The sequence below is a fragment of the Streptomyces glaucescens genome, from assembly GCF_002154375.1.
Classification (GTDB): domain Bacteria; phylum Actinomycetota; class Actinomycetes; order Streptomycetales; family Streptomycetaceae; genus Streptomyces; species Streptomyces glaucescens.
The window spans coordinates 1-44,244 of record NZ_MUND01000147.1 but is presented as its reverse complement, the minus strand read 5'-3'; the positions used below and the strand labels follow the sequence as shown (position 1 = coordinate 44,244).

Sequence of the window (44,244 nt, the reverse complement as noted above, 5' to 3'; positions counted from 1 at the left end):
ATCCGCAGCTGCGGATCCGGGGCGTGCTCGCCCTGCTGGTGTTCGCGGCGTTCAGCACGCTGTGGAGCGGCGTGGCGCAACCCCTGAGCGGTCCCCCGTGGTCCCTGTCGCACACCGCGATCGGCGCGTTCGGCATCGCCGGGGCAGCCGGAGCCGTCGCCGCGGGAGTGGCCGGGCGCTGGAACGACCGGGGGCTCGCCCGGCGCACGACCGGAGTCGGCCTCGCCCTGCTGGCGCTGTCCTGGCTTCCGATCGCTCTGACCCGGCAGTCGCTGTGGGCACTGGCGATCGGCGCCGTCCTGCTGGACTTCGCCGTGCAGGCCGTGCACGTCACCAACCAGACCCTGGTGCACGCGGTCCGCCCCGACGCGGGCAGCAGGATCATCGGCGGCTACATGGTCTTCTACTCGGCGGGCAGCGGCCTGGGCGCCCTCGGCTCCTCCCTCGCCTACGCGTCGGCGGGCTGGCCGGCCGTGACCGCCCTCGGAGCGTCCTTCAGCCTGGCGGCTCTGCTCCTGTGGGCGACGGCCTGCCGTGCGGAGCCTGCAGCCGTCCCGTCGGGCGAGACGGACGGGCGGTCCGGGAGCACGGCACGCGGGGCGCAGCGCCCTGGGGGCCGGTGCGGGCTCAGGCTTCCTCGACGGTCACGGTGACGGGTGTGCCGCTCTCGACCGTGCGGCTGACCGTGCAGAGACGATCGTGGGAGGTCTTGACCGCGCGGGGAAGGATCGCGCGGGCGCGCTCCGCGCCCTCGCCGTCCGGGAAGACGACGTGGAACGTGACCGTGAGGCCGGTCATGCGGTTGCCGAGTTCGTCGCTGATCTTGTCACCCGTCACGGAGACCGAGAACTCGGCGGGCTCGGCGTGGCGGCTGGTGGCGACATCGACGTCCGCGGCGCTGCATCCCCCGAGCGCGGCGAGCAGCAGTTCGACCGGGGTGAACTCGGTGTGCGTGGCGCCGTCGGAGGCGGTGCCGAAGCGGATCGTGCCGCCACGGGTGTTGGTGGCGACGAAGTGGCTGGTGCCCGTTCGCTCGACGACGACGGAACGCTTGGAGTCTTCGCTCATGCGTCGACCCTAGTACCGCACGGCCGCCGCCGACCGACACCCTGTCGCCGCGGCCACGGCCAGGGGCCGAAGCGGCGCGCTCGGTGGTGGCGGACCTCCGCGCGGCGGTCGGCACGGCGGAGATCTTCGCCGCCGGCGTGACGGACGAGGGCGCCGTCGCGGATCTCGGCGCGGACGACACCGCCCGCCTCCCGGTCGAGCGGCACGCCGGAGCGAGCCCCGAGCCGCGAGTCCCTGGCCGCGGACGGCGGAGGCGCACCGCCGCTCAGCCGGCCTGGGGCACCGGGGCGGTGGATTCCCAGACGAACCCGTCCGGGTCGCTGAACGGGCTGGTGGCGCCGGACAGCACGATCCGGTGCGAACCGCTGCCTTCGGCCGGGACCCCGGCGACCTTGGCGAGAGCACGACGCTTGTACAGGGACAGCTTGACGGTGCCCGGCCCCGTGGCGAACTCGACGTACTTGCCGCCGAAGCTCTTGCCCACGGTGAGGCCCTGCCCGACGTAGAACTGCTTGCTCGCCTTCACGTCCTCGACGCCCAGCAGGAGCACGATCTCGTCGACGTCCCGGGTGACCGGCCGGGTGTCCTTCTTCGCCGACGTCGCGATCTGCCAGATCGTGCCGTCCGGAGCCTGCACCACGCCGCCGTAGCCCCACAGCGACTTCGACGCGGGCTTGAGGACGGTGGCACCCGCCTCGCGGGCGGCGCCGACGAGCGCGTCCACATTGCCCGGCTGGGACACCACGAGGGACAGCGTGAAACCGCGGAAGCCGGTCGTCGGGGTCTTCGAGCCACGCAGGCGCACCTGCGCGGAGTCCAGCCCGAAGGCGGTGGAGTAGAAGCGGGCGGCGGCCGCGGTGTCGGCCACCTCCAGGGTGACGAAGTCGATGGAGTTCATGTCTTCGACCGTAGGCGGCGCCGGGCCGCCGACGCTTCTCGAAAACTGACCGTTCCGGCCGGCGCGTCCCCGCCCGCCCCCGGGCGGACTCCGCTCACCCGCCGGGGCACTCCTTCCACGCCATGTGGTACACCGTGCTGATGTCGCCGTCGGTCGAGTCCATCGTCATGAAGCTGACCTTGCCCGGCGAGGAGGTGCCCGCGTTGACACGGATCTCCGTGTTGATGTTGAAGTTGCGCTGCACGCCGCACGGCGCCCACACCAGTTGCGCCCAGTCGGTGACGTCGGTGACCTGCCAGTTGTCGTTGTAGGCGCCCGCGAGGGGGTGGCTCTTGAACGCCGTCTGCGACGAGCCCTGGAAGTAGTACGAGGCCCGCTGGACGGCCGTGGCACCGGGCTGGAGCGCGGCGAAGCCCCGGTAGTCCGCGCTCGCGATGGCGTACGTGAAGCCCTGCGGTACGTGGACGATCAGGTTGAGCTGACAGTTCTTGCGGAACGCCGTCGGGTCGGAGTCGCCACCGGCCTGGGCGAGGTAGTCGCTGTAGGTCACCGTGAACGCGGTGTTGTCCTCGGAGACGGCGACGGCGGCGGTGCCCGCGGGGCAGCCGGAGCCGTTGACGGTGGCGACGTTGATGACGATCTTGTCCGGCGGCGGATCGACGAACCCGGTGGACGGGTCGTGCGCGGGCAGCGCGGCGGTGACGAGCGCGGCGACCGTGCCGCTCAGGAGCAGCCCACTTGCCATGGTCTCTCCCCTTCGTTCGGATCGGTGGGGGGTGGATGCGCCCGGACCTTCGTCGGCCCGACTCCATGAAGAATCAAGGGGGACCGCCGAGATGAGCCGGAGCGATGGCATCGTAGGAAGCCGCCGCGGACCCGCCCAGGGAAGACTCCGGCCATTCACCCCGGCCCGTTCACACCCAGGCAGGCCGGGGGGGTACGGCTGGGCCCTCCCGCCGTGGGTGGGTCCCCCCGGGGGCGTGCGAGACGAGCAGGAGGGTAAGGCATGGCAAAGGTGAGAGACGTCGATGTGCGCGCCACGCAGCACTGCGAGACGACGACCCTGGGGGTGCTGCTGCGGCATCAAGGGCTCGATCTGTCCGAGCCCATGCTCTTCGGCCTGGGTTCCGGTCTGTCCTTCGTCTACTGGGACAGCAAGAACATGGGCTTCCCCTTCCTCGGGGGCCGCGTCAAGCCGTTCGAACTCACCCGGAACCTGGCCTCGGCCCTCGGGCTGGAACTCGAGGTCCGGGAGACCGCCTCCCCGCGCAGAGCCTGGGAGAACGTGGCCACCCTCATCGACGCCGGCCGACCCGTCGGACTCCAGCTCGACAGCTACCACCTCGACTACTTCACCTCGAAGGTCCACTTCGGCGGCCATGTCGTCGCCATGTACGGCTACGACGACCACGACGCCTACCTGGTCGACACCGCGCAACAGGGCGGAGCGGTCTCCACCAGCCGTGCCGCTCTCGCCGCTGCGAGAGCCGCGCGCGGCCCGATGACCGCCAGACACCGGTCCTTCACCCTCACCGTTCCGGAGGATCCGCCCTCCCTCCGAGACCGGGTCGTCCCCGCCATCACCGGCTGCGCCGACGCCTTCCTGAACCCGCCCATCGCCAACCTGGGCCACCGGGGCATCGAGAAGGCCGGCAAGCGGGTGCGCACCTGGCTCCAGCGGACCGACGACCCGCAGCGGGACCTGCCGCAGGCGGCCCTCCTGATGGAGAAGGCCGGAACGGGCGGGGCGCTGTTCCGCAATCTCTACCGCGACTTCCTGGCCGAATGCGCCCAGCTCGTCGACAGCGGCCACCTGCGCTCCGGTCACCGCTTGTACGCCGAGGCGGCCACCCTGTGGACGGAGGTCGCCGGCCTCATCGCCAAGGCCGGCGAGTCAGGCGACGCCGAATGCCTCGCGCAGGCCGGTGGCGTCCTCCGCGACCTCTCACGCCTGGAACGCGAGGCCATGGAGGCACTGAGCCTGCTGGGGAGTCGGTAGGGCACGCGGCGCTGCCCCTGCTGACCGGAGGCGGTACCCCGGTTCGTGCGGAGCCCGGGCACCGTCGAGGTGGTCACGTTCGGGGACGACCACCCGGGCGTCGTCGGCAGCGGTGCGCGCGTGTTCCACGAGCGGCCTCGGCTTCCCGCCCGCCGAGGCCGCTCGGCCCGGCCCGGAGGGCGGTTCACGGCAGATCTACCGACGGTCTGTCAGCTAAGGGCGGACACAGGCCATTTGAATGCTGCGCCCACGAGCGGGCGGTGTCGTGGACGCGGCATCATGGGCGGTCCTTGGCTCAGGCGCGGCTCGGCCGGTAGGGCCCTTCCAGGTAGACGAGCGCGTCGCCGACGGGGCGTTCGGTGGCACCGCTCGGCTTGTTCACGAGGGTGCCTTGCAGGGACATGGTGGTGGAACCGCCGCCGTCGAGGTTGACCGCGTCCCGCAGGCCCAGGGCGTGGGCCACGGCGGCGGTCTCCTTCATGGTGGTGCCGACACTGGTCGTCATCCGGCCGTCGATGGTGACGAGGACGATCCGGCCGTCGCGCATGGTGCCGGCGATGGTGCGCGGGTTGCGGTCGAAGAAGCTGCCGACGCCGTCGGGAACGACGATCTCGCCGTCCCGGGTGAGGCGGTAGCGCCCGTTCACCCCGTACAGGCCGTCGCGGACGGGGATGCGCCGGCCGCGCTCGTCGAGGAGCTGGGAGGTGGTCCGCAGACAGCCGTTGCCCGCGACGCGCAGCAGGTCCGCGCTCTCCCGGCCGGTCGCCTGGAGGGACGTCTCCCCCGGGGCCAGCGCGGTACCGCGGGTCGTCGCCGTGCGGACGACGCAGCCCTTCCGGTCGAGGACGACCTCGGCACCGGCGCCGCTGGGCGTGGCCGGCGCGAAGTCGTGGGTGAAGCGCACGACGTCACCGGGTGAGGCGCACGTCGCGCCGGGGGCCGGCACGGCGCAGTCGGGGGGCACCACCGGCGGGTGGTTGAGGAACTCCAGGGGCAGTTCGGCCCCGGTCTCGCGGTTCTTCACCTTGCCGAACCACTTGAGCTTGCCCATGAGGGTGCGGTGGGTGCGGGCGTCCAGGACGAAGTCCGCCTCGGTGGGGTCTGTGGTGGGCTCGCTGAGCAGGCGCCCGTCGTACAGGCCGAGTCCGACCGGGTCGCCGGGGTACTGCCGGTTGGCGGTGAAGGTGAAGAAGGAGGCGTTGACGCCGACCAGCGCGCCGGCCGAGCGGACCAGGTCGGTGGTCCGCTCGGTGGCGGCGAGGTCGGGACCGTAGGTGACGGCGAGGTGCCCGTCCGCCCTGCGCGGGTCGATCGTGAGCACGTTGACCACCCAGGGGCCGCGGGTCGTCGTGTTGATCTCGCCGGGGGGCGCGGGCTCGGTGCCCCGGACGATGCGGGTGAGGGTGACGCCGTCCGCCAGCGTCCGGCTGCTGCGCGTCTCGACCAGGTCGGCGTCGCCCAACGGCAGTCGGGGACCGGCCGGTTCGGCGGCACCGGAGTGGGAGGTGGAGGTCAGCAGAAGCGTCAGGGCGGCAGCGGCGACCGTCACGGCACGAGCGGCAGCGGATCTCTTCGCGTTACGTGTCATGTACGGAGCATGACGGTCAGTGAGGAACGTGCCCAGCCCCTCGGCTGACCGAACGGTCGCGTACGGGTGAACCTTTGGGAGCGTGCCGTCTCAACTCGGCCGGTCGGCCCACCGGTCGGGCGGATGCCGCGACCGGGCCCGTTCCAGGGCTGTGGGCCTGCCCGTTCGCCGCTGGACCCGATGGGCCGCTCAGGGCCGGGTGGCGGTGTCGCTGTCGGGGTGGAAGGTGAGGATCTGGTCCAGACCGACGATCCGCAGGACGCGCAGAGTGTGGTCGGGTACGGCGGCGAGCGCGAAGTCGGCCTGGGCGGCGAGGGCGTGGTTGCGGGCGGCGATCAGGGCGCTGATGCCGCTGGAGTCGCAGAACCTCATGCCGCCCAGGTCCAGCACGAGGCGCCGGCCCGGCTGCAGGGCGACCGCGGTGATCCGGTCCAGCAGTTCGGCGGCGTTGGTGTAGTCGAGTTCGCCGGTGACGTTCAGGACGGGACCGGTGACGGCGTCTCGAAGGGTGATCTGCAGCGGGCTCATATCGTGTGTTTCGTCTCCGTGCCGGGTGCGGGCACGCCTAGGGCGAGGAGGGCGGTGTCGTCGTCGAGGCCGTCACCGAAACCGCGGAGCAGCTCGGTGAGGGCGTGGATCACGTCGGGCGGGCGTTCGCCCGCGTGGTCGGTCACGAAGGAGAGCAGGGCCTCGTCCCCGTACAGGCGGGCGCGTCCCTCGCCGGTGCGGGCTTCGGTGAGGCCGTCGGTGTAGAGGAGGAGGGTGTCGCCTGCGGTGAGGACGGTCGTGGCGGTGGCGAACGGCGCGGCGGGCAGGATGCCGACGAGGAGACCGCCCGGGGTGGGCAGGAAGCCGGCTGTGCCGTCGGCCCGCAGGACGAGGGCGGGAGGGTGGCCGCCCGAGGCGAGATGGACGGCCGTCTGTCCGGTCGCGGCGTCGGGTTCGAGAACGCCGAAGACGACCGTGCAGAAACGCGGGTCCCCCTCCCCCGCGTAGCGCTCGTGGAGCACCTTGTTCAGCGTGGTGAGGGCGGAGACGGGGTCGGGGTCGTGCAGGGCGGCGGCACGGAGCGTGTAGCGGGTCAGCGAGGTGACCGCCGCGGCCCGCGGGCCCTTGCCGCACACGTCGCCGAGGAAGAACCCGAAGCGTTTGCCGTCGATGGGGAAGACGTCGTAGAAGTCGCCACCGAGACGGTCGGGCGAGGCGGTGTGGTAGTAGGAGGCCGTCTCGACGCCGGGTATCGGCGGCAGGGCGTCGGGCAGCAGCGCCTGCTGGAGCACCGCGAGGGCGTCCTGGAGCCGGGCGCGGTCGGCCTCCGCCTGTCTGCGCGCCTCCTCGGCCACCTTCCGGCCGCGCAGGAGTTCCTCCTCGTAGGCGCGGCGGTCGCGGGCGTCGAAGACGGTGGTGCGGATCAGCAGGGGCTCACCGGTGCTGCCGTGCTTGACCACGGAGGAGACCAGCACCGGGACACGTCCGCCGTCGGCCTGTCTGATCTCCAGGGCGATCCCGCTGATCTCACCCTGCATCCGCAGCAGCGGCGCGAAGTGCGTCTCGTGGTACAGCCTGCCGCCCACGGTCAGCAGGTCGCTGAAGCGCATCCGGCCCACGACGGCCGCCCGCTCCCGGCCGAGCCAGCCCAGCAGCGTCGCGTTGATCTTCGCGATGGTGCCGTCCATCAGGGTGGACAGGTATCCGCACGGCGCGCTCTCGTACAGCTCCTCCGCGCTGTCCTCCAGCAGCGCGGCGAAGACCGCCTGGTCGGCGCCGCGCGGGTCGTGCTCTTCGCGGCACATCATCGCAGGCCCGCCAGGAACCTGGTGATCGCCTCGTTGGTGGCCTCGGGCGCGGACATGTGCGGGCAGTGGCCGGTCGCGTCGAGCGTGACGAGCGTCGAGCCGGGTATCGACCGGTGCACGAAGGCACCGACCTCCCGGGGTGCGATGGCGTCGTTCGTGCAGTCCAGCACGAGCGTCGGGACACGCACCCGCTTCAGGTCGTCCCGCGAGTCCGACAGGAACGTGGTGCGGGCGAAGACCCGGGCCATGTCCGGGTCGGTGGCGCAGAAGCTGTTCTTCAGTTCCTCGCCGAGTTCGGGCCGGTCGGCGTTGCCCATGATGACCGGCGCCATCACCGCCGACCAGCCCAGGTAGTTCGACTCCAGCGCGTCCAGCAGCTCGTCGATGTCCTGCGCGCTGAACCCGCCCCGGTAGTCCTCGTCGTCGATGTACCGCGGCGACGGGGCGACCATCACCAGCGCACCGATCCGTTCCGGAGCCATGTCGGCGGCCAGCACCCCGATCATGGCGCTGACGGAGTGCCCCACGAACGCCGCGTCGCGCAGGTCGAGCGCCTCGCAGACCTCGACCACGTCGCGGGCGTAGCCCTCCAGGGAGGCGTACCGGTCCGGGACGAACGCGGAGGGGTCGGAGCGGCCCGACCCGACGTAGTCGAAGAGCACCACTCGGTAGTCCTCGACCAGGGCGGGAACCGTCGACCGCCACATGTTCTGGTCGCAGCCGAACCCGTGGGCCAGCAGTACGGCCGGTCCCTGCGGGTTGCCGGTGACGGTGACATTGTTCCGCCGGGCAACATCCATACCAACAGTCTCCCCAGATCACGCCCGGCGCTCCAGCGCGGGCTCGTATGACCGCATGCCCCGCCCGCCGCTTCGCAAAAGGAATTCCTGTGATGAAACGTGCGGCGGGCGGGAGTCCTCTCCACGCGGGTGGGGTCTCAGATACGGCGTACGGTGTGCAGCGTCGTCGCGTAGGTGCCCGTGCCGTCCAGCAGCGAGGGGCCTCCGAGGTCGCCCATCGTGGGTCCGTTCACCGTCTTGCGGCTGGACAGGAACCGCCGCTTGCCCGCCGCGTCACGGCCGAGGTAGATGCCGACGTGGTCGACGGTGGCCGTCGGGTTGTCGTCACCCGAGTCGGCGTTGAACAGCACGAGGTCGCCGGGCTGGAGCTGGGCCGCGGCGGGCGGCCGGCTGCCGTCCGTCCGGTCCACGAGCACGCCCGGCGCGTGGTTCGCGATGTCCCGGGACTTGCGCGGGATACGCAGCCCGGAGGTGTCCGCGCCCGCGGCGAGCGGCACACCCATGTGGTAGCCGTACACCATGCGCGTGTAGCCCGAGCAGTCCAGGTTGCCGGCCTGCTTGCTCGACGGCCCGGTGTGGGTGCCGTCGGGGAAGGTCCAGCCACTGTTCATGTACTCGTGGAAGTCGGCGCCCTCGTAGCGGTATCCCTGGGGATCCAGGTAGCCGTAACCGGCCTCGCCGAGGACCTGCCTGCCCTGGGCGGGACCCGCGCCCGCCGTGACGGCGGGTGCCCCGCCGAGGAACATGGCGGCGTACGCCAGGACGTCGGGTGCCGTGGAGCCCGCCCAGGCGCGGACGGTCCGCTCCAGGGCGTCCGTCCAGGTGCCGTCGAAGGGTTCGGGCAGCACGCGCACCCAGTCGCCGTGGGTGACGGCCGGAGGCACGGCCCAGGTGGCGGCGGACACCTCGAAGCGGCTCACGGACAGCTTCACGGGCAGGTTGGTGCAGCCGTCGTTGGCCAGCGCGCGCAGGCCGACCCGTCCCGGGCCGAAGGTCGGGTCGGTGGTGTCGACGGTCCACGCGGACGGCTCGGCCGAGGCGGTGCGCCAGGCCTTGACCCGGATCCGGGTGCCCTCCCGGCGCACCCGGACGGTGAAGTCGGTGCCGGCCGCGACCGAGGTGGCGACGGTCACCGCCGGTTCGAGCGGGGCGACCGTGTCGGCGACCTCCTTCTCGACGCGCAGTTCGACGGCGCCCGTGGTCAGGAACGACAGCCGGGCCCGGTAGTTGTCGTGGGGATTCTGGTAGCCGAAGGACAGCGCGAACGAGCAGGCCTGCCCCGTCGGCACCTTGTCGAACCGGCCGACGCAGCGCACGTCCACGTCGGCGATGTCGGCGTCGCGCAGGGTGGCGTGCCGGCTGGCGTGGTCGGTGGTGAGGGCGATGACTCCGGCGCCGGGCGTGACCGAGTAGTCGCCGGCCGCCGGGCCGAGCGTGGACCAGCTGCCACCCCCGGGGGACGAGCCCCAGTACTGGCGCTGTTCCTCCGGGAGCGTCAGGTCCGGCAGGGTGCGCGTGAAGTCGTCGGCGAAGGGGCGCTTGTTCTCGGCGAACGTGCGCCGCGGGCCGGGCAGCAGGACGGTCCGGGCGCCGTGGGTCAGCAGTGCCACGCGCCGGCCGCCGGAGGTTATCTCGGTGCGCGCCGGGGTTCCGGGCAGCACGGTCGCCGTGAGGGGGCTGCCCAGGGTGAGCGCGGAGAAGTACGAGGCGTCGAGCGGCGCGAGGGTCACCGCCGACCCGGCCGTGCCGAGGGCGGACGGGCCGGTGAGCGGATCCACCGCGGCGACCGACGCGGCGGCCCGGGCGTCGGACGCGGCCAGAGCGGTGAGCGGGAGGGAGGCGGCGGAGGCCGCGAAGGCGGCGAGCATCCGCCGCCGTGAGGTGTTGACCATGCGCACATGATCGCGCAGCTCTCTCAGCAGCGGGCGCGGGGACCGCTCTTGACGTCGGGGTTACGGTGCGTGACCCCTCCGACGCGTCGCGACAACGATCGTTTGAGCGCGCGAGAAGTGTGCAGGAGACCTGCCGGTAGTTCACCGGCGAAAGGAATACTGTCATGGCGGCGACCGGCAAGGACGAGTCGCTGGAGCCCGCTGCGGTCAGGCGCCACCGGGTGCTCTTCCGCGCGATCGAGAAGCGACGTCATCCCAGGCTGCGCCGCAGCGACATCACCGTCACCGACGAGGCGGCGGTGAAACGCGCCACGAAGGCCGCTGCCCTCGGCAACGCGATGGAATGGTACGACTTCGGCATCTACAGCTACCTCGCCGCGACGCTCGGCAAGGTCTTCTTCCCCTCCGGCAGCGACACGGCCCAGCTCCTCAGCTCCTTCGCGACCTTCGCGGTCGCCTTCCTGGTGCGTCCGCTCGGCGGAATGGTCTTCGGGCCGCTCGGCGACCGCGTCGGCCGCAAGCGCATCCTCTCCATCACCATGATCATGATGGCCGTGGGAACGTTCGCGATCGGCCTCATCCCCCCGCACGCCGGCATCGGCGTCTGGGCCCCGGTCCTGCTGATCCTCTTCCGGATGGTGCAGGGGTTCTCCACCGGCGGGGAGTACGGCGGCGCCTCGACGTTCATCGCGGAGTACGCGCCGGACAAGCGGCGCGGCTTCTTCGGCAGCTTCCTGGAGGTCGGCACGCTCGCCGGCTACGTGGGCGCCTCCGGACTCGTCGTGCTCCTCACCAGCGTTCTCACCGAGCAGCAGATGCTGGACTGGGGCTGGCGCATCCCCTTCCTGGTCGCGGCCCCGCTCGGCTTCATCGGCCTCTACCTGCGGCTGAAGCTGGACGAGACGCCCGCGTTCCAGAAGCTGGAGGGCGGCCAGGTCAGGGCGAGCGAGGCCGCCGATGCCGTGGAGACCTCCGCCACGGGTGACCTCGGCAAGATCTTCACCCGCTACTGGCGGCCGCTGCTGCTGTGCGTCGCGCTCGTCGCCGCGTACAACATCACGGACTACATGCTGCTGTCGTACATGCCGACGTACCTGTCGGACGAGCTCGGCTACGGGACCACGCACGGACTGCTGATCCTGCTCGTCGTGATGGTCCTCCAGATGTGCGTCATGAACCAGGTCGGACGGCTCTCGGACCGCTTCGGGCGCAAGCCGCTGCTGATGACGGGGATGCTCGGCTTCCTCTTCCTCTCCGTGCCGTCCTTCCTCCTCATCCGGCAGGGCAGCGTCGTCCTCATCACCGTGGGCCTGCTCCTGCTCGGGCTGTCCCTGGTGACGATGCTGGGCACGATGTCCTCGGCGCTTCCGGCGATCTTCCCCACCCAGGTCCGCTACGGCTCCCTCTCGGTCGCCTACAACCTCTCCACGTCGCTCTTCGGCGGTACGACTCCCCTGGTGATCACCGCTCTGATCAGCGCCTTCGACACCAATCTGATGCCGGCCTACTACGCCACGGGCGCCGCCGTCATCGGTGTGATCGCCGTCCTGTGCATGAAGGAGACCGCCAACAAACCGCTGGCCGGCTCCCCGCCCTGCGTGGAGACGGAGGCGGAGGCCGCGGAACTCGTCCAGGCACAGTCGCCCAGCCCCAGGTTCTGACCGAGCGGCCGGACGAGGAGACGCCCCCTGCCGGATGCGGCAGGGGGCGTCTTCGTCGCCGGGAAACGGGAAGGCAGTGGTGCCTCGCCGTTCAGGCGCCCGGCCCTGGGTCCGGCCGTACGGCGGTGGTCAGCCCTGCCCTCGCCGCCTCCAGCTGTGCGGCGAAGGCGATGCCGAGGAACAGCGCGACGCCGGTGAGGTTGGCCCAGAGCAGCAGCGCCACGAACGCCGTGAGCGGCCCGTACACGGCACCGAAGGAGCCGCTCTCCTCGACGTACAGGGCCAGCAGCCAGGTGGCACCGACCCACAGCACCAGGTGGAGGGCCGAACCGAAGACCAGCCATGTGTAGCCGGGCTGGTCCCGGCGCGGTGACCAGCGGAAGATGACGGCCGAGGCGACCACGGCGAGGACCAGTCCCACCGGGACGCGCACGGCCGCCCACCACACCGCGGTTCCGGACCAGCCGAAGGCCTCGGCGGTCGACTCGCCCACGGCCTCGCCCGCCACCAGGACGAGGAAGCCCAGCACCATCGGCACTCCCGCGGCGAAGGCGAGCAGCAGTGCCCGGCCGTACTTCGCCGGGAAGGGCCGGTCGCGCTCGATGCCGTAGATGCGGTTGGCGCCCCGTTCCACCTGGGCCATGGCCGAGGCCAGGTTGAGGACGGAGAACGCCAGACCGAGCCAGAGCGCGATGGTGCTCCAGATGTCGGAGTGGGCGCTGCGGCGGGTGCCGGTCAGCGCCTCCTCGACCACCTCCGAACTGGCACCGGGCACGATCCGGCCCAGGGTCAGCTCGATGATCCGCCCGACGCTCTCGGTGTGGGCGGCCGTGGCGACACCGACGAGGGCGATGGTGAAGGGCACCATGCCGAGCACGATCTGGAAGCCGAGGGCGCGTGCGTTGGTGAATCCGTCGGCGTACCGGAACCGCGAGAACGCGTCGGTCAGCAGCCGGATGCCGCCGTAGTGGCGCAACGCGGTGAAGGCCTCGTCGCCGGACAGTTCCTCCCCGATCATGTCCCGCGTCTGCGGAACGTGTACGGCCGTCCCCATCGTCTGCGTCTCCTCGCGCCTCAGGCCGGCGGCCAACCTGCCCCGCCGGGGCGCCTGCCGGTCCGGCTTCCCGGGATACCGTCTGCCCGGCCGTGCGCCATGCAGGCGTGCGGGCGGGCGGTGGCCGGGTGACTCGCCTGGACCATGCGTCAGTCCCGGCCGACGACCACGACCTCGTCCCGCGCGCCCCAGCGGCGGCGCTCGGTCTTGGGCGGGTTGATCCGGACGCCGTACCCGGGGCCGGTGGACGCGTCGTCGTGGCTCCGGTAGCCGATGGCGCACTCGCCCCTGAGCCGGGCCGCGGCCACGACCGTGGCGAACGGCGTCTCGTGTTCCGGCAGCACGTAGTCGGTCGCCGGTCTCAGGTGGACCCCGCTGCCCTCGGCGGAGAACAGCTCCTCGAACACCGCCGCCAGGTGCCGGTTCTGGGAGATCTGCGCCATCAGCAGGCCGATCAGCTTGCCGCTGATGATGACGTCGGCTCCGGGGCTGATGGGAGCCAGCGCCCGGTTGCGGTCGTCGATCAGCTCGGTGACCACGGGCAGCTCACGTCCCGCGGCCCGCTCCAGCCGGCGCAGGAGCAGCAGGGTCACGAGGGTGCGCATGTCGGGTTCGTCCGACGAGTGGCCGGGGGCCGGGTCCCGGCCGAGCACGATGACGCTGTCGTACGCGGCGATCTCCAGGCCGCGCAGGGTTTCGGGGCAGGTGACGTCGCCCCGGCGCAGGGTCAGCGTGAGCCCCGTTCCGGCTTCCCGGTCGGCGTCGTCGACCTCCTGGGGGGTGACCTCTCCGTTCTCCGCGATCACGTCGACGGCCGAGCCGGGGCGGGCGCAGCGGCGCAACTGGTCGATGACGAGGGACGCCCGCCGGTTCCAGCCGAGCAGGAGCACCCGCTCCGGCCGCTCGGGAGGCGGCTGCTCGCTCGCCATCGCCGTCTTCTCCACCAGGTGGGAGCAGTCGTCCAGCCGTACGGTGTCGTCGTCGCGGGAGATGACGACGAGCAGGTCGCCCGGGCCGATCGGCGTGTTCGGCGGCGGGCTGAGCAGGGGGACGTGGCCTCGCATCAGTCCGACGACGCTCGATGTGGTGTACGACAGCAGCGCGTCGCCGAACAGGCTTCCGACCAGGGACGGTTCGGTGGTCAGGTAGAACTCGTCCCCGGCGAAGTCGAGCAGTTCCCGGTGGACGAGGGAGAGGCCGGGGCGGCGGGCGGCCTGCACGATCAGGGCGGCGGTGACGGTGTCGCTCTCCAGGACGATGCCGCTCGGACCGGCGGCGAGGGACGCCGCCAGCCGGTAGCGGTCGTCGCGCAGCGCGGCGACGACGGGCGGTCCCGCGTCACGGTCGGGCAGCGCCGCCCGTAAGGCCAGCAGCGTCTTGACGACCTGGGCGTCGGCGTCGGGCTCGTCGTGGGGCAGGACCAGCACGACACCGGCCTCGGCCGGGTTGGTCAGGGCGAGGACCGCGGGGTCGGTGGGGGGACCGCTGCGGCAGATCAGCCGGGTCCGGCCGCCCGGCCCCGTCTTGGTGTTCAGCGCCTCCTCCATCACGGTCTTGTCGCGGTCGGCCAGCAGGGCGACCGCCGCGCCCCGCCGGTTGGCGTTGGCGGCGACCAGCTCACCCACCACCGTGAAAACCTGCTCGGACCAGCCGAGTACCACGGCGTGCCCGCGTTCCAGGACCGTGGAACGGCCCCGGCGCAGCGCGATGAGCCGCTCGGTCAGGGCCGTGGTGATCAGGCCGACGAGCGTGGAGACGTACAGCAGCGCGACGAGGGCGAGCAGCACGGTCAGCACCACTCTGAGCGGCGCCCCGGTGGCACCGCCCAGCCGCAGCGTCTCGCCGGTGAGCCGCCACACCTGGGTCAGCCGGCCGCCGAGGGAGGCCGGAGCCTGCGGGTCGGTCCACACCACCACCGCGCTGGCCGGCACCACGACCGCCAGGCACAGCAGGGCCAGCCAGCCCACCAGCGCCGGGGCGCCGCGGGCCAGCGTGCTGTCGAACCAGTAGCGGAACCTCTCTCCGAGTGGAGTACGCCGCGGCGCCACCCTGTTCCCCCTCTCGCCGTACGTGCGGTCGCGGTGGCCCGGCGCCTCCCCGGCACGCGCGGCCACCCACATCAGAACCAGCAGTGTGCTGACCCGACCGCCCGGACGGAGGAGGATCGTCCTCCTTTTCACACCATCGAGCAGATCACCGCCGCCGCGCTCAGCGCGCCGAAGCGCCCGCTCCCGGGTAGAATTTCGAATTTTGATACGACATTTCATAGCCACCCAGATGTCCACCGCAATCTTCCTCACCCGAAGAGGGCCACTGACCTGGCCGGAGTGATCGATGACCCGGAAGCACCCGACCGACGACGGTGACGAGCTGCTCGCCAGGCTCGGCGCGCTGACCGCGCAGGCCCGGGAGCGCGCGGAACTCCAGCGGTCACGGGTGGAGCTGGCCGTCGCCCTCCAGCAGGGCATGCTCCCCACCAGCCTGCCGAGGGTCCCCGGGTTCCGGCTGGCCGTCGAGTACCAGCCCGCCCACCACGCCCTCAGCGTGGGAGGGGACTGGTACGACGCCTTCACGATGCCCGACGGCTGCGTCGGGCTGTCCATCGGCGACGTCCAGGGACACAACATCGAGGCGGCCGCCTTCATGGGGCAGGTACGGGTCGGACTGCGTGCCCTCGCCTCCGTCACGAGCGAGCCGGGCGAACTCCTCACCCGCATCAACAACCTGTTGCTCTCCCTGGGCACCGACCTCTTCGCGACGTGCACCTTCATCCGCCTCGACCCGTCGACCGGAGTGCTGCAGAGCGCGCGGGCCGGACACATACCGATCGTCTGGGCCACGGCAGACGGCCGCTCGGGCCTCGCCGAGGACGAGGGCGGACCGCCCCTCGGCGTACTTCCGGAGATCACGTACCCGGTGACCGAGCACCGCCTCTTCGCGGGCGACGTCTTCGTGCTGGTCACCGACGGGGTGGTGGAGGGACCCGCGCTGAGCCTGGACGAGGGCCTCGACCAGGTCGTGCGGCTGGCGGGCGTCGCCGCCGTCGCCGGCCTGGAGGCGACCTCGCTGGCCACCGCGGTGATCAAGGGCGCCGAACGGGTGGGACACACGGACGACGCCGCCGTCCTCGTCGTGGGCCGCGAGAGACCCGCCCCTCACTCGCCTTGATCAGCCGAAGGGCGTCCGACAGGCGCCACCGCCTCGCCGAACGGCCCGTCCCGGTGTGTGATGGCTACTGTGGTGCGTACCCCTGATCGGCGCCGAGCGATCGTCTACGGATTCCAGACGCTGGCCGTGGCCGCCTGCTACTACGCGGCGGGACGGCTGGGCCTGCTTCGCCAGCTCGTGGTCGGGGACGCGGTCTTCACCCCCATCTGGCCGCCCACCGGCGTCGCCCTGGCCGCCCTGTTCGTCTTCGGCCTGCGCTGTTGGCCGGGCATCGCACTCGGAGCCTTCTTCGTCGTCCTGTCCCTCGCTCCGCTGCGGCCCGCCGTGCTCGGCAACATAGCCGGGAACACCGTCGCCCCCGTCTGCGCCTACCTCATGCTGCGCAAGGTGGGCTTCCGGACGGGTCTGAGCCGGTTACGGGACGGCGTCGCCCTGGTCTTCCTCGGAGCGCTGGCCGCGATGCTGATCAGCTCCACGGTGGGCGTCGGCCTGCTGGTCCTCACCGGCAAACTCGGCACGGACGGCTTCTGGCCGGTGTGGCTGGCGTGGTGGGTGGGTGACGCGATGGGGGTGCTGCTGGTCACCCCGGCTCTGCTGCTGCTGAGCGAGGCACACCGGACACCCGACCCGGCGCGCTGGAAGGAGGCCCTGGTCCTGTTCGTCGCGGCCTGCGCCATCATCCCGCTGGCCACGCAGAGCGAGCTGAGCCTGCTCTATCTCATCTACCCGTTGCTGATCTGGGCGGCGCTGCGGTTCCAGCTGGCGGGCAGCGTGCTGTGCGCCCTGTTCGCCTCCGTGCTGGCCACCGTCGCGGCCACCGACGGCAGCGGCCCCTTCGTGGACCTGACGCGCACGGAGGTGATGATCAAACTCCAGGTCTTCAACGGCTCCATGGCCCTGACCTCCCTGCTGCTGTCGGCCGTCATCATCGAGCAGCACAACACCCGGCGCTCGGTGGAGCTGGCCTGCCAGGAACTGGTCGAGGTCCTCGAGCACCTCACCGCGGGCGAGGCCCCGCCCGGCCGCCCGCCGACCGACCGCAACGGCCCGCCGGGGGCCGGAGACGGCGGGGACGCCCGGCCCCGCGGCCCATGAGACCAGGAGGCCGCGCGGCGCCCCCGCTCAGCCCGCTCGTCGAGCCTGCTCGGACGTCCTCGCCCGCCATTGGTCCACCGTCAGGCGCCAGATGACGTCAGTGCCCGACTCGCCGGGAGCGGACAGCGGCTCCGGCGCCGGCCGGTGTTCGATCTCGGTGAAACCCAGGCGGCGGGCAACGGCCCCGCTGGCGGGGTTGGCGGCATCGTGATGGATCTCGATGCGGTCGATGCCCGCCAGCCGGGAGCCCTGATCGACGAGAGCCGCCGCAGCCATGGTCACGAGGCCTCGCCCTGTCCAGCGCGGGTGGATCCAGTAGCCGATGTCGAGTCCTCCCGCGCCGACACGGCGGTGCAGGCCACAACTGCCGGTCAGCGCGGCACCCGAGGTGATCGCGTAGCCGAAGGCCTGCCCGGTCTCCCACTCGTCATGGCTGCGGGCCAGGAAGTCGGCGGTCTGCCTCCTGCTGTGGCCCGCCGCCCAGGGCAACCACGGCAGGAGGTGGTCCACGGATTCACCGATCGCCCGTTCCAGGGCGTCGAGATCGGTCACACGCCATCGGCGCAGTACGACTTGGTCGGCACGGAGTGTGCCGGCAGGCTGTTCCATGCCTCCGGATGCTCTCGCAGCGCCGTGGGGCCGTACAACGCATTTCGGGTGCGCGAGCAGGGGTGATCAGGCGGGTGTCAGGGAGGCGAGTTCGCCCAGTACCCGGGCCGCCGGGGCCGGGTCGGTCAGCCACTTGAGGTGGCTGCCCTCGAGTGTGCGGACGTCGTACGGGTTGTCCGGGGTCAGCGCGTTGCCCTCGCGGATCAGCCGGTCCTGCAGGGCTAGCGGCAGACTCGCGTCGCCGGCCAGCCGGACGTAGGTCTTCGGGATGGTCCCCCAGGTCGCGGCCTGCGCCCGGTCGGCGGAGGTGCCGACGTCCAGGTTCTCGTCGGGCTGGAAGGTGTTCAGGAAGGTCAGGAACTCCTCGTCGGTGCCGTCGGCGAAGAAGGCCGCCTTCAGGGCCGCGAGGGCGTCCGGGTCCGCGGTGCGGAAGTTGACGCGCAGCAGGCCGAGTTCGGCGGGGTTCCCGGCCATGGCGCGGCCCACCGAGGCGGTGTCGACCGTGGCCATCTCCGGCTCGGCGTAGTAGTCGTTGACGTCGAGGTCGACCGGGCACCAGGCCGCGACGTAGACGAGGCGGTCGATCAGGTCGGGCCGGGCGTTGGCCGCCGCGGTGGCCGTGACGCCGCCACGGCTGTGCGAGACGAGGATCACCGGCCCGTTCTCCTTGGCCCGTTCCAGGATCCCGATCAGGTGGGCGGCGTTGTCGGCGAGGGTGACGCCCTTGATCGAACCGGGCGCGGTGGCGAGGCCTTCGAGATCCTGCGGCGCCTGGTAGGCCCTCAGGTAGGTCGCGCCGAAGCCGTGGCCGGGGAGGTCGACGGCGACCGACCGGTGCCCGAGCAGGCCGAGTTCCGCCTGGAGCGGCGCGAAGGAGAAGGAGTTCGCGAACGCGCCGTGCACCAGCACGAAGGTCGGCTGCATCTGTCTGCCCACTCTCTGGTCCCGCCGCGCTCCGCGACGTTCGGGACACTACGCAACCGAAGATCACCGACGCAACCGGTTCGAGCGCCTCTCACGGTAGCTGCACGGGACGTTGCGCTCCGGCTCCGACGGCCACTTGCTCAGTGTTGGGACCGGCATGCCACGCCATGCACCCCGGCCCGCAACCGCGACGACACCTAGCCGGCCAACCGTCGTTCCGTGGCCGCCAGGTACTCCCGCAGTGTCTCGCGGGACCGGACGAGCGTGTCGATCTGCTCGTCCAGCCCGGCGATGCGTGCCCGCAGGAGGTCCAAGGTCTCCGGGCAGGGCTTCAGATCGGGGGCCGCGCCGGAGACGCACGGCTGCAGATACCCGATCTCCTGGGTCGACAACCCGGCGTCGAGCAGTCTCCTGATCTGCGTCACGGTGATCACGGCGCCGTCGTCGTACTCGCGGTAGCCGTTGTCGCCGCGGTCGGGCACCAGCAGGCCCTGCGCCTCGTAGTACCGCAGTTGGTGCGGGTTCACCCCGGTCCGCCGGCTCAGCTCCCCGATCAGCATGCGGCGTACTCCTTGACCTTCATACCGGTATGAACGTCGACGATTCTGCCACCGAGCAGAGAAGGAGCACATGATGCACACCAGCACACCCGTCACCGTTCTGGGTCTCGGACTGATGGGCGGCGCCCTTGCCGGGGCGTTCCTGGACGCGGGGCACCCAACGATCGTGTGGAACCGTACGACGGCCAAGGCCGATGACATCGTGGCGCGGGGTGCGGTGCTCGCCGAGTCTGCGGCGGCCGCGATCACGGCCGCCCCGCTCGTGGTGGTCTGCGTGACGAACCACGATGCCGTGGCCGACATCCTCGACGGACCGCTCGACGGCCGGACCGTGGTCAATCTGTCGTCAGGTACGCCCTCGCGTGCCCGAGCACTCGCCGAGGAGGTGGCGCGTCGCGGCGGCGCTTACCTCGACGGTGGGATCATGGCCGTCCCGGAGGCCGTCGGCTCGGCCGACGCCGTGGTCGCCTACAGCGGGCCGCGACCGCTGTACGAGGCGCACGCGTCCACGCTCAGCAGTATCGGTACAGGCCTCCACCTCGGAGACGACCCCGGGCTGGCGTCCCTGCACGAGATGGCCACGCTCGTGCTCATGTGGGGCCTGCTCGACGGTTTCCTCAACGGTGCCGCGATCCTCGGGACGGCCGGCGTGTCCGCCACGGCGTACCTCCCCCTCGCACGGACGGCGATCGACACGGTGGCCGGCTGGCTGCCCGACTACGCGCGACAGGCCGACCTCGGCATCTACTCGTCCGACGACGGCACTCTCGACACCCACCTGGCGGCGATGGCGAACGTGATCGAGGAGAGCGAGACGCTCGGCATCAACGCCGAGTTGGCGCGGCTCGTCAGAGCACTGGCCGAGCGAGCGGCGTCCGCCGGTCACGGCGCCAGCGGGTACGCGGCGCTCGTGGAGCAGTTCCGCAGGCCATAGGGTCGCGCAGGACTCTGCCGGCCGGCTGCAGCGAGCGTCTCGCTCGGCAGGTGGAGGAGTCGAGGTGGCGGTCGTCACCGGGACGGCGGGGCGGGAGGCGGCGGAGCGGCGTCCGCGAGGATGGCGCGGCGGGTGCGGAGCGCGGCTTCCAGGAGGTCTTCGTCCAGCCTCATCTCGGCGTCGCGGGTGGAGTCGTTGACGGGGATGCGGGTACGCATGTCGATCAGCGCCGTCACGGCCGGCAGTGCCGGGCGCGCGCGGCCGCCCATCCGGGCGAGCCCCGCCAGGTAGTACTCGCCGACCGCATAGTCGGCCAGGTGCGGTGTCATGAGGGCGAGCAGCCGGGGAAGTGCGGAAGGACCGGCGTGCCGCAGCCACAGCGGGGCGCACTCCGCCTGTGAGCGGCCGGGCCGGCGGAAGGTCAGGTTGTACAGCTGGGCCGCTTGCCGGAAGGTCAGCGGGCCGGCGTCCAGCAGGGCCGAGAAGATCTCGGAGGCGTGGGCGAGGCGGGTGATGCCCACGGGCCTGACGGCGAGGAGCGCGGCGGCGGACACGCTGTCGTACGCCGTCGTGGTGGGCGGGCTCCGACGGGCCCCCCGGGGCGGGGTGAAGGGAACGTCGTCGAGGAGAGTTCGGTGTGTCCGCATCGCCGCCGCCGAGATCGAGGCTGTCGTGAGGGCCGCACCAAGAGCCGGGGTGGCCCTCTGGCCGCGGTGCCGGACGAGCAGCGGCAGCAGTGCGACCGGGGCCGCCCGCCAGTCGTGGCACGCTTCGCGGGCCAGGTCGGCGCCGATGTCCCGGGTGGTGGGGTCGGCGAGGAGGCGGGCCACGAGGGTGTACGTGTGGTGCTCGCGCCTCAGTCCGTACAGGGCCCGGCCCCAGAGGTGCCCGACGTCCTCCAGGTGGTGCGCGGCTTCCCGGACGTCGTCGAGGAGTGCGGCGTCCAGGCAGGCCCACCGCATCGGTGGCGCTGCCCGCAGCGTCTGCAGGTGGGCGAGGAAGCGGACCGAGGCGAGGTCATCGTCCGTCAAGGGGGCGGCGGCCGGGCCGAGTGCCCTGGCCAGGATGGTGCGCACGACAGGATCGGCGAGTTCGCCGAGGGCCGCGAGAACCGAGCCGGGCTGCCCGCGGCAGCCGAGGAGGCGCGCGGCTCGGCGCCGTACCTCCTCGTCGGGGTCACCGAGCCGGGCCACTGCGGCGTCGACGGCCTCCGGCCAGGGCCGTTCGTGAGCCAGCCCATGGAGGAGGGCCATGGCCTCCCGCCGTACGAAGGGGGTGTCGGCGTGGGCGAGCCGGAGCAACCGAGCGGCCACGGGGCCGGATCGGTCGGCGCGTATCGCCTCGAGGAGCGCGATGCGGGACGGGTGGGCGGGGGTCGTGGCGGTGCCCTCGGCCACGGCCTCGTCCGGCCACGTCATCGGACGGGGCGGAGACCGCCCTTCCCTGCTGGAGCTTCGGTCATGAGGCCGATCGTCCCACATGTCCCAACGGTTCGGGCAGGGCGTCGCGGCCCGGGCGCCACAGGGGACGGAACCCGCCGCCTGAACCGCTCCGGCGCGGGGATGCGAACGAGCGCTTCAGCGGGTCGCTCCCGGTCGTCGACCGCGCCGGCCGTGCGGACGGTGACCGGCTTCAGGAGGATGACGGTGCGGGCCGGCAGGCCCGGCTCCCTCCGGCCGGTCCCTCCCGTCTTCGGGGACGTCCCGGAGACGTTTCCGGCGCTTGGGTGCCCTCGCTCCCCCGAACAGCCCGCATCCGCGCGCGTGGGCGAGCGCCCGCGCCGGAAAAATGTAATGGTATTGGCGGATTTGACCGCAGTAGTTGTGGACCGGAGGAGGCGGAATGCCGCAGGCGGGAGTCGCCGCTGACGCCGTGTTCGCTGTCGCGGCAGCGGATGCGGGCGTGGCCGCACAGAGCCCCGGGCGTGACTTCGGTCAGCTGAGCGCGGTCGCCGACGCCGTCCTGTACGAGGGCTATCTGCTCTACCCCTACCGCCGCTCGTCGCCCAAGAACCGGGTGCGCTGGCAGTTCGGCGTGCTCTTCCCGCGTGACTGGGTGGAGCGGGAGGGCTCCGTGACTCCCGGCGTCTCGGGATCAGCCGACTCCTGGTACCAGCAGACCGAGTGCCTGCTGCGGGTCCGGCAGCCACAGGCGGTGGTGCGCGTGCGGGTGCGCTACCTGCAGATGCAGCACAAGCAGGTCGAGGAGGCCGGCCAGGACGGAAGGCACCGTCCGGTCGAGTCGCTGCGCGCGGACGACGGCACGGTGCACCTCACCTTCGACGAGGCGGTACCGCGCGAGACGGACCTCGTCGTACACGTGGAGGATCTGCTTCGGCAGGAGTCCGCCTTTCCGGTCGGCGCACCCGCCGGGGAGGAGATCGAAGGGCTCCCCGGAGGCGTCGGGCGCGTGGTACGGCGCCGCGTCACCGTCCGGGCGAGCACGACCGTCGTCGCCGAGCGGCTCGGGGGCGACGTCTGCCGGCTTCGGATCCGTACCGAGAACACGGGGGCGGCGCCGGACCCGCGGGCCGTTCGCGACGAGGCGCTGCGTGACGCGCTCATCGCGACGCACACGCTCGTCGGCGGCGACGGCGTGGAGTTCGTCTCGCTGATCGACCCGCCCGCGGACCTGCTCGGGCACGCCCGAGCGTGCCACAACGCGTTCACCTTCCCCGTCCTCGGCGGACCGGCACCCGTGGGGGCCCCGGGTGCAGGCCCCGACGGAGGTGCCCAGGACGGGGCCTGTGGCCCCACCCTCATCTCCGCGCCGATCATCCTGCCCGACTGCCCGCAGGTGGCGCCGGAGAGCCCGGGCGACCTGCACGACGCCGCGGAGATCGACGAGATCCTGACGCTCCGCACCCTGCTGCTGACCGACCAGGAGAAGCGCGAGGCGCGCGCCACCGACCCACGTGCCGCCCGCATCCTGGACCGGGTGGAGACCATGCCCCCGGAGGTCTTCGCCCGGTTGCACGGCACCATCCGGTCACTGACCCACGCCACGCCGTCGGACGCCCCGTCCTCGTTGACCGCCGCCGCGTCCACGACTTCCCCCGGATCCGCGTCCGCCGCGACGGCCCACCGACCCGCCTGGTGGCAGGAGGGCGCCGACGACGGGCTGTCCCCCACGACCGACACCGTGCCGGTCGGCGGTGTACCGGTGGGAGGCGGCAGCCGGGTACGGCTCCGGCCCCGGGGCCGGGGTGCCGACGCCCAGGACATGTTCCTGGCCGGGCGGACCGCACAGGTCGCGGCCGTCTTCCACGACGTGGACGGCAGCATCCACCTCGCCGTGACGCTGGACGACGATCCCGCAGCCGAGCTGAACGGCTGGTACGGCCGATTCCACTACTTCCGGCCCGACGAGCTCGAGCCCTTGACGTCCCCGGACGCAGCGGACGGGAGCGAGCCGCTCGAGCCGTCCCGGCCGCCGCGGGAGCGGCCCGGGCAGCCGGCCGGCGGGCCGGGGACGGGACGGTCCGATGGAAGGGCCTGAGATCGCGGCACCGGATCACCGGATGACCGGCCGGCTGTTCCGCGGGCTGTCCGAGCGCGCGGCGCGGGAAGAGCGAATGGTCCGCCCCCTCATCACCCGACTGGCGCCCGGCGGCGAGCAGCCGGTCCGCGACCACCACGGCGACGGACGGACCGCACCGGCCCGGCCGCGCCCCCACGCCCCGGACCGTCCGCCCGCGCTCAGCGGGCCGCCGACCGCGGCCTACGACCGACTCGGGGACCGACTGCAGCGGAGGCTGACGACATGACCATCGACAGCGGCACCCACGACGTTGCCACCGAGCCGAGCCGGGCCGAGGCGCGCGAAGGTTTCGACGAGGTCACCATCCTCTGGATCTCCGAGGGGATGAGCTGCGACGGCGACTCGGTGTCGCTCACCGCGGCCGGCCAGCCCTCGATCGAGGACCTGGTCCTGGGACTCATCCCGGGCGTGCCGAAGGTGAACCTGCACAACAAGGTGCTCTCGCCGAGCCTCGGCGGTGAGGACTTCCTCGCTCCGTACCGCGCGGCGATCCGCGGCGAGCTCTCGCCGTTCATCCTGGTCATCGAGGGCTCGATCCCAAACCAGAACATCATCGAGGGCGACGGGTACTGGACGTCGTTCGGCAACGACCCGGAAACCGGTGAACCGCTGACCCTCAACTGGTGGATCGACCAGCTGGCCCCGAAGGCCTGGGCGGTGGTCGCCGCCGGCACCTGCGCCACGTACGGCGGCATCCACGCGATGGCGGGCAACCCCACCGGCTGCATGGGCCTGGCCGACTACCTCGGCTGGGACTTCACGTCGCAGGGCGGCCTGCCGATCGTCAACGTCCCCGGCTGTCCGATCCAGCCGGAGAACTTCATGGAGACCCTGCTCTGGGTCCTGTACCACGCGGGCGGGGCCGCCCCGCCGCCCCCGCTGGACCAGATGCTGCGCCCGCAGTGGCTGTTCGGGAAGACCGTGCACGAGGGCTGCGACCGGGCGGCGTACTACGAGCAGGCCGACTTCGCCCGGGACTATAACTCCCCCAAGTGCCAGGTGAAGGTGGGCTGCTGGGGGCCCGTCGTCAACTGCAACGTGCCCAAACGCGGCTGGATGGGCGGCATCGGCGGCTGCCCGAACGTCGGCGGCATCTGCATCGGCTGCACCATGCCCGGCTTCCCCGACGCGTTCATGCCGTTCATGGACGAGCCGCCCGGCGGCAGCTTCTCCTCCCTCATGGTCAAGCCCTACGGGGCCTTCATCCGGCGGATGCGCGGCATCACCAACGCCGTCGTCAACCGCGAACCCAAGTGGCACCACAACAAGCCGGTGCTCACCTCCGGCTACGACCCCTACTGGCGTCCGTGACGTGCGGCAGTCCTGCCGCGCCGCGCCCCCGCACGCTCCCTCTCCAACCGTCCAGCGCAGCGCGCAGCGAGAACAGGAACACACATGACCACAACCGAGGACCGGGCCGGGGCCACCGAGCGGAAACCTCCGCACATCGTGGACATGTCGTGGGACCCGATCACCCGGATCATCGGCAACCTCGGCATCTACACGAAGATCGACTTCGCCAATCAGGAAGTGGTGGAGTGCCGCAGCACCTCATCCCTCTTCCGCGGCTACTCGGTGTTCATGAAGGGCAAGGATCCGCGCGACGCGGGCTTCATCACCTCCCGCATCTGCGGCATCTGCGGCGACAACCACACCACGTGCTCGAACTACGCGCAGCAGATGGCCTACGGGGTGAAAACGCCGCCGTTGGCCGAACACATCGTCAACCTCGGTGAAGCCGCCGAGTACATGTTCGACCACACGATCTTCCAGGACAACCTCGTCTTCGTCGACTTCTGCGAAGCGATGGTCAAGGCCACCAACCCGAGTGTGCTGGCCCGGGCCGAGCAGACCCCGGCGCCCCGTGGGGACGTCCACGGCTACCGGACCATCGCCGACATCATGCGCGCCTTCAACCCCTTCGAGGGTGAGGTGTACAGGGAGGCCCTGAAGGTCAGCCGGATCACCCGTGAGATGTTCTGTCTGATGGAGGGGCGCCACGTCCACCCGTCGACGATGTACCCCGCCGGCGTCGGCACGATGCCGCAGCCGAACACCTTCACCGACTACCTGTCGCGCCTGACCAGGGTCATCGACTTCGTCAAGGAGGCCGTGGCACTGAACGACGACGTCTTCGACTTCTTCTACGAGGCATTGCCCGGGTACGAGGAGGTGGGCCGTCGCCGCATCATGCTCGGCTGCTGGGGCGCCTGGCAGGACCCGGCCGTCGTCGACTACCGCTACGAGAACATGAACCACTGGGGCAAGGCGATGTACGTCACCCCGGGCATCATCGTCGACGGCGAACTGGTCACCAACAACCTCGTCGACATCAACCTCGGCATGCGCATCCTGCTGGGCAGCTCCTACTACGAGGACTGGGAGCGCGAGGAGCCCTTCGTCACCCACGACCCGCTCGGCAACCCGGTCGACATGCGCCACCCGTGGAACCAGACGACCGTGCCGGTGCCCCAGAAGCGGGACTTCGACGCCAAGTACAGCTGGGTGATGAGCCCGCGCTGGTACCACGCGCAGAGCGACTCCCACCTCGCCCTGGACACCGGTGGCGGTCCGCTCGCCCGGCTGTGGTCCACAGCCCTGAACGGGCTGGTCGACACTCCCTACATCAAGGCCACCGGGCACAGCGTGCGCATCTCGCTGCCGAAGAGCGAGAAGCTGCCGGAGACGACACTGGAGTGGCAGATCCCCAAGTGGAGCAACACCATCGAACGGAACCGCGCCCGGCCCTACTTCGTCGCCTACGCCGCAGCCATGGCCTTCCAGTTCCTGGAGGAGGCGATGCAGATGATGCGCGCCGGCGAGACCAAGGTGTTCCAGGACTTCGAGGTGCCCGACGAGGCCATCGGCGTCGGCTTCCACGAGGCGGTGCGCGGGGTTCTCTCGCACCACCTGGTGATCAAGGACAAGAAGATCGCCAACTACCACCCGTACCCGCCGACCCCCTGGAACGCCAGCCCGCGCGACAGCTACGGCACCCCCGGCCCGTACGAGGACGCCGTGCAGGGCCAGCCCATCTTCGAGGAGAACGGGCCGGACGACTTCAAGGGCGTCGACATCATGCGTACCGTGCGCAGCTTCGACCCCTGTCTGCCCTGCGGTGTGCACATGTACCTGGGCAAGGGCAAGACGCTGACCACGATGCACTCCCCCACCTACGGGGCGTCCCATGACTGAGCCCGCACCCACGGCGGTCGCGGAACCGCGTGACGGCGCCGTACCGGGTTCCCGGCTGGACGACGGCGAGGTGGCGGCGCGGATCGCCCGCATCGACGAGCTGCTCGAGAAGCTGCAGATCGCACCCGGGCCCATGGCGCAGACGGCCCTCGACGCCGTCCGGGCACTCACCGAGGTCTACGGCGAGGCGCTTGCCCGGGTCCTGGACCACGCGGACGCCGCGCTGACCGCGCGTCTGGCGGAGGACGAGCTCCTCGGCCACCTGCTGGTGCTGCACGACGTGCACCCCGAGCCACCCGACCGCCGTGCCGCCCGCGCCGTCGAGCGGCTGCGGCCGGCCGTACGGGAGCGCGGCGGCGACGTGGCGCTGGACGGTGTCGAAGGGCCGGTCGCCCGTGTGCGGCTGCGCACCGCCGGCTGCGGCTCCGCGTGCGGCTCGGCGTCCTCCGGGGTCGAGGAAGCCGTGCGGGAGGCCGTGCTCGCCGCGGCGCCGGAGCTGACGGCGGTCGAAACGGTGCCGGAGACGGAGTCCCGGCCACCCGCGTTCGTCCCCGTCGACTCGCTGCTGCGCCGGCCCGCCCGGCCGCAGGGGGCGAAGTGACCGCCGGCGGCGCCCTGGCCGCGCTCATCCGCTCCTCCGCCGACCGGCGGGCGGGAGGCCCCGAAGAGCGGTGCGACCTGTGCGCCGCGCCGCTCGCGGGCGACCACCGGCACCTGTACGAGACCGGCCGCGAGACGGCGCTGTGCGCCTGCCCGGGGTGCTCGGTGCTGTTCGCGGGGAACGGGACGGGCGACGGCCCGTACCGGCTGATCCCGCAGCGGCGGGTGAAGCTGCCGCCGGTCGAGACGGGGCCGCTCGGGGTGCCCGTCGGCCTGGCGTTCTTCGTACCCAGGTCGGACGGCACGGTCGTCGCGCACTACCCGAGCCCCGCGGGCGCCACCCGGTGGGAGGTGGATGCCTCGGCGTGGCGGGAGGCGGTGTCACGGTGTCCCGATCTTGCGGGCGTGGTACCCGAGGTGGAGGCGCTGCTGGTCAACACCTCCCGGAACCTGCAACACCACTGGATCGTGCCGGTCGACGAATGCTTCCGGCTGGTCGCCCTCGTCCGCCGGGAGTGGCGGGGGCTGTCCGGCGGCGGCCGGGTCTGGCCCGCCGTCGAGGAGTTCTTCGTCGGCCTGGCCGAACGTCCCTGACCGGCGCGGCAGGAGCCGCCACCGCGACCCGGCGGCGGAGCACCCAGGGAAAGGAGCACAGCATGGGCACGATCAAGGTCGGCAAGCCCCAGGCGAAACCCGACACGCCCACTCACGTCAAAGGCCTCCACCAGGGCAACAGGGGCCCGCGCAACCAGCAGCCCGGCCATCACGAGGACGGCACCGCCGACGCGCGCCGCTCCACCGGGATCCACTGGAAGCGGCACAACAGGGTCATGGAGACCATGCCGAGCATCTCCCCGGGCTGAGCCCCGGCAACGGGCGGCCGGGCACGGCACGAGGAACACGAGCGAGCAGGAGCGGCGATGAACGCGAAACGGATTCTGATGGCGGAGGGGGCGCTGCTGGGCGGAGCGGCCCTGGCACTGTTGGTCGCGGAGTTCCCGGGGATCGTGCGGGAGGTGCGGCTGTGGCGCATGGCCGGCTTCCGCAGCCCCGGCCCGGGCAACCCCCTCCGCACCAAGCGTGCATGAGCTGTCGATCGCGACCGCGATCGTGGAACAGGCCGCCGAACTGGCGCTGGCGGACGGGACGGAGTCCGTCTCGGCGGTCACCGTTCAGGTGGGCGAGCTGGCGGGCGTGGTGCCCGAGGCCCTCGACTTCGCCTTCGAGGTGGCCCGCGACGGCACCGCCCTCGCCGCGGCCCGGCTCGTCGTCGAGCAGGTGCCCGCCCGCGCCTGGTGCGAGCCGTGCGCCGAGGAGTTCCCGGTGGGCATGCCACCGTTCTTCTGGTGCCCGGTCTGCGACCGTCCCGCCCCGACGCTGCGCAGCGGCCGGGAACTTCAGATCACCAGGGTCGAGGCGGCCCGGGTGCCGTCCTGACCGGACCACGGGTACGGCCCTGACGAGTGGGGAGAGGCGATATCGCCTCTCCCCACTCGTCAGGGCCGTTCGGCAGGTGCCGGACGCGTCAGCAGATGCGCGGCAGCTGCTCTCCCAGGGGCATGTCCACCACCCGGGTCCCGCCCAGGCCGGTGGAGACCACCACCATGCCGGGATGCTCGGCGACGCACTCGCCGATGAGCGCGGCGCCCGCACCCTGCGGGTGGGCGCGCATCGCGGCCAGGACCTCGTCGGCCGCCGGGCGGGGTACGAAGGCGACCAGGCGCCCCTCGTTGGCGACGTACAGCGGGTCCAGCCCCAGGAAGCCGCAGGCACTGGCGACCGCGTCCGGCACCGGGATGGCCCGCTCGTGGAGCCGTACGCCGGTGCCGGAGACGCGGGCGATCTCGTTGAGCGACGCGGCGAGCCCGCCCCGGGTGGGATCGCGCAGCACGTGGACGTCGGGAGTGACCGCGAGCATGGCCGACACCAGGCCGGCGAGGGGCGCCGTGTCACTGGCCACCTCGACGCCGAAGTCCATCCCCTCCCGGACGCTCATGATCGCCACGCCGTGCAGGCCGATCGGGCCGCTGACGATGACGGCGTCGCCGGGCCGCGCGCGCTGCGGGCGGATATCCACGCCGTCCGGGACGAGCCCGATTCCGGCCGTGGTGACGTAGACGCCGTCGCCGTGCCCCGCCTCCACCACCTTGGTGTCTCCCGTGACCACCGTGACCCCGGCCGCCTCGGCCGCGGTGCCGAGGGAGCGCGCGATCCGCTCCACCACGGCCAGCTCCACGCCCTCCTCCAGGACGAACGCCGCGGACAGGTGGGCGGGCCGGGCGCCGCTCATCGCCAGGTCGTTGACGGTGCCGTTGACCGCCAGGTCTCCGAGGCTGCCACCGGGAAAGAACAGCGGCCTGACAACGTAGGAGTCGGTGGAGAACGCCAGCCGGGCTCCGCCGAGTTCGAGGACCGCGGAGTCACCGAGCCCGGCGAGGACGGCATTTCCGTACGCGGGCGTGAAGATCTGCTCGACGAGTTCGGCGGACAACGTGCCGCCTCCGCCGTGTCCCATCACCACGATCGGCTGGTCGCGCAAGGGGGCCGGGCACGTCCAGTTCGCGGGGTCGACGGGGGCCGACGGGTCAGCGAGTTCAGCCAACGGGGTTCATCTCCTCCTGCGGGGCCCGGGAGCCGTCCGGCACCGGGCCGTCCATCCGGCGGTACAGGTAGTAGGCCGCGCAGGCGCCCTCGCTGGAGACCATGGTGGCGCCGAGTGGGGTGCGCGGGGTGCAGTCGGTGCCGAACGAAGGGCACTCGACGGGCTTGATCAGTCCCTGGAGCACCTCGCCGCTGCGGCACGCCGCGGGTTCCTCGGTGCGGATGGCGGTGACGTCGAAGCGGTGCTCGGCGTCGAAGGCGCGGTAGGCCTCCGTCAGCCGCCAGCCGCTGGCGGGGATGCGGCCGATGCCGCGCCAGGACCGGTCGGTGACCTCGAAGACCTCCTCGATCATGCGCAGCGCGGCCGGGTTGCCCTCCTCGCGCACGGCGCGGGCGTAGGCGTTCTCCACGCGGTGCTCGCCGCGCTCGAGCTGGTGGACCGCGAGACGGATGCCTTCGAGGATGTCCAGCGGTTCGAAACCGGTCACGACGATCGGCACCCGATGGCGTGCGGCCAGGTCCGGGTATTCCGCCGTGCCCATCACGCTGCACACGTGCCCGGCGGCCAGGAAGCCCTGCACCCTGCAGGTGGGGGCCGTCATGATGGCCTCGATGGCGGGCGGCACCCGCACGTGGGAGACCAGAAGGCTGAAGTTGTCGATGCCGAGGCGGCGGGCCTGGTGGACGGCCATGGCGTTGGCGGGCGCGGTGGTCTCGAAGCCGATGGCGAAGAACACCACCTCGCGGTCCGGGTGCCGGCGCGCGAGCTGGAGGGCGTCGAGCGGGGAATACACCACGCGGACGTCTCCCCCCTCGCCCTTGACCCGGAACAGGTCTCGGTCGGTGCCCGGCACCCGCAGCATGTCCCCGAAGGAGCAGAAGACGACCCCGGGGCGGGAGGCGATCTCCAACGCTTTGTCGATCATCTCCAGGGGGGTGACGCAGACGGGGCAGCCCGGCCCGTGGATCAGCTCGACCTCGTCCGGCAGCAACTGGTCGATGCCGTGCCGGATGATCGAGTGCGTCTGGCCGCCGCACACCTCCATCAGCGCCCACGGCCGGGTGACCGTCGCGCGGATCTCGTCCAGCAGCCGCCGCGCCAGATCCGGGTCGTTGAACTCGTCGATGTACTTCATCGGGCCTCGCTCCCGCTCTCCCCGCGCTCGACGGTGGCCGGGGCGTGCGGGGCGTCGCTCCCGGCCTGCTGCGCCGCCTGCTGCCAGGCGTCGCCGAACTCCTCCTCCAGCAGTCCGAGTTGCTCGAAGAGCTCCAGGGACGCCCGGGCCGACTCCTCGTCGAGCTTCTGGAGGGCGAACCCGACGTGGACGATGACGTACTCCCCGACCCTCACGTCGGGCACGTACTCCAGGCATGCCCGCTTCTGCACACCCCCGAAGTCGATCATCCCGGTGAGCGGGTCGGCTCGGTCGTCGATGGCCACGACTCTGCCGGGCACTGCCAGACACATGGGTCACTCCGTCTCGTCGGTGCGTGCGGTTGCCGTTTCCTCGTGCCGCTCCCGGGCCGCGACCACGAGCTGTCCGAGGGCCAGTCCCCCGTCGCCGGGCGGTACCTCGCCGTGGCGCAGCACCGTGAAGCCGTCCGCGGCCAGCAGTGCCGTGCACTCCTGCTCCAGCAGGCCGTTGGCGAACACGCCGCCGCTGAGCGCGACGACGGCCAGTCCGGTGGCGCGGCGCGCCCTCCGGCAGATCTCCGCGAGGGCCCCGGCGACTCCCCGGTGGAACCGGGCCGCGAGCACAGGTGCCGGGGTGCCGCGGCGCAGGTCGGCGACGAGGGCCCGCAGCAGCGGCGTGGGATCGCACCTCACGGGGCCGGCTGCGGCCGTGAACCCGAAGGCGTACGCCGCCGTGTCCGCCTCCCACGCGGCAGCGGCCTCGGCCTCCAGCTCCAGCGCGGCCTGCGCCTCGTAGCCCGCGCGATGGCACACGCCCGCCAGAGAGGACACCGCGTCGAAGAGCCGCCCCATGCTCGACGTGGGCACACAGGCGACGCCGCCCGCCAACTGCCGTTCCAGCAGGCCAAGCTCGTCGCGTGAGCAGGCGGCGACGCTGGGCAGTGCGGGCTCCCACGGCAGGCCGGCGGCCCACAGCCGGGCCAGTGCCGTGCGGCAGGGGTTGGCGACAGCCGCGTCCCCGCCGGGCAACGGGGCGGGGGCCAGGTGGGCGAAACGCCGGTAGCCGGCGTAGTCGGCGAGCAGGACCTCGCCGCCCCAGACCGTGCCGTCGTCGCCGTAGCCGGTGCCGTCGAAGGCGACTCCGATCACGGGCGTGGTGCCGTCGAGGCCGCTCTCCGCCATCGCCGAGGCGATGTGCGCGTGATGGTGCTGCACCAGTACGGGTCGCGCCTGCGGCAGCCCGGCGGCGCAGCGGCGGGCCCACCGGGTGGAGTGGTAGCCCGGATGCTTGTCGGCGGCGACGAGTGCCGGGGTGACGCCGGTCAGGCGCCGCATGTGCCGCTCCGCGCGCCGGGCGGCCTCCAGGGCGGTCAGGTCGCCCATGTCACCGATGTGCGGGCCGAACCACGCGTGGTCACCGTCGCCGACGCAGAGCGCGTTCTTCAGGTCGCCGCCCACGGCGAGCGCGGGGCGGACCGCCAGGGGGAGTCGCAGCGGGCGGGGGACGTACCCGCGGGAGCGGCGCAGCACCTGCTCGGTGCCGTCAGTGCGCACCCGCAGCAGCGAGTCGTCGCAGGGCGAGGCGATGCCGCGGTCGTGGACGAGCCAGGCGTCGGCCACCCCGGCCAGCCGGGTCAGGGCCTCGTCGTCGTCCGTGACGATCGGCTCGCCGGTGCGGTTGCCGCTGGTCATGACGAGCACGCGAGGGCCCGGCGGATCGCCGGGCAGTCCGAACAGGAGGGTGTGCACCGGGGTGTAGGGCAGCAGCACGCCGAGGTGCGGGCTGCCCGGACACACCCCGGCCGCGAGCCGGAGGCCGTCCGGCTCGGCGCGTCGGCGCAGCAGCACGATGGGGCACCGGGGGCTGCTGAGTGCGGCCCGTTCGCCGTCGGAGAGCCAGGCGATCCGCCGCACGGTCGGCAGGTCGGCGCACATCACCGCGAACGGCTTGCCGCCCCGCGCCTTGCGGGCGCGCAGCGCCGCGACGGCCCGCTCGTCGGTGGCGTCGCACGCCAGGTGGTAGCCGCCGACGCCCTTGACGGCGACGATCCGCCCGTCCGCCAGCAAGGCGCGGGCCGCCGCCAGGGCGTCCTCGTCCCGCGCCGGGCGGGCATCGATGCCGGCCGCGGGCACCAGGCGCAGCCGGGGCCCGCAGTCCCGGCAGGCGACGGGCTGGGCGTGGAAGCGCCGGTCGCCGGGATCGCCGTACTCCCCCGCGCAGGCGGGGCACATCGGGAAGTCGGTCATGGTCGTGGCGGCCCGGTCGTACGGCATGGCCGTGGTGATGGTGAAGCGGGGACCGCAGTGGGTGCAGGTGACGAACGGGTGCCGGTGGCGGCGGTCGGCCGGGGCGGCCAGCTCACGCAGGCAGTCGGCGCAGGTCGCGGTGTCGGGCGGGAGCTGGGTGCGTCCCAGCGCCTGCTCGGTGCCCCGGATGGTGAACCCTTCGGCGGCACCGGTGGCGGGGACGTCCTCCACGCCGATACCGGTGACGGCGGCCAGCGGCGGCGGCTCCTGGGCCAGCCGGGAGCAGAACCCCGCGACGCCCTCGGGCGGCCCCTCCACCTCGATCAGCACCCCCTGTGCCGTGTTGCTGACGAACCCGGCCAGTGCGAGGTCGGCGGCCAGCCGGTGCACGTACGGGCGGAACCCCACGCCCTGCACCGTGCCCCGCACGGTGATGCGACGGCGCACCGCCTCGGCGGCGGGCGCGGTCACGTGGCGGGGGCGGACATGACGCGCGGGTGCGGATTCCCCGCGTCGTCGGGCCTGTGGACGTGCGGCTGGGGCGCGAGGGGAGGGCTGTGCACGGGCGCGCCGTCCCGTACGGCGAGGGCACGTTCCAGGACGGTGTCGACGCCGTCGCCGGTGCGTGCGCAGGACCGTACGATCTCCACGCCCGGGTTGACCCTGTGCACATGGGCACGGAAGGCGGCCTCGTCGAAACCGGCGGCCTCGGCCAGGTCGGTCTTGGTGACCACCACCAGATGGGCGGTGCCGAAGGCGGTGGGGTACTTCAGTGGCTTGTCCTCGCCCTCGGTCACCGCCATCAGCACGATGCGCAGGCTCTCGCCGAGGTCGTAGGACGCCGGGCAGACGAGGTTGCCGACGTTCTCCACGAACAGCAGCTCGCTGTCCTCGGGCAGCCATCCCTCGAGGTGGCCGCGTACCTGACGGGCCTCCAGATGACACAATCCGTCGGTCAGCACCTGCTTCACCGAAGCCCCCGAGCGGGCCAGTCGGCGGGCGTCGTTCTCCGTGGCGAGGTCGGCGGTGAGCGCGGCCACCGAGATGCCCCGCTGCACCGCCCGGGCCAGTACCCGACCGAGCAGCTCCGTCTTGCCGCTGCCGGGGCTCGAAAGCAGGTTGACCACGATCAGGCCCCGCCGCGTGAGGTCGTCGCGCAGGGCGGTGGCGAGGCCGTCGTTCTTCGCCAGGACGGCCTGTTTGACGTCGGCGGACTGACACATGCGCGCTGCTCCTCAGGGTCGGGACAGGGCTGGATGGCGGGGGCGGGCGCCGGCCGCGGCGGACATGGCCCCGACCGCGGACGGGACGGGCGGTCCGGGCGGTCCGGGACTTTCGAGCCGCGGACCGCTACCGATCCTGCGTGCCGCCGGTCGTCCCGTGCGGGAGACCGGCCGGGCACGGCTCGGCGGATTCCTCCGGGCGGCCCAACCGAGGCGTTGCCGCGGGGTCGGCGAGCAGGGCCGGGACCATCGTGTGCAGCGCCGTGACGGCCCGGTCGACCGCCTCCCGCACGGGTGCGCTGAGCCCTGCGGTGACGTCCTCGTCGCCGGTCGGCCGTACCTCGGGTTCGCAGGCCAGCAGCAGGACGCGCGGCAGCGGCCCGTCGCCCAGGTGCGCGGCCAGGGCCAGCACCCGGGCCGGGTCCATGCCGTGGGCCTCGGGCGGGGCCGCCGCGGCGGTGGTTCCGGGGAGCTCGGGTTCGATCAGGGACAGGGTTCCGGGCCGGTGTCCGCGCGGAGCCGCGTCGACCAGGACCGCGGTGCGGTAGCCGTCCAGCAGCTCGTAGGCGAGGTCCAGGCCGCGGATGCCGAAGTCCTTGACCCGTACGCCGGGCGGCAGCGGGCACCGGTCGAGGGCGCGGATCACCTCGGGGCCGAAGGCGTCGTCGGCGAGGAAGATGTTGCCGACGCCCGCCACGAGAAGCGGGGCGAGGGGGGTGGTCACCGGCTGTCTCCGGGGACCGGTTCGCCGATCGGGGCCAGCGGCCGGGCCGAGCCGCTCGGCGTCTTGCGGACGAAGGCGGAGCGCAACGCGTGGTAGGGGGCGTCCGGGTCGAAGAAGATGCCGCGCATGCGGGCCATTTCCTCCTGCCGGTACTCCGCGAGCGGCCGTGCCGCCTCGTCGCGTCGGCGGGCCGCCGCCTTGGCCGCGATCCGCCGTGCGAGGTCCGGTGCGGCGGTGAGCGCCGTCGCCAGCCGGTCCACCTCGGCGGTGAACTCCTGGGCCGGGACAAGCACCAGACGGTCCACCAGCCCGATGTCGGCGGCCGTCGCGGCGCTCACCGGCAGCGCCTGGGTCGTCAGCCGCTCGGCCGTCTCGGGACCCACCCGACGCGGCAGCGTGTACGTCCAGAACTCCGACCCGTACAAGCCCATCCGCCGGTAGTGCGGATTGAGGACGGCGCCGGTGCGGCACCACACCTCGTCGGCGGCGAGGGCGAACATGGCGCCGCCCGCGGCCGCGTTGCCGCCGAGCGCCGCGATCACCAGCCGGTCGGTGGTGCGCAGGACAGCCTCGACCAGGTCGTTCATGGCGTTGAGGTTGGTCCAGGACTCCGTGGCCGGGTCGGCACAGGCCTCGATGACATTGAGGTGGATGCCGTTGGAGAAGAAGTCGCGGCCACCGCCCAGCACCAGCACCGAGGTGGGGCGGGCGAGCGCGTACCGGTAGGCGGCGAGCAGCCTGCGGCACTGGTCGGTGCTCATGGCCCCGCCGGGGAACGAGAAGGCAAGGAACCCGACGTCGCCGCGCTGCCGGTAGCTGATGTCGGTCAGGGTGCGCCGTCCGGGGGCGAGCTCCAGCGGAGCCGTCACCTCCGCGAGCCACGACGGCCGGTCACCGGCGTGCGGGAGAGGGCCGCCCTTGGGCGCCCGGATGCCGGGGGTGCCGCCCTGAGGGCGGGAGGGCACCGGGATCGAGGCGAGCACGGAGGCCGCCGGGCGCCGGAACGGCGCCGGATCGCCGGAGGCCTTGCGCGGTCTGAGCTCGGGGATCCAGACCGCGCCGTCCCGGGTGGCCCGGCACACCGCACCCGCGCGCGTGGCAAGCAGTTCTCCGGGGCGTCCGCGCAGTTCGTCCTCGATGTGCCCGCCGTGCAGGAACATCTCCCGGCCGAGAAGTTCGTCACGCACCCCGGGTTGCGAGTCCGCCCCGCGCAGTTTGCGCAACACCGTCTCGGTGCTGTCGCCCTCCCAGTCGATCCGCCGCAGTTCCTGGCGGAAGGGGTCGCGCCAGACCACGTGGAACGACGGGTCGCTCTGCGGCCGCGGTTTGAACGATCCGTCGCCGTACCGCCGCACGGCCAGCAGGACCGCGGCGACGGCGGCGTCGGAGACCTCGTTGCGGTACAGGTCGCTCTTGCCGACCGGCGGCACGTCGAACGGCACCGCCGCCCAGACGGGGCCCGCGTCCATCGCCGCCTCGGCCTGCAGGACCGTCACCCCCCACCGCGGCGCTTGCTCGGCGATGGCCCAGTCCAGGGATGACGGACCGCGGTCCCCGGGTGGCCCCGGGTGCACGATCAGACAGGTGTGCTCGCACCAGACGTCCTCGGGCAGGGCCGTCCTGAGCATCGGCGCGATGATCAGTTCCGGGCGTACCTCGCGTACGGCGGTGCGGATGGCGGTCGGGCCGTGGGAGGCGAGCACGACGTCCACCCGGTGTCCCAGGTCGGACAGTTCGGCGTACACGCGCTGGGACAGGCTGTTGAACGCGCTCGCGACGAGCAGGATGTCCATGACGCGGCAGTGTTGCCGGTTCGACCGGCGCCCCGAAGGACCCTCGCGGCGTTTCTCCGTCCCCGCCCGGGCCGTTCCTCCGTACGGTCGCCCGCCGCAGCCCACCGGGAGCCCCCCGCCCGTCGCCGCTCTGCCGGCTCGAGGCTGGGCGCCTCTGGAACCACCAGACCCCACTGACCGAGCGGCAGGCCCTATGCGTCCTCCTCGCCGCGCGGCCAGATGGCGAGGGCGATCAGCACGGCCGCCCAGATCCCCAGCGGCGCGAGGGGCCTCAGCTCTCCCTCCCGCACGCACCGCACGCCCCACGCGCCGGACATGACGACCGCCTCTGGCGTTGCGGATGCTGTCCGCCCCGCACGAGCACGCCTCCCTGCTCGCGGCCCTGGACCGGACACTGGATGCCCTGCTGCCGCCTGACCGTCCCCCCGATTGAGGGATTGGCGTCCGCCGGGTGCGGGCAGGGACCCCAGCGGAATGCGGCATGAGCACGCCCACCTTCCCCCACAGGAGGCCGACCTTGCACGCACGCACCTTCGCCCCCACCCTCGCCGCCGCCTTCGCGGCGGCCCTGGTCACCGCGGGTCCGGCGCACGCCACGCCGGCCGGCACCGACGCGCCGGCCCTCGCGGCTCGCGTCGTCACCTACGACGCGAGCGCGTCAGCGGAGTTCAGGGCCGCCGTCGACCGGGGCGCGGCCATCTGGAACGAGAGCGTGGACAACGTCGAGCTGCGGCCGGCCGCGGCCGGACAGCGCGCCAACATCCGGATCGTCGCCGACAACGGCTGGCCCCGGGCCCTGACCACCTCGCTCGGCAACGGAACCGTCTACATGGGCCGCCAGGCCGTCAGCCAGGGCTACAACACGATCCGGATATCGGCGCACGAACTCGGCCACATCCTGGGTCTGCCGGACCGCAAGCCCGGCCCGTGCAGCAGCCTCATGTCCGGGTCCAGCGCGGGTGTGTCGTGCACCAACCCGTACCCGAACGCGGCCGAGCGGGCGGAGGTGGAGGACAACTTCGGCCTCGCGCCCGCCCACGGGTCCGGTGTTCCGCACGATGTCGTACTGACGGACTGACGGCCGGCCCACCGAGGGAACGGCGCCAGGCGGATCACACCTCGTGCCCGGCGGGCGGCTCCAGGTGGCCGCAGGCCGGACAGCGTCGGACGCAGGCCCGGAGACGCGACCGGCCGACCGCTCAGGAGCGGGTCCGGCGCACGCACTCGATGAGGTAGTCCCCCGAGGCCGGGTCGACGGTCACTCCGTGGGCCTCGCTGTGGAAGCCCGGGAACGCCCGGTCGAACGCCTCCAGTGCCCCGAGGTACCGCAGCAGCGGTCCGTCGGGGGCGCCGACGGACTCGCCGGGCATCAGCACCGGGATGCCGGGCGGCGTGACCGTCACCATCGCGGCGGCGACGCGGCCTTCGGCCTCGGCGAGACGCAACCGTTCGGTGCCGCCCCTGATCAGCTGCCGGTAGCAGTGCTGGGGCGGCTCCACGGGCCGGGGCAGCTCCTGGAACGCGGCGTCGAGGGCCTCGATCAGCTCCCCGCGGGTGAGGTGCTCGTGCATGTCCTGGCACAGCCCGCGCAGCGTGCCGTCGCCGTAGCGGAGCGGGTACTGCTCCACGAGTCCCGGCAGCACCCGCTCCAGCGGCGCGTCGGAGTCGTACAGGGACTTGAAGTCCATCAGGGCGTCCAGGAGCGTGCCCCACTTGCCCTTGGTGATCCCCATCGAGAACAGGACGAGGGTGGTGTAGCTGTCGGTCTTCTCGACGACGATGCCACGATCGGCGAGGTAGGCGGTGAGCACCCGCGCCGGGATGCCCCAGGCCGCCCTCTCGCCGTTCGCGCTGACACCCGGACAGGTCAGCGTGACCTTCACCGGGTCCAGCAGGCAGTAGCCCTCGGTGAGACCGGGGAAGCCGTGCCAGTCCGCGCCGGGCTCCAGACGCCAGCACGCGGGCTCGCGGCGCAGCAGTCCGGCGGGGGCGTCGGCGAAGGCGACGCGTTCCCCGGTAGCGGGGTCCGTGACCGTGTCCGGCTGCCATACGCCGAAGAACCATCCGGGACGGTCGCCGGCCTCGGCGATCCGGCGCCCGGTGCGCACCACGGCCTGGCGGAAGCGGATCGCCTCGCTCACCGCCTCGTCGATCAGCCACTCCCCCTGCGGACCGTCCATCATGGCCGTCGCCACGTCGAGGGAGGCGATCGCCGGGTAGAGGGGCGAGGTGGTCCCGTGCATCATGAACGTCTCGTTGAACCGCTCGTGTTCGACGGGTGCCCGCGGGGACGACTTGACGTGGACCATCGCGGTCTGTGACAGCGCCGCGAGCAGCTTGTGGGTGGACTGGGTGGCGAACACGGTGGGCCGGTCGGGTCCCTGGAAGGTGTCGGGTCCGACGGCCATGCCGTACCGCCCGGCGTAGAGGGGGTGGAAACGGGCGTACGCGAACCACGCCTCGTCGAAGTGGAGGCGCGGGGTGCTCGGGGCGAGGGCGTGGGCCACCGCGACGGTGTCGTAGCAGAGGCCGTCGTAGGTCGAGTTGGTCACGACGGCGTACTGGGCCCGCGGGGAGACGGCGCCCGCCGCCAGCGGGTTGGCCGCCACCCGGGCGGCCACGGCGTCCGGGGCGACGGCGTGAGGCGGAAGGGGTCCGGCGAGGCCGTAGCCGTTGCGGGTGGGCACCAGATAGACGGGGCGGGCGCCGGAGATGACCAGGCCGTGCAGCACGGACTTGTGGCAGTTCCGGTCGACCAGGGCGATCTCGTCGGCGGTGACGCTGTAGTGGCCCACCAGGCGGTCGGCGGTCGAGTTGCCGTGCAGCACGAAGTACGTCCGGTCGGCGCCGAAGACGCGGGCGGCGTTGCGTTCGGCGGCGCCGATGGGGCCGTTGTGCTCGAAGAGCGAGCCGAGTTCGCCGACCGAGACGGACAGGTCGCTGCGGAACAGGCGCTCACCGAAGTACTCGAAGAAGGCGCGGCCGGTCGCGGACTTGAGGAAGGCGACGCCCCCGGAGTGTGCGGGGGTGTGCCAGGAGTACTCGTGGGCGTCGTCGAAACGGCGCAGCGCCTTGAAGAACGGCGGGAGGATGTCCTGGTGGTAGGCACGGGCGGCCGCGGCGACCCGGCCGGCGATGAAGGAGGCGGTGTCCTCCAGTGGCCAGATGTAGCCGACGACGGCCTCGGAGACCCACAGGGGCAGCCGGTCCAGGTCGTGTTCGGGATCGTCGTTCATGAGGAGGAAGACGGGCAGCCGCTTGTAACGCCGCTGGATCCGGCGCAGGACCTCCGCTCCGCCCGGGCCGTCCGCGGCAGCTCCGGGGCCGCCCGGCAGGTCCCAGGCGACGACGGCCGCGGTCAGCCCGGCCTCGGTGTGCAGGGCGGCGCGTGCCTCCTGGACGCCGGCGGCCCAGCGCGCCTCGAGGCCCTTCTCCTCCAGCTCCTTGCCGATGCGGCGCACCTGTTCCGTGCTCACCCCTCCGGCCAGGGGGTTCTCGCGCAGTGCGAGCAGGACGGTGCCTCGTGCCATGATTCCGCCTTCGGTGTGGGTGCCGGCGTCACGGCCGGGTGGGACACAGTGTCCAGCCGGGCGGGCGGCGGACGCCGGTCCTGCAGAAGGCTTCACTCTCAGGTGGCATCGATTCTCGGCCACCACGGCATCCGGGCTGTTGGGACGACCACAATCGTCGAACGCGGGTATACGGGACGCCGTGACGACAAGGCCCCCTCATGTGAGGAGCAGAGGATGACCGACGACGCCTACCTCGTCCTGCTGCCCGGCACGGCCCACGCTCTCGGTGTGCCTCCCGCGGCGGTCGGCGACCTCGCCTGTATGGAGACCCCTGCCGTACAGGCGTGGCTCCAGGCCCAGGGGGTGACCGCGGACTCCCCCGACCTGCGCCTGGTGCCGCCCGAGGAGACGGCGGCCGTCCCGGAGGACGCCGAGCGGCTGCCCGTGCCCCTCGGCGACGAGGAGCTGAGCCGCCTGCGCCACCACACCGCTCCGCCGGACCTCGCACGGCTGGAGGATGAGCTGCTGGCCTACCGCTCCTGCACGGACGGCCGGAACGCGCTGCTCACCCGCGCCCTCGCGGCCGGGGTGCCGGCGCACCGCGTCGCGGAGCTGACGGGCGAGGACCTGGCCACGGTCAAGGCGGCCACCGGCTGAAGCCCGAGGAGACGCCATCCCTCAGACCCCGTAGGGGATGAGCCGGGCGGCGGTCCATCCAGCCAGCACCCGTACCGGAAGGGACGTTGTCCGGATGGCTGGTGGCCGCCGCCGTTCCTAGCCTCGACGTCATGATCATTCGTCGTTCATGGGTGCCGGCCGCGCTGCTCGGGCTCGCCGTCGCGTCCTTGCCGTCGTCGGCGGCGGCCTCGGCCGCGCCGGACACCTCCGGCCTGACCCGCTCCGTGCAGCGTGACGCCGACGCCCTGCGGGAGGCCGGCGTCACGGGAGTCGCGGTCCGTCTGGAGACCCCGGGCGGGACGGTCACGGCCCGGTCCGGGGTGGGAGACCTGGCCACCGGCCGCCCGGTCCCGGAGAGCGGATACCTGCGCCTGGGCAGCACCACCAAGACCTTCGTCGCCACGGTCGTACTGCAACTGGTGGGCGAGCAGCGGATCTCCCTCGACCAGACGGTGGAGCAACTGCTCCCCGAAGTGGTGTCCGGACCGGGACACGACGGCCGGGCCATCACCGTCCGCCAGCTGCTGCAGCACACCAGCGGCCTGCCAGACTACGTCCACGACGTCTTCCCCGAACCGAGCGCCCGGACCTACTTCGCCCACCGGTGGCGCGCGTACCGTCCCGAAGAGCTGGTGCGCCTGGCCCTGCGTCATGAGCCCGCCTTTCCGCCGGGCACCGGCTGGGCGTACTCCAACACGAACTACGTACTCGCCGGGATGATCATCGAGAAGGTCACCGGCCGCACCTGGGAGCGGCAGGTCCACGACCGGGTCCTGCGCCCCCTCGGACTCCGGCACACCGGCACCCCCGGCACCTGGCCCTTCCTGCCACAGCCGCACGCGGCCGACTACCAGCAGTTCACCGCGGACGGCCCGATGATCGACACCACGCTTCCCTACCGGCCCTTCGACAGCGGCGCCGACGGCTCGATGACCGGCACGGCCCGCGACCTCAACCGCTTCTTCGGTGCCCTGGCCGGCGGCCGGCTGCTGAAGCCCGCCGAACTCGCCGCCATGCGGACCACGGTCCCGGTGCCGCGGGACGGCGGTCATCCGCCGGGCACCCGGGACGGGCTGGGTCTGTTCTTCACCCCCCTGTCCTGCGGGGGCGGATACCTGGGGCACGGGGGGAGCGGCTTCGGATACGTCGTCCGTGCCGCCACCACCACGGACGGACGGCGCACCATCACCGTCTCCGCGCACAGCCGCTCGGCGGATCCGCGGGAGACGGCCCGTCAGGAAGAGGCGTTGAACGACCTCGTCGACCACGCGCTGTGCCACGCCGGCTGACATCGTAGGCTCCCTTCCGCACCAGCAGGACCGACAGTTCGACGGGGGCGGAAGTGACGTACGAGGGACACGGCGACCGTGACGTGAGCGCGGCGGCCGAGGCGGTGGTGACGGCGTTGCGTGATCTCGCCGGTCAGCACCCCGGTGAGATCACGCTGCTGGACGGCTTCCCCGACACGGAGCTGGACGGCTGGCCCGTACGGGTGCCCGAGGCCGTGCGCGTCGTGCTGCGCGCCGTGGGGGGTGTCACGGCAGGCCGGCAGCGGTACGCGTTCGGGCCGTCCGGGCGCCCGCGCGTTCGCTCGACCACCGAGGGCGCGACCTGGGCCCTGACGCCGCGCGGCGACGTCCTGACCGTGGCGGGCGACGGGACGGCACCGGACTGGGGGCCGGTGCTTTCCGTCGCCGGCGTCGACGAGTACGCGTTCACGGTGGAGGCACCGGGATTCGTGCCCTGGCTGCAGATCCTCGTCCGCCGCCTCGCCGAGGGAACCCCGCACGACCGCACCGGCCCTTTCGAGCCGCCGCCCTTCACCATCGCCGCCGTGCCGTCCATCGAGGTCGCCGAGGGCCCGGACGCGGAACTCGCCGCGCTCGTCGGCACGGGGCACAGCCTCGTCGACGTCGCCGATCTGAGGGATCTGCCCGGCTACCCGTGCGCGATCTCCTGGGAGCCGTACTTCACCTACGACGGGGGCACGGCGGACACCAGCGGCAGCGACGTCGACTACCGGCTCGTCGGCGGTGGACGCGTCCTGCTGCTGGAGAGCGACGTCAGCGGCGACTTCCTGGGCCGGCCCGTCCGGCGGCACCGGATCCCCGACGACGCCGCGGCCACGGCCGTGTCCAGGCTGCGAGCGCTGGCCCGGCGGTTCCCGCGGCTGGTGACCCTCGCCGAGGGAACCGCCGACGCGCTACTCGACCAGTGGCCGGTCCCCGTCCCGCCGGACGTGCGGACGGTACTGCGAGCCATCGGCGAGGTACGCGTGGCGGGAATGCCGGCCCTGCGGCTGATGCCCGGTGAGCCCTGGCAGCGGGTCGATGCCGCGCTCGACCGGATCATCGGCGGCGACGGCGGTCCGTACTGGCCGCTGGCCCGCGTCGGCCACGGCCCGCGCAGCGTCTCCCTCGCCCACGTGCGGATCGACCCGGCCACCGGGCAGTGGGGGTACGTGGTCTCCGTCCCCGGGGACGCCGACGCACTGCGCGACGAGCCGGAACTGGTGCTGCTCGCCGAGTCGTTGCCCGCCCTGTTGCTGACGGTCGTCCGCGTCGTCGAAGAGGCGGTGCGTCAGGCCCCGGCCAGGGGGTCCGATCCCGCTTCGCTGATCATCGGTGCCACACGGTGGTTCACCCCCAACACGGGAGAGCCCTGGACCATGCCGGTGCCCGTCGAGGAATGGGCCGGCTCCCCCGATCCCCTGCGGGCCCGGGCCGCCGCCTTCCCGCCGGGCAGCCTCGCCGCCGACCTGCGCGACTCACCCGTCCCGACCGACCTCTGCTTCTACCGCGCCGAATCCTGGCGCTGGCACCGGACACTCGACAGGCTGCACTTCCTCGGCGGCGGGCAGGTGGTGGTCGCGGTCGCCGAGCCCGATCACTAGGGGGTGTCGTCGAACTCCCGTCGTCGTCCGCAGGACGGCCCTGCGGCGTCCGGTGCG

At 72.4% G+C, this 44,244-nt stretch carries 42 protein-coding genes and 1 pseudogene; 20 read left to right on the top strand and 23 right to left on the bottom strand.

The genetic code is table 11. From position 1 onward, the window contains the following. A partial coding sequence (locus CCN42_RS11135) for an MFS transporter (protein ID WP_245877233.1) occupies positions 1–653 on the top strand: 653 nt, incomplete at its 5' end. On the opposite strand, the gene CCN42_RS11130 is transcribed toward CCN42_RS11135, so the two are convergent. From CCN42_RS11130 to CCN42_RS11120, 3 genes are all read right to left on the bottom strand, one after another. Next, complete coding sequence (locus CCN42_RS11130; protein ID WP_086735028.1) at positions 628–1,068, bottom strand: OsmC family protein; 441 nt, start codon at positions 1,066–1,068, stop codon at positions 628–630. The genes CCN42_RS11135 and CCN42_RS11130 overlap by 26 nt on opposite strands. Before the next feature lie 265 nt (positions 1,069–1,333). After that, complete coding sequence (locus CCN42_RS11125; protein ID WP_086735026.1) at positions 1,334–1,966, bottom strand: VOC family protein; 633 nt, start codon at positions 1,964–1,966, stop codon at positions 1,334–1,336. Between the two features lie 94 nt (positions 1,967–2,060). Beyond that, positions 2,061–2,711: a DUF4360 domain-containing protein gene (locus CCN42_RS11120; RefSeq protein ID WP_086735025.1), complete on the bottom strand. Its 651-nt coding sequence runs from the start codon at positions 2,709–2,711 to the stop codon at positions 2,061–2,063. A gap of 261 nt (positions 2,712–2,972) precedes the next feature. Between CCN42_RS11120 and CCN42_RS11115 the strand changes: the two genes are divergently transcribed. Next, entirely contained in the window at positions 2,973–3,965 is a 993-nt protein-coding gene (locus CCN42_RS11115) for a BtrH N-terminal domain-containing protein (protein ID WP_086735023.1), read from the top strand. Between the two features lie 27 nt (positions 3,966–3,992). After that, positions 3,993–4,182, top strand: a pseudogene (locus CCN42_RS44345) (GNAT family N-acetyltransferase); the annotation flags it as partial. A gap of 78 nt (positions 4,183–4,260) precedes the next feature. Here CCN42_RS44345 and CCN42_RS45620 read toward each other — a convergent pair. The 5 genes from CCN42_RS45620 to CCN42_RS11085 form a co-directional block, all read right to left on the bottom strand. Beyond that, entirely contained in the window at positions 4,261–5,553 is a 1,293-nt protein-coding gene (locus CCN42_RS45620; protein WP_086735021.1) for a phosphodiester glycosidase family protein, read from the bottom strand. 189 nt (positions 5,554–5,742) lie between these two features. Next, positions 5,743–6,081 carry an STAS domain-containing protein gene (locus CCN42_RS11100; RefSeq protein WP_086735019.1) on the bottom strand — a complete coding sequence of 113 codons (339 nt, stop codon included), beginning with the start codon at positions 6,079–6,081 and terminating at the stop codon, positions 5,743–5,745. Then, a complete protein-coding gene (locus CCN42_RS11095) occupies positions 6,078–7,349 on the bottom strand; it encodes a PP2C family protein-serine/threonine phosphatase (RefSeq protein WP_086735017.1) in 1,272 nt (423 codons plus the stop codon). Before CCN42_RS11095 ends, CCN42_RS11100 begins: the two co-directional genes overlap by 4 nt. Next, positions 7,346–8,149 (bottom strand): alpha/beta fold hydrolase, encoded by an 804-nt coding sequence (locus CCN42_RS11090; RefSeq protein WP_086735015.1) that lies wholly within the window; start codon positions 8,147–8,149, stop codon positions 7,346–7,348. Before CCN42_RS11090 ends, CCN42_RS11095 begins: the two co-directional genes overlap by 4 nt. Before the next feature lie 137 nt (positions 8,150–8,286). Beyond that, positions 8,287–10,041 carry an NlpC/P60 family protein gene (locus CCN42_RS11085; RefSeq protein WP_086735013.1) on the bottom strand — a complete coding sequence of 585 codons (1,755 nt, stop codon included), beginning with the start codon at positions 10,039–10,041 and terminating at the stop codon, positions 8,287–8,289. Between the two features lie 164 nt (positions 10,042–10,205). Between CCN42_RS11085 and proP the strand changes: the two genes are divergently transcribed. Next, positions 10,206–11,702, top strand: a complete 1,497-nt coding sequence (gene proP / locus CCN42_RS11080) for a glycine betaine/L-proline transporter ProP (protein ID WP_086735011.1) — start codon at positions 10,206–10,208, stop codon at positions 11,700–11,702. 91 nt (positions 11,703–11,793) lie between these two features. On the opposite strand, the gene CCN42_RS11075 is transcribed toward proP, so the two are convergent. Both CCN42_RS11075 and CCN42_RS11070 read right to left on the bottom strand, forming a co-directional pair. Beyond that, complete coding sequence (locus tag CCN42_RS11075) at positions 11,794–12,756, bottom strand: YihY/virulence factor BrkB family protein (protein WP_086735009.1); 963 nt, start codon at positions 12,754–12,756, stop codon at positions 11,794–11,796. Between the two features lie 149 nt (positions 12,757–12,905). After that, positions 12,906–14,804, bottom strand: a complete 1,899-nt coding sequence (locus CCN42_RS11070) for a CASTOR/POLLUX-related putative ion channel (protein WP_086735033.1) — start codon at positions 14,802–14,804, stop codon at positions 12,906–12,908. A gap of 286 nt (positions 14,805–15,090) precedes the next feature. On the opposite strand from CCN42_RS11070, the gene CCN42_RS11065 reads away from it, so the two are divergent. Beyond that, on the top strand, positions 15,091–15,924 hold the full coding sequence (locus CCN42_RS11065; RefSeq protein ID WP_086735007.1) for a PP2C family protein-serine/threonine phosphatase: 834 nt from the start codon (positions 15,091–15,093) through the stop codon (positions 15,922–15,924). A 60-nt stretch (positions 15,925–15,984) separates the two neighbouring features. After that, positions 15,985–17,019 carry an MASE1 domain-containing protein gene (locus CCN42_RS11060; RefSeq protein ID WP_086735005.1) on the top strand — a complete coding sequence of 345 codons (1,035 nt, stop codon included), beginning with the start codon at positions 15,985–15,987 and terminating at the stop codon, positions 17,017–17,019. Positions 17,020–17,046: 27 nt separating this feature from the next. On the opposite strand, the gene CCN42_RS11055 is transcribed toward CCN42_RS11060, so the two are convergent. From CCN42_RS11055 to CCN42_RS11045, 3 genes are all read right to left on the bottom strand, one after another. After that, the gene (locus tag CCN42_RS11055; RefSeq protein WP_086735003.1) at positions 17,047–17,628 is read right to left on the bottom strand and encodes a GNAT family N-acetyltransferase; all 582 of its coding nucleotides are present in this window, start codon (positions 17,626–17,628) and stop codon (positions 17,047–17,049) included. Positions 17,629–17,694: 66 nt separating this feature from the next. Further along, complete coding sequence (locus tag CCN42_RS11050) at positions 17,695–18,552, bottom strand: alpha/beta fold hydrolase (protein ID WP_211294676.1); 858 nt, start codon at positions 18,550–18,552, stop codon at positions 17,695–17,697. A 197-nt stretch (positions 18,553–18,749) separates the two neighbouring features. Next, positions 18,750–19,112: a MerR family transcriptional regulator gene (locus CCN42_RS11045; protein WP_086172547.1), complete on the bottom strand. Its 363-nt coding sequence runs from the start codon at positions 19,110–19,112 to the stop codon at positions 18,750–18,752. Between the two features lie 70 nt (positions 19,113–19,182). Between CCN42_RS11045 and CCN42_RS11040 the strand changes: the two genes are divergently transcribed. After that, a complete protein-coding gene (locus CCN42_RS11040) occupies positions 19,183–20,046 on the top strand; it encodes an NAD(P)-dependent oxidoreductase (RefSeq protein ID WP_086734998.1) in 864 nt (287 codons plus the stop codon). Positions 20,047–20,120: 74 nt separating this feature from the next. Here CCN42_RS11040 and CCN42_RS11035 read toward each other — a convergent pair whose 3' ends face one another. Next, positions 20,121–21,464, bottom strand: coding sequence for a HEAT repeat domain-containing protein (locus CCN42_RS11035; RefSeq protein WP_086734996.1), 1,344 nt, complete (start codon positions 21,462–21,464; stop codon positions 20,121–20,123). Between the two features lie 424 nt (positions 21,465–21,888). Between CCN42_RS11035 and CCN42_RS11030 the strand changes: the two genes are divergently transcribed. The 9 genes from CCN42_RS11030 to hypA all read left to right on the top strand — a co-directional run bounded on the left by CCN42_RS11030 (position 21,889) and on the right by hypA (position 28,818). Next, the gene (locus CCN42_RS11030) at positions 21,889–23,544 is read left to right on the top strand and encodes a hypothetical protein (RefSeq protein ID WP_245877232.1); all 1,656 of its coding nucleotides are present in this window, start codon (positions 21,889–21,891) and stop codon (positions 23,542–23,544) included. Then, entirely contained in the window at positions 23,531–23,812 is a 282-nt protein-coding gene (locus tag CCN42_RS11025; RefSeq protein WP_086734994.1) for a hypothetical protein, read from the top strand. Before CCN42_RS11030 ends, CCN42_RS11025 begins: the two co-directional genes overlap by 14 nt. Then, positions 23,809–24,897: an NADH-quinone oxidoreductase subunit B family protein gene (locus tag CCN42_RS11020; RefSeq protein ID WP_086734992.1), complete on the top strand. Its 1,089-nt coding sequence runs from the start codon at positions 23,809–23,811 to the stop codon at positions 24,895–24,897. Before CCN42_RS11025 ends, CCN42_RS11020 begins: the two co-directional genes overlap by 4 nt. Before the next feature lie 84 nt (positions 24,898–24,981). Further along, positions 24,982–26,781, top strand: a complete 1,800-nt coding sequence (locus tag CCN42_RS11015; protein WP_086172541.1) for a nickel-dependent hydrogenase large subunit — start codon at positions 24,982–24,984, stop codon at positions 26,779–26,781. Then, positions 26,774–27,382, top strand: coding sequence for a NifU family protein (locus CCN42_RS11010; protein ID WP_086734990.1), 609 nt, complete (start codon positions 26,774–26,776; stop codon positions 27,380–27,382). The genes CCN42_RS11015 and CCN42_RS11010 overlap by 8 nt, the downstream gene beginning before the upstream one ends. Continuing rightward, a complete protein-coding gene (locus CCN42_RS11005) occupies positions 27,379–27,975 on the top strand; it encodes a DUF5947 family protein (RefSeq protein WP_086734989.1) in 597 nt (198 codons plus the stop codon). Before CCN42_RS11010 ends, CCN42_RS11005 begins: the two co-directional genes overlap by 4 nt. A 62-nt stretch (positions 27,976–28,037) precedes the next feature. Next, positions 28,038–28,244 (top strand): hypothetical protein, encoded by a 207-nt coding sequence (locus tag CCN42_RS11000; protein ID WP_086734987.1) that lies wholly within the window; start codon positions 28,038–28,040, stop codon positions 28,242–28,244. A gap of 57 nt (positions 28,245–28,301) precedes the next feature. Then, positions 28,302–28,469 (top strand): hypothetical protein, encoded by a 168-nt coding sequence (locus CCN42_RS43230; protein WP_169731436.1) that lies wholly within the window; start codon positions 28,302–28,304, stop codon positions 28,467–28,469. Then, a complete protein-coding gene (gene hypA, locus CCN42_RS10995; RefSeq protein WP_086734985.1) occupies positions 28,462–28,818 on the top strand; it encodes a hydrogenase maturation nickel metallochaperone HypA in 357 nt (118 codons plus the stop codon). The genes CCN42_RS43230 and hypA overlap by 8 nt, the downstream gene beginning before the upstream one ends. A gap of 88 nt (positions 28,819–28,906) precedes the next feature. Here the strand turns inward: hypA and hypE are convergent, their stop codons facing one another. The 8 genes from hypE to CCN42_RS45615 form a co-directional block, all read right to left on the bottom strand. Further along, entirely contained in the window at positions 28,907–29,983 is a 1,077-nt protein-coding gene (gene hypE / locus CCN42_RS10990) for a hydrogenase expression/formation protein HypE (RefSeq protein WP_086734983.1), read from the bottom strand. Then, positions 29,976–31,118, bottom strand: coding sequence for a hydrogenase formation protein HypD (gene hypD / locus CCN42_RS10985; protein WP_086734981.1), 1,143 nt, complete (start codon positions 31,116–31,118; stop codon positions 29,976–29,978). The genes hypE and hypD overlap by 8 nt, the downstream gene beginning before the upstream one ends. Further along, positions 31,115–31,450 (bottom strand): HypC/HybG/HupF family hydrogenase formation chaperone, encoded by a 336-nt coding sequence (locus tag CCN42_RS10980; RefSeq protein ID WP_086734979.1) that lies wholly within the window; start codon positions 31,448–31,450, stop codon positions 31,115–31,117. Before CCN42_RS10980 ends, hypD begins: the two co-directional genes overlap by 4 nt. A gap of 3 nt (positions 31,451–31,453) precedes the next feature. After that, on the bottom strand, positions 31,454–33,835 hold the full coding sequence (gene hypF / locus CCN42_RS10975; protein WP_086734976.1) for a carbamoyltransferase HypF: 2,382 nt from the start codon (positions 33,833–33,835) through the stop codon (positions 31,454–31,456). Beyond that, positions 33,832–34,587: a hydrogenase nickel incorporation protein HypB gene (hypB, locus tag CCN42_RS10970; protein WP_086734975.1), complete on the bottom strand. Its 756-nt coding sequence runs from the start codon at positions 34,585–34,587 to the stop codon at positions 33,832–33,834. The genes hypF and hypB overlap by 4 nt, the downstream gene beginning before the upstream one ends. A 127-nt stretch (positions 34,588–34,714) precedes the next feature. Further along, positions 34,715–35,311, bottom strand: a complete 597-nt coding sequence (locus CCN42_RS10965; protein WP_086734973.1) for a hydrogenase maturation protease — start codon at positions 35,309–35,311, stop codon at positions 34,715–34,717. Continuing rightward, positions 35,308–37,104, bottom strand: a complete 1,797-nt coding sequence (locus CCN42_RS10960) for an enoyl-CoA hydratase-related protein (RefSeq protein WP_086734971.1) — start codon at positions 37,102–37,104, stop codon at positions 35,308–35,310. Before CCN42_RS10960 ends, CCN42_RS10965 begins: the two co-directional genes overlap by 4 nt. Positions 37,105–37,295: 191 nt before the next feature. Then, positions 37,296–37,421, bottom strand: coding sequence for a hypothetical protein (locus CCN42_RS45615; RefSeq protein WP_281259489.1), 126 nt, complete (start codon positions 37,419–37,421; stop codon positions 37,296–37,298). Between the two features lie 200 nt (positions 37,422–37,621). Here CCN42_RS45615 and CCN42_RS10950 point away from each other — a divergent pair, with 200 nt between their 5' ends. Continuing rightward, positions 37,622–38,182 carry a snapalysin family zinc-dependent metalloprotease gene (locus CCN42_RS10950; protein ID WP_386582902.1) on the top strand — a complete coding sequence of 187 codons (561 nt, stop codon included), beginning with the start codon at positions 37,622–37,624 and terminating at the stop codon, positions 38,180–38,182. Between the two features lie 121 nt (positions 38,183–38,303). Here the strand turns inward: CCN42_RS10950 and CCN42_RS10945 are convergent, their stop codons facing one another. Further along, a complete protein-coding gene (locus CCN42_RS10945; RefSeq protein ID WP_086734965.1) occupies positions 38,304–40,634 on the bottom strand; it encodes an Orn/Lys/Arg family decarboxylase in 2,331 nt (776 codons plus the stop codon). Between the two features lie 216 nt (positions 40,635–40,850). Between CCN42_RS10945 and CCN42_RS10940 the strand changes: the two genes are divergently transcribed. From CCN42_RS10940 to CCN42_RS10930, 3 genes are all read left to right on the top strand, one after another. Further along, on the top strand, positions 40,851–41,273 hold the full coding sequence (locus CCN42_RS10940; protein WP_086172747.1) for a DUF6003 family protein: 423 nt from the start codon (positions 40,851–40,853) through the stop codon (positions 41,271–41,273). Between the two features lie 131 nt (positions 41,274–41,404). Next, the gene (locus tag CCN42_RS10935; protein ID WP_211294675.1) at positions 41,405–42,583 is read left to right on the top strand and encodes a serine hydrolase domain-containing protein; all 1,179 of its coding nucleotides are present in this window, start codon (positions 41,405–41,407) and stop codon (positions 42,581–42,583) included. A gap of 53 nt (positions 42,584–42,636) precedes the next feature. Then, the gene (locus tag CCN42_RS10930) at positions 42,637–44,187 is read left to right on the top strand and encodes a hypothetical protein (protein ID WP_086734963.1); all 1,551 of its coding nucleotides are present in this window, start codon (positions 42,637–42,639) and stop codon (positions 44,185–44,187) included. The last annotated feature ends 57 nt before the right edge of the window (positions 44,188–44,244 follow it).

Bases quoted from the DNA above. Each gene is read 5' to 3' on its own strand.
- CCN42_RS11020 (WP_086734992.1), top strand. From the start codon at position 23,809: ATGACCATCGACAGCGGCACCCACGACGTTGCCACCGAGCCGAGCCGG.
- CCN42_RS11130 (WP_086735028.1), bottom strand. From the start codon at position 1,068: ATGAGCGAAGACTCCAAGCGTTCCGTCGTCGTCGAGCGAACGGGCACC.
- CCN42_RS11030 (WP_245877232.1), top strand. From the start codon at position 21,889: ATGCCGCAGGCGGGAGTCGCCGCTGACGCCGTGTTCGCTGTCGCGGCA.
- CCN42_RS11115 (WP_086735023.1), top strand. From the start codon at position 2,973: ATGGCAAAGGTGAGAGACGTCGATGTGCGCGCCACGCAGCACTGCGAG.
- CCN42_RS10945 (WP_086734965.1), bottom strand. From the start codon at position 40,634: ATGGCACGAGGCACCGTCCTGCTCGCACTGCGCGAGAACCCCCTGGCC.
- CCN42_RS11095 (WP_086735017.1), bottom strand. From the start codon at position 7,349: ATGATGTGCCGCGAAGAGCACGACCCGCGCGGCGCCGACCAGGCGGTC.
- CCN42_RS45620 (WP_086735021.1), bottom strand. From the start codon at position 5,553: ATGACACGTAACGCGAAGAGATCCGCTGCCGCTCGTGCCGTGACGGTC.
- CCN42_RS10935 (WP_211294675.1), top strand. From the start codon at position 41,405: ATGATCATTCGTCGTTCATGGGTGCCGGCCGCGCTGCTCGGGCTCGCC.
- CCN42_RS10980 (WP_086734979.1), bottom strand. From the start codon at position 31,450: ATGTGTCTGGCAGTGCCCGGCAGAGTCGTGGCCATCGACGACCGAGCC.
- CCN42_RS11125 (WP_086735026.1), bottom strand. From the start codon at position 1,966: ATGAACTCCATCGACTTCGTCACCCTGGAGGTGGCCGACACCGCGGCC.
- CCN42_RS11085 (WP_086735013.1), bottom strand. From the start codon at position 10,041: ATGGTCAACACCTCACGGCGGCGGATGCTCGCCGCCTTCGCGGCCTCC.
- CCN42_RS11090 (WP_086735015.1), bottom strand. From the start codon at position 8,149: ATGGATGTTGCCCGGCGGAACAATGTCACCGTCACCGGCAACCCGCAG.
- CCN42_RS11040 (WP_086734998.1), top strand. From the start codon at position 19,183: ATGATGCACACCAGCACACCCGTCACCGTTCTGGGTCTCGGACTGATG.
- proP (WP_086735011.1), top strand. From the start codon at position 10,206: ATGGCGGCGACCGGCAAGGACGAGTCGCTGGAGCCCGCTGCGGTCAGG.
- CCN42_RS10940 (WP_086172747.1), top strand. From the start codon at position 40,851: ATGACCGACGACGCCTACCTCGTCCTGCTGCCCGGCACGGCCCACGCT.
- CCN42_RS11100 (WP_086735019.1), bottom strand. From the start codon at position 6,081: ATGAGCCCGCTGCAGATCACCCTTCGAGACGCCGTCACCGGTCCCGTC.
- hypB (WP_086734975.1), bottom strand. From the start codon at position 34,587: ATGTGTCAGTCCGCCGACGTCAAACAGGCCGTCCTGGCGAAGAACGAC.
- CCN42_RS11025 (WP_086734994.1), top strand. From the start codon at position 23,531: ATGGAAGGGCCTGAGATCGCGGCACCGGATCACCGGATGACCGGCCGG.
- CCN42_RS11010 (WP_086734990.1), top strand. From the start codon at position 26,774: ATGACTGAGCCCGCACCCACGGCGGTCGCGGAACCGCGTGACGGCGCC.
- CCN42_RS11060 (WP_086735005.1), top strand. From the start codon at position 15,985: ATGGCTACTGTGGTGCGTACCCCTGATCGGCGCCGAGCGATCGTCTAC.
- CCN42_RS11050 (WP_211294676.1), bottom strand. From the start codon at position 18,552: ATGCAGCCGACCTTCGTGCTGGTGCACGGCGCGTTCGCGAACTCCTTC.
- CCN42_RS45615 (WP_281259489.1), bottom strand. From the start codon at position 37,421: ATGTCCGGCGCGTGGGGCGTGCGGTGCGTGCGGGAGGGAGAGCTGAGG.
- CCN42_RS11035 (WP_086734996.1), bottom strand. From the start codon at position 21,464: ATGACGTGGCCGGACGAGGCCGTGGCCGAGGGCACCGCCACGACCCCC.
- CCN42_RS11120 (WP_086735025.1), bottom strand. From the start codon at position 2,711: ATGGCAAGTGGGCTGCTCCTGAGCGGCACGGTCGCCGCGCTCGTCACC.
- CCN42_RS11055 (WP_086735003.1), bottom strand. From the start codon at position 17,628: ATGGAACAGCCTGCCGGCACACTCCGTGCCGACCAAGTCGTACTGCGC.
- CCN42_RS10960 (WP_086734971.1), bottom strand. From the start codon at position 37,104: ATGGACATCCTGCTCGTCGCGAGCGCGTTCAACAGCCTGTCCCAGCGC.
- CCN42_RS43230 (WP_169731436.1), top strand. From the start codon at position 28,302: ATGAACGCGAAACGGATTCTGATGGCGGAGGGGGCGCTGCTGGGCGGA.
- CCN42_RS11045 (WP_086172547.1), bottom strand. From the start codon at position 19,112: ATGCTGATCGGGGAGCTGAGCCGGCGGACCGGGGTGAACCCGCACCAA.
- CCN42_RS11015 (WP_086172541.1), top strand. From the start codon at position 24,982: ATGACCACAACCGAGGACCGGGCCGGGGCCACCGAGCGGAAACCTCCG.
- CCN42_RS11000 (WP_086734987.1), top strand. From the start codon at position 28,038: ATGGGCACGATCAAGGTCGGCAAGCCCCAGGCGAAACCCGACACGCCC.
- CCN42_RS11065 (WP_086735007.1), top strand. From the start codon at position 15,091: ATGACCCGGAAGCACCCGACCGACGACGGTGACGAGCTGCTCGCCAGG.
- CCN42_RS11075 (WP_086735009.1), bottom strand. From the start codon at position 12,756: ATGGGGACGGCCGTACACGTTCCGCAGACGCGGGACATGATCGGGGAG.
- hypD (WP_086734981.1), bottom strand. From the start codon at position 31,118: ATGAAGTACATCGACGAGTTCAACGACCCGGATCTGGCGCGGCGGCTG.